This window comes from Yersinia vastinensis, assembly GCF_902726565.1.
In the GTDB taxonomy this organism is placed as follows: domain Bacteria; phylum Pseudomonadota; class Gammaproteobacteria; order Enterobacterales; family Enterobacteriaceae; genus Yersinia; species Yersinia vastinensis.
On record NZ_CACVAF010000006.1, the window covers coordinates 57,672 to 115,342 of the forward strand.

Consider the following 57,671-nt stretch of genomic DNA (forward strand, 5'->3'; position numbering starts at 1 on the left):
ATACACTTTATGCTGACTGGCTGGGGCCACACAAACCGGCGCGCTGCGTCGTACCCGTGCCTGCTTTGCATTATGGATTAGCTTTAGAGATTGAAGCTATAGCGCAACTGCCCTTCGAGTCTTTTAACGTGTCGAAAAAGGATGAACAGATCCTAGGATAATCTTGAATACTCCCACATTGGCTGTATACTTATACAGTGGTTGATTGGGGGAGTAAATATGCGAAAAATTATTCATATTGATATGGATTGCTTCTTCGCGGCAGTCGAAATGCGCGACGATCCTAGCTTGCGTGATATCCCCATTGCCATTGGTGGTAGCCGGGATCGACGTGGTGTCATCAGCACGGCTAATTACCCGGCACGTCGTTTTGGTGTGCGCAGTGCGATGCCAACCGCCATGGCACTTAAATTGTGTCCACAACTTAGAGTGATCCCTGGCCGAATGGCCGCCTATAAAGAAGCTTCGCTGCATATTCGCGAAATATTTGCTCGCTATACTCCGTTGATTGAACCGCTGTCCTTAGATGAGGCTTATCTTGATGTGTCTGATTGCTCGGCGTGCAGTGGTTCAGCCACCTTAATTGCACAGGAAATTCGCCAATCTATTGCGGATGAGCTTAATCTGACGGCTTCTGCTGGCGTTGCCCCCATTAAGTTTTTAGCCAAGATAGCCTCTGATTTAAATAAACCTAATGGTCAGTATGTGATAACCCCGGAAAAGGTTTCGTCCTTTTTACATAACTTACCGCTGAGTAAAATTCCGGGAGTGGGTAAAGTGACGGCTGGCAAGTTACAAGAGCTGGGTTTGATAACGTGCAGTGATGTACAAAACTATCCACAAGCCGAATTGTTAAAGCGTTTTGGTAAGTTTGGCCATGTATTGTGGGAACGCAGCCACGGCATTGATGAGCGCCAAGTTTCTCCAGACCGTTTGCGAAAATCTGTCGGCGTAGAGCGAACTCTGGCCGAGGATATTCATGATTGGCAAAGCTGTGAGTCATTAATTGATCAGCTATATATGGAGCTGGAAACTCGCTTACGTAAGGTGCGGCCAGATCTGCATATTGCCCGGCAGGGGGTAAAATTGAAGTTTCATGATTTTCAGCAAACGACACAAGAACATGTTTGGCCGAAACTGAATAAAGAAGATTTACTGCATGTTGCACGAGCAGCATGGAATGAACGGCGAGCTGGGCGAGGTGTGCGTCTGGTCGGGTTACATGTCACGTTACTTGACCCTCAACTTGAGCGGCAATTGCTGCTGAGTTGGGAATAGCCCGTAAATGACATAAAAAATGGCAGGTCAGTTAGACCCACCATCATCATTTTAACTATCACTCTACAGTAAATAATTCGAGCGGTAGGAGTGCGAACCCCTAGGCGCTGACTGCTGGTAGTCAACGCCCCTGCGGCTCGAAATATGACCCGTATTATGCGCGCTCAGGTATCGCTTTCAACAGCGCAGTCAACAACTGCCAATATTGACCCACACTCTCGATATGAACTTGTTCATCTGGTGAATGTGGCCCAGTCATGGTTGGCCCAATGGAGACCATGTCCATATCTGGATACGGTTTTTTGAATAAACCGCATTCCAGACCCGCATGGATGACCATAATATTTGGCGTTTTGTTAAACAGTTTTTCGTAGGTTTCCCGCACCAATGCCATCACAGGTGAGCTAGGATCTGGCTGCCAGCCTGGATAGCCGCCTTTTGGCGAGGTTTTCGCGCCAGCCAACTGACCAATTGCTGTCAGCATGCTCACTACGTAATCTTTGCCGCTGTCGATCAGAGAACGAATCAGGCAAATAATTTCTGCTTCGTTTTCATTCATGGTCACCACACCCACGTTCAGTGAGGTTTCAACCACGCCTTTCACCGCATCACTCATGCGGATCACACCGTTTGGTGTTGCATTCAATAATGCCACCAAGCGTTGTTGAGTCTCTTTTGTCAGCGCCTTCGCATCAGTAGATACTGGCTCAAGCAAGACAGTCAGATTTTTTTCAACTGCCGCTAATTCGTTTTTCAGTATTGCCAGATACTCCTGGCTCCGCGCTTTCAACTGATCGACTTTATCTGTGGCAATTGCCAGAGTGACAGAACCTTCGCGTGGGATAGCATTACGTAATGTGCCGCCATTCAGATCCAACACTCGCAGGTCTAAATCATTGGCCTGTTCAAACAGGAAACGAGCGAGAAGTTTATTGGCATTGCCTAATCCCAGATGGATATCAGCGCCAGAGTGACCGCCTTTCAGGCCCTTAATGGTCAGCTTTAACGTCTGATAACCGGTAGGAATCGCTTCCCGTTTCAGCGCCAGAGTGGTGATAAAATCAATGCCACCGGCACAACCCATATAGATTTCACCTTCTTGCTCGGAGTCGGTGTTGATCAAAATATCGGCTTTTAACCAGTTCGGTTGCAGACCGAATGCACCGTCCATACCGGCTTCTTCGGTCATCGTCAGCAGCACTTCCAGCGGGCCGTGTTCGACGCTATCGTCAGACAACACAGCCAGTGCAGAGGCCATACCAATGCCGTTATCGGCACCTAATGTTGTGCCACGCGCTTTAACCCATTCACCGTCGATATAAGGTTGAATTGGATCTTTGGTAAAGTCATGTACCGTATCATTATTCTTCTGCGGGACCATATCCAGATGGGCTTGCAGTGCCACGGGCTTACGATTCTCCATCCCTTTGGTAGCAGGTTTACGCAGCAGGATATTACCGACCTGATCACGCTCGGCGTGCAGACCTTTTTCCTTGGCCCACGTCATAATATGTTGTGCTAGCGCTTCTTCATGATAAGACGGATGCGGGATAGAGCAGATTTTTGCGAAAATATCCCACAACGGCTGAGGCGAAAGTTGAGACAGTTCAGACACTGTAAGTCTCCTGTAATAGCACTCTTATATCGACAACCCGCAACGGGGATGTCAAAGAGGCTATTGGGTTGATGACTAAAGATTTTAGGGGTAATGACAAACCGCCATCAAGATGGCGAGATAGTTTGAGAATATCACTTTCATTAGCATTACGCGCGTATCGCAGCACATTTACTGCGTCTAACCTGATTAATTAGCCAGATAATTGCTGGTTTTTATCCGGCTGGCTCTCTATAATCTCGCGCAACCTTTTTTCCCCTTCTGATTCATGGCAAGCCACTCCTATACTGGCTGGGATTACACTTTATGAGCGAAAAATACGTCGTTACCTGGGATATGTTGCAAATTCACGCCCGCAAACTGGCACAGCGTTTACTGCCAGCCGAGCAATGGAAAGGTATCATCGCGGTGAGCCGTGGTGGGTTAGTACCGGCTGGTATTCTGGCGCGTGAGCTGGGTATTCGTTATGTAGACACCGTTTGCATCTCTAGCTATGACCATGATAACCAACGTGATCTCAAAGTCTTAAAACGCGCAGAAGGCGACGGTGAAGGCTTTATCGTGATTGATGATTTGGTTGATACTGGTGGCACCGCGAAAGCGATTCGCGATATGTATCCGAAAGCACATTTTGTGACTATCTTTGCCAAACCGGCTGGCCGCCCATTAGTTGATGACTATGTGGTTGACATCCCTCAGAACACATGGATTGAACAGCCGTGGGATATGGCTGTAACCTTCGTTGCTCCTCTGAGCAGCAAGTAATCTAGCCATCTTTAAAGCGCCCGATGTACCTCAATGACACCGGGCGTTTCATTTTCCTCGCAGTATGAGTACACTTGTCCCCATCTGACCAGCCCTCAACGGGCTTGAATCACGGCTTATGGAGGCTATTGTTATCATGGCACAAGCCAACCTTTCTGAAACTCTGTTTAAACCAAAATTCAAACATCCTGAAACCTCGACTTTAGTGCGGCATGCACATTGTAACCACCCTATGAGTGTTCACTCAGCACTTGATGGCGACACCGCCAGCCATTGGTATCGGATGATAAACCGCCTAATTTGGACTTGGCGTGGTGTCGATCCGCTGGAAATTGAAGAAGTGTTGTCGCGCATCGCATGTTCCAAAGCCGAACATAGTGACAACGAATTGCTCGATACCGTTGTGGGTTATCGTAATGGCAACTGGATTTATGAATGGGCCCAGCAGGGGATGGCATGGCAACAAAAAGCCATGGACGAGCCAGACCCGATGAATGCTGGCCAGTATTGGTTGAATGCGGCTAATTTATACAGCATCGCGGGTTACCCACATCTGAAAGGTGATGAGTTGGCCGAGCAAGTCGAAGTGCTGTCTAATCGGGCTTATGAAGAAGCTGCTCAACATTTGCCTTACACACTAAAAGAACTTAGTTTTGCCATTTCAGATGGCGGTACTTTGACGGGGTTCCTGCATATGCCCACCGTGGGCAGTGCGCCTTTCCCAACAGTATTGATATGTGGTGGGCTGGATACGTTACAAAGTGATTATCACCGCCTGTTCCGTGACTATCTGGCACCGAAAGGGATTGCGATGTTGACCATCGACATGCCTTCTGTTGGGGCTTCCTCTCGCTGGAAACTCACTCAGGACACCAGCTTCTTACATCAACAAGTATTGCATGCTTTGCCCAATATACCTTGGGTTGATCATCAGCGTGTCAGTGCTTTTGGCTTCCGTTTTGGTGCTAATGTCGCGGTTCGTTTAGGGTATCTGGAACCGCAACGTGTGCGCGCCGTGGCTTGTCTCGGGCCGATTGTGCACCATCTGTTATGCAATGCCGATTGCCAGCGCAAAGTACCCGACATGTATATGGATGTGATGGCTAGCCGCTTGGGTATGGCTGATGCTTCGGATGAAATCCTCAAAACAGAAATGAGCCGTTACTCGCTGAAAACTCAGGGGTTACTGGGGCGGCGTTGCCAAACCCCGATGCTGGCCGGTTTTTGGGAGAATGATCCTTTCAGCCCGAAAGAAGAATCTAAGCTGATTTCTTCTTCTTCCGCAGACGGTAAGTTATTGCCCATATCATCAACTCCGTTGTATGACAATTTCCATCGCGCATTATTGCAAACCAGTCAGTGGTTAGAAGATAAAATGCGTTAATGAGTTGCTAATTTTTAACAGTTTGCTAAAAAGGTGAGTCTACATAAGGAGATTTAAGAATGACGTCAACCAGTGCTCATCCTAAAAGCAAGCTTATGAAACGTTTTGCAGCTTTAGGACCCTATCTGCGTGAAGGGCAGTGCCAGAACGACCGGTTCTTTTTTGATTGTTTAGCTGTGTGCGTCAATGTGAAGCTAGCACCAGAGAAGCGTGAGTTCTGGGGATGGTGGATTGTACTGGAACCTGCGGCGGACCATTTTACCTACGTTTACCAGCTTGGTCTGTTTAATAAAGATGGCAACTGGAAAGTTGAAAAGATTAAAGATCCTGAAGTACAAGAGAAGCTGGAGACCACGTTACGTGGTTTCCACAAACGCCTCACTGAAATGCTGACGTCAATTGAAATGAGACTGGAGCCAGCACAAGACTTTAGCGATCAACCCGTTAAGCTGTCTGCCTAGAAATAAATCCCCCTTTTAGCGCAATAAAAAGGGGGATTTCTCATTATGCCTGTTGGCATAATGCCTCGCGCCTGCTACAAAGACCCCTATATCATTTCTTTTATTCATCCCAACGGCAGAAAAATTATGAGTGGCAGCCAGACATTGGTTGTGAAATTGGGGACAAGTGTTCTGACTGGCGGTTCCCGTCGTCTTAACCGTGCCCATATTGTTGAATTGGTGCGCCAATGCGCCCAGCAACACGCAAAAGGTCATCGTATTGTTATTGTCACCTCCGGGGCGATTGCCGCCGGGCGTGAGCACTTGGGGTATCCGGAATTACCGGCCACCATTGCCTCGAAGCAATTGTTAGCCGCAGTCGGGCAAAGCCGGCTTATTCAGCTCTGGGAACAACTGTTTTCCATTTATGGCATCCATGTGGGCCAGATGCTACTGACCCGTGCTGATTTAGAAGATCGTGAGCGTTTCTTAAATGCCCGCGATACCATGAATGCTTTGCTGGATAACCGTATTGTTCCTGTTATCAATGAGAATGATGCAGTGGCGACTGCCGAAATAAAAGTCGGCGATAACGATAATCTCTCGGCATTGGCCGCTATCCTTGCGGGTGCCGATAAACTGTTATTGCTGACAGATCAGGCAGGTTTATACACCGCCGATCCGCGCAATAATCCAGAAGCAGAATTGATTCGCGAAGTGCATGGTATTGATGATGCCTTACGTGAGATTGCCGGTGACAGTGTCTCTGGCCTTGGCACTGGTGGCATGGCGACAAAGTTGCAGGCTGCGGATGTTGCGTGCCGTGCAGGTATTGATGTGGTGATTGCTGCGGGTAGCCAAGTGGGTGTCATTGCTGATGTGATTGAGGGAACGCCGGTAGGTACTCGCTTTCATGCGCTGGAAACACCATTGGAAAACCGTAAGCGCTGGATTTTTGGTGCTCCTCCTGCGGGTGAAATTACTGTTGATGATGGTGCGGTTGCCGCCATCATGGAGCGGGGTAGCTCGCTGCTGCCGAAAGGCATCCGTGATGTTAAAGGGAATTTCTCACGCGGCGAAGTGATCCGTATTCGTAACCTCAGTGGGCGCGACCTAGCTCACGGTGTGTCACGTTATAATAGCGATGCTCTGCGCCTGTTGGCGGGGCACCATTCGCAACAAATCAGTGAAATCCTCGGATATGAATATGGCCCTGTGGCAGTCCACCGTGACGATATGATTGTCAGCTAAGGAGCAAGCATGAACATGCTGGAACAGATGGGGAAAGCCGCGAAACAGGCTTCCTGGCAATTGGCGATGTTGAGTACAGCAAAGAAAAATCAGGCATTGGCCGTGATTGCTAACCTGCTAGAGTCTGAAAGTCAGACTATTTTGCAAGCGAACGAACAAGATATGAGCGCTGCACGCGACAGCGGCATGAGTGAAGCGTTACTGGATAGGCTATTGCTGACCCCGACACGTTTAACCGCGATTGCTAATGATGTGCGCCAGGTATGCCGTCTGAATGACCCGGTAGGTCGAGTGATTGATGGGAGCCTGCTCGACAGCGGCTTAAAATTAGAACGCCGCCGTGTCCCCTTGGGGGTGATTGGCGTGATTTACGAAGCTCGCCCTAATGTGACGATTGATGTAGCCAGCTTATGTCTGAAAACCGGTAATGCGGTAATTTTGCGTGGTGGTAAAGAGACTCATCACACTAATCAGGCTACGGTGAAAGTGATCCAGCAGGCACTAGAGCAGTGCGGTTTACCGGCAGCAGCGGTGCAGGCGATTGAAAGCCCTGACCGTGAGCTAGTTAATCAATTACTGCGGATGGATCGCTATGTTGATATGTTGATTCCACGAGGGGGAGCAGGTTTACATAAACTGTGCCGCGAGCAATCAACGATTCCAGTCATTACTGGTGGTATTGGTGTTTGCCACACCTTTGTTGACGAAAGTGCTGATTTTGAGAAAGCATTACTGGTTATTGAAAATGCTAAAATTCAGCGGCCAAGTGCATGTAACTCATTGGAAACATTACTGGTTCATCAGGCAATCGCCGAGCGTTTCTTGCCAGTGCTGAGTGACAGAATGCATGCTTTTGGTGTGACACTTCATGCTAGCCCGAAAGCTATGCCGTATCTGACAGAAGGTAAAGCTAAGGTTGTGGCAGTGGAAGCTGTTGATTACGATGATGAATGGTTATCACTGGATCTTAATGTCGATATTGTTGCCAATATTGATGTCGCGATTGATCATATCCGCGAACATGGCACCAGCCATTCAGATGCTATCCTGACTCGCTCACTCAGTAGCGCTGAACATTTTGTCCGCGCAGTTGATTCATCAGCAGTTTATGTCAATGCCAGCACCCGTTTTACCGATGGTGGTCAGTTCGGTTTAGGTGCGGAAGTGGCTGTCAGTACACAAAAACTCCATGCCCGTGGCCCAATGGGATTGGATGCACTGACAACCTATAAGTGGATTGGTTATGGTGATGATTTAGTCCGCAGCTAAATTCCCGTTATATTGGAATTTATTGGGTACAGAAATAGATATTGTAAAGCGACATTTGGCATTGCCAATGTCGCTTTCTTTTTTGCTCGGCCATTTCTGTTTGAGAGAATGTAATGAAATAGATACTGTTTAAGTGTGGCGGTAATTTACGTGCTAATAATTTAATCGAGGGGATGGCGCTTAAGATAGTAACTAATTTTATAATCGACCGGATTAAAGGTAATCACTGAAAAATCCACAATCACACCATCCGTTGTATTCGACACTGCCAATAATTGCAGTAATAGCGTGCGTGGATCGCAATGAAGTTGTAGGGCAAATTCCTGACTGGCTACAATGGGCAAAAATGTTTGTCGGCATCCTTCAATCTGGTAATGAGCATGTTTCTCGATAAAATCATATTTTGATGACTCAAGATGGTGATAAGTTAAATCCGGCATTAGGGCGACGGGTAAATAACTCTCTTCTATTTGAATAATCTGTTTATCGGCATAACGCAGTCTCTTGATGTAATATGTTTTATCATCTTGTTGAACATTCAACTGGCTAGCTATGGCTTGTGGTGCTCTGATGATTTTGAATTCAGACACTTCAGTATGGGGCGTTTTTCCTAGCATTTTCATATGCTCGGTAAAACTGTTCAGATGATTATTGTCGTGTTTTAGGTCTTTCCCAATAATAAACGTTCCCCGACCTTGCTGGCGTTCCAGTAAACCATCCTGAATTAAGACATCCAGTGCTTTTCTGACCGTCATTCGTGATGCACCGAAACGCTCCGCTAACTGAATCTCAGACGGTAAACAGTCACCGACAGAAATATCCTGATGGTTTATTAATTTTCGGATATTAGTGACCAGGTTTTTGTATACCATCTTTATACCTATTTTAAGGGTGATGTTTATCACGAGACGTTTTTTAATTCATTGATAATAATATATTAAAATATATAGAGTATAAAAATTGGCTTAAACGTCTAATTTTTATCTTAATAATATACAAATCTGTTTGGAGATTTAATGCAGTTCTGATCACAAATTTTTATTAATCGCCAAGTCATCGCCTGACGATTCCATAGAGTGATGATGGTTTACACTCACACGGGAAGCGATCATGTTAAGTTCGTTTAATCGGTTTGGCGGGGCAATGCTCGGCGCGGTGCTACTCTTCCCTTTTGCAGGGATGGTCGTTGGCATATCTTTGGTACTGCAAAGTCCTACCTTTGCTAGCCCAGACAGTTTATTTTTCCAATTAATGAAAATCATTGAGTCCGGTGGCTGGACTGTATTTAACAATATGGGATTATTATTTGCCGTTGGTTTGCCCATAAAGTTAGCGAATAAAGCTCCAGCTTCTGCCTGCTTGGTCTCTTTAATTACCTACCTGACATTCAACGCTTTTCTCGGCGCAATGTGTGAAGTCTGGGGCGCACATTGGGGCGTTAATTTCGCACAAGAAACGGGTGGTACGAGTGGTTTGGCAACCATTGGTGGTATTAAGACATTAGATACCAGTGTCATTGGTGCAATATTATGTGGCAGCTTGGTTACATGGATACATAATCGTTATTACTCAACAAAGTTACCTGATTACATCAGTATTTTTCAGGGAGCAGCCTTTGTTAATATCCTCGGTTTTATTGTGATGTTACCGCTGGCCTTTTTAACATTGATGCTGTGGCCAAAAGTGCAATTGGGCATGATTTCATTGCAAGGTTTTATCCTACATGCCGGCAACTTTGGTATCTGGTGTTATATCTTTTTAGAAAAGATTTTATTACCAACGGGCTTACACCATTTTGTTTATAGCCCTTTTCAATATACCGATGTCGCTGTACCTGGCGGCACCACTCTGTATTGGTTGACCCATTTACAAGAGTTCAGTCAATCCACCGAGCCTTTAAGGCAACTTTTCCCTGCGGGGGGATTTGCTATGCAGGGAAACGGTGCGGTATTTGGTGGTTTAGGTATGGCGTTAGCAATATACAGCACGGCAAAACCAGAAAATAAAGCTAAAGTTGCAGGGTTACTGATCCCAGCCACCATTACAAGCATGTTTATCGGTATTACCGAACCATTGGATTTTACCTTCCTCTTTATTGCTCCTGCACTGTTTGTTGTCCATGCCATGCTCTCTGCCACCATGACAGTTGTAATGTATAGCTTGGGTGTGGTGGGGAACTTTGGTTCAGGGATCCTTGAGTGGGCAACACAAAACTGGATACCGATGTTTAGTCATCATGCCAATGTCATGGTGACCCAAATTATTGTCGGGCTGATATTCAGTGGTATTTACTTCCTGATATTCCGTATTTTGATTCTCAAATTTAATTTTAAAACTTTGGGTCGTGAAGATAGTGATATCAAACTTTATTCAAAACAAGATTACAAACAAAAAGGCGAAGACCAAGGGAATGAATTCCAACAGAGAGCCAGTGCATATTTAGAGGCCGCAGGTGGAAAAGATAATATTGCTAGTTATACCCACTGTTTTACCCGCTTGAGATTAGTGGTGAAAGATATTAGTCGAGTTCAACCTAGTACAGCATTTAAAGCCTATTCCGCCATTGAAGTTTATAAAAATGGCAATGATGTACAGGTGATTGTTGGTAACAATGTGACGCATATTTATGAACAATTTGCAGAGTTGATGAATTAAGGAGTTTTTTAGATGAAAAAATCATCCATTTTGATTGCTGGTGGTGGTTCAACTTATACACACGGCATTATTCTTATGTTGTTGGATAATTTACACCGGTTCCCTATTGCAGAAATAAAGTTATATGACAATGATGGCCCACGTCAGGAAGTTGTGGCAAAAGCCTGCGAAATCATTTTGCGTGAACAATCCAGTGGAATAACATTTTCTTATACTACAGATCCTAAAACAGCTTTTAGCGGTGTTGACTTCGTGATGGCACATATTCGGCAGGGCAAACTTCCGATGCGCGAAAAAGATGAAAAAATCCCAATGAAGTATGGCTGTGTTGGGCAGGAGACATGCGGGGCAGGGGGGATTGCTTATGGAATGCGTTCCATTGGCGGTGTGTTAGAAATTCTCGACTATATGACGGAATATTCCCCGAATGCTTGGATGTTAAATTACTCTAATCCAGCGGCTATCGTTGCTGAGGCTACTCGCCGACTGCGGCCCGCGGCACGTATTTACCATATTTGTGATATGCCCATCAGTATTGAAGAGGCAATGGCAAAAATACTGCACTATCCTTCAGCAGCAGATTTAGAAACCCGTTATTACGGCCTCAACCATTTTGGATGGTGGAGTTCTGTGCGAGATAGAGTGACAGGCGAAGATTTAATGCCGAGGTTGGCGGAACATGTTCACCAATATGGCTATGCTGATGAACAAGGTGAAGGTAAAGAAGAAATAAGTTGGAATGAAACTTTCGCGAAAGCCCGTGATAGTTTTGCATTAGATCCTAGTAGTTTCCCTAATACCTATTTGCAATATTATCTGTATGGCGATGATATGGTGGCACACTCCTCACCAGAGCACACTCGAGCGAATGAAGTCATGGAAGGGCGAGAAGCATTTGTGTTTGATGAGTGCCGGAAAATTATTGCAGAGGACAGTGCGGTAAATACTCAACTTAAAATTGATGAACATGCCTCTTATATTGTTGATTTAGCACAGGCCATTACATTCAATACCAAACGCCGCATGTTGCTGATTGTGCCGAATAAAGGTGCTATCAGTAACTTTGATGACGATGCCATGGTTGAAGTCCCATGTCTGGTTGGAACTGAAGGTGTTGAACCTTTAGCGATTGGTGATATTCCTACCTTCCAGCGTGGCTTATTGTATCAGCAGCATGCAGTAGAAAAGTTAGTTGTTGATGCTTGGGTTGAAAAGTCCTATCAAAAACTCTGGCAAGCGCTGACATTATCTAAAACCATTCCCAGCGCAAAGATCGCAAAGTTGATTCTAGATGACTTGATTGAAGCGAATAAAGCCTACTGGACGTTAAACTAGCACTGGCTAAATCCTATATAGCCCGTTTGAGTTTGTTATAGCTGCACATCTTGACAGTGAGTGCCCAACACCAGGGGAACGGCTATCTTCAAGTTATAGATGTGTTAGCTATAGATTTTATTTTTTGTTTTTATAGAAGAATCAGTAAAGTATCTCCGCCATCTGCCGATAACAATTTTTGATATTTATATGCTATTTGATACTAATCTGGGCGACCAGAGCAATAAATTAAAGATGGGGAATGGCAGGTGAGCGAAGCGTCTAAAGAGAATTTTGTAAAAACGAATAAATTAGCGATCTGTGCAATTCTTCGTGATTTAAAGAAGAACGATACCGCAGTGATGGTGATTCATGCTCGAGGGCAATTCATTAGCCGCATTTTGGATGTGGTTCCTGAAACTAATCAATTTATTTTTGATTTTGGTAGCGTAGCCCATGAGAATATTGCGGCTCTTGCCGCTAATCAACTGACAATCATTGCTGAACCGACGGGCGCAAAAATTGAATTCATTTGTAATCCTCTGAAAGAGATAAAGTATTTATCATTACCCGCTTTTAGCACTGTGATACCAGAGAGCCTTTACTTCATTCAACGTCGGGAGTATTTCCGGGTCAATATCCCTCAATGGCCTGCCTATTATTGCTCTGGTAAGTTCGCTGATGGCAGTAAATTCTCCTATACCCTAGCCGATGTTTCTTTGGGCGGCATGGGGCTATATGCGGTGAAAGGTAGCGAATTTCCTGTTCAGGACTGTGGCATCCTGCGTGATGTCTCAGTCGATTTATGTGGCTTTGGTATTTTTAAACTGGATTTACAATTTATCCGAGCCATCGATAAACAAGTAGTGAATAACAAAGGCGAAACGCTCACAGTGCAGCGCTTGAGCTTTAAATTCCCTCGGTTAAGTCCAATCCAAGAGAAAGGGTTGCAGCGTGCCATTTTTGAACTGGAAAAACAGCAAACGGCCAAGGCAAGAAAATTTCAGGACGGTCTCTAGTTTTTGAACAGATATTCCTAAGGTTATGGCGTTGCTGCACAATAATTGCTGTGGCGTCATATAAAAAGGAATAGTCAATCAGCGCAATCTCGACTAAATAAAATAAAAGCTAAAAAATGTATTGAATTATCATGCGACTGGCCCAATATTATAAGCTTGTCACTAAGGAGGACTAAGCATGGGGATCAGCGAGGAAGAGAGTATCCGCCGTTTGACTGATGAGAAAAGCTCTATTGGTCATTCGGCTAAATGGGTAGCGATTATTTCTGCAGTCTATTTTGTTATTATGCTGTTTTATCAGCATGAATTGGGCGTACTAACATTAGCCGGTGGGATTTTTGTAGTGTCATTCTCAATCTGGATGAAGAAACGCCAGAAAGTGAAATCCTACAAAAATCAGTTGCAACAGATGGGCGATGATAAAATGGTTTAATCCGAAACTCATACGCCGATGAGACTGATATATTTAGAAGAACAGTACGTAAAGCACTTGGTGAACTGTTCGTCCAATTTCCAGTCCATTCTCTATTTCCGTTTGCTGTCTGCAAGCGCGTAGTTGATATTGCCCTCATCTCTATTATGTGTTGTTCGTTGATTTAAGTGATTTAGACATATTAAATCCAGTTACCACAAATGCCATTTGCTCATACAATCTTTTGGCTCGTGGATTATCGGCCGCAACCCTTAGCTTTATCTCGAATATCCCCTGTGCAACTAACAGCTTTTCCAATTCTAGCAATGATGATGAGCCATAACCTTTTCGTTGATACTCCGGTAGTACATAGAAATCCTTAATAAAGGCTGCACTATCATTTTTACCCAAGCCAAACCATAAATAGCCTACAAGCTGTTCTTCATGGCCGGTATTTTCTGTGTTTTCGATACAATAGAGATGGTCATGAGGACTATTAACCCCCTCTGGTAGATAGTTATCAAAGCTGTTTGCCGCATGGCTTAGGGCCTGCTCTGCGCTATAGCCATTATTTGATGATAAATCTTGTGCATATTCAGTGATAAATAAATTCCGATAACCGTTAAGCTCCTCAGTCCGCATTGTTCGGAGTGTTACCATGATGTTTTCCTTAATGAAATTACGCTATTGTGATAATACAGTCTATCCATAGCGTTAATTGCTATAGAGTGAATTGAGTCTGAGGTAAACATAGTAACGCTTTGTAGGAAATAAGAATATAAAGTCAATCAGAAGGTTAACGATAAACGGGGACGTAATGACAATACAAAATAGCCATCAAGATGCAGTTGAAAGGCAGTTTGGTGATCAAGCCAATGCTTATTTGACTAGTGCGGTTCATGCCCAAGGTAAAGATTTACAGCGCCTGACGACACTACTGCAACCTCATGGAGATGCCCGTTTACTTGATCTTGGATGTGGTGCTGGACATGCCAGTTTTACAGCGGCGACGGTAGTCAAGTCAGTGGTTTCCTATGATCTTTCAGCACAAATGTTGAATGTGGTGAGTCAGGCTGCATCGGATAAAGGGCTGACTAATATAGAGGTAAAACAAGGGCTGGCAGAATCATTGCCCTTTGATGACCAGAGTTTTGATATTGTTATTAGCCGATATTCAGCCCATCACTGGCATGATGTTGGACAAGCTTTGCGTGAGGTTAAGCGGGTATTGCGCCCTGGTGGCAAAGTTATTTTTATGGATGTTATTTCTCCCGGCCATCCGGTGTTAGATATTTATTTACAGACGGTGGAGGTTTTACGTGATACCTCACATGTTCGTAACTACTCTCCTGGCGAATGGTTAGCGCTGTTTACCGAAGCTGGATTGATCATTAATGAAGTGACCTCCGATAAATTATATTTGGAGTTCAGTAGCTGGATTGCCAGAATGCGCACACCAACCTATTTCGCGACGGCTATTCGGGAACTACAAAAATGCGCATCTGACAGTGTGATTAATCATTTTGCGATTCAAGCTGATGGTTCATTTACCAGCGATATTATGATGATTGTTGCAAAGCGTAACTGAGTATTTGTTTATGTGGGCGACGGTGTTAATATATCGCCGTCCTTCATTTGGTATTTTCTATGCGTTTTTTCTTGTGACATATATTAATTTATTTCCTCCTTATTATCGTCACAATGATTGATTTTCTTTACATAGCATTACGTCCCCTTGCACTGCCCCGCTCATAATTAACTTCACAAAGACATTATCTATAACCTGTCAGTTGGAGCATATTATGAAACTATTACCTGTCATCGCTGCTGCACTTATTGCTGCCGCTTCGTTTGCCACAATGGCAGCACAAGAAGTTAGTCCGGAACAAGCGACTAAGTTACAAAGTATGGGGGTGATTACTCTTTCCAATGTGAGTGGTTCTCCAATGGATGTCGAATCAGCGCTAAGTGCTAAAGCTGCAGCTGATGGCGCGAATCATTACCGAGTCATTGGTATAAGTAACCCTGGCGATTCGAGTAATTACAGTGCTAGTGCAGAGATCTATCATTAATTCGTCACAATAAATGACAATGAATGAAATAGTTAGATACAGTATGGGGCTTGATTACAAACGCAATATGACAATAGTAGGTGATTGTTATATTGCGTTTTATTATTTTAATATTGCGGGTATTCATATGGTTGTTTTTTTCAATTTTGCTACCGAAAATAATTAACTCTTAGAGCAATCTTAATGATAACTTCAGGAATATAAGGTGTTATTGTAGTCCATCCGGGTTTTCGAGGAGCGGCTATGTTAAACACTGTTAGGCGTAATTTTAAAAGTCAGTTTTCTTATTTACAGCGTTTTATTGCCTCACCCCGTACTGTTGGTACATTAGCTCCTTCGTCGCCTTGGTTGTGTCAGGCGATGTTGAATCAGGTGGATTGGAAACAAGATCTTAATATAGCTGAATTAGGCGCGGCTGACGGTGTGCTGACAAAGCGTATTTTGTCGCACATGTCAGTAAATTCCCGCTTGCAAGCTTATGAGATTCAGCCACATTTTGTGCATGCATTGCACCAGCTTGAGGATTCACGTTTGCAGGTGGTTTTTCGATCAGCTGAACAGTTGGATGAAAATTACGATGTCGTTTTTTGTTGTCTGCCACTGTTATCCATCCCGACCAAGATAAGTATTAAGATATTGCAACAGGCCCAGCAGCGCTTACGTGTAAATAATGGTGTTTTGGTTTTATTTCAATACAGTCATCTTTCTGAACCTTTATTATCTCGCTACTTTACGTGGAAAAAAATCCGTGTCGTACGTAATTTTCCCCCCGCGTTAGTCTATATTTGCCAGCCTCGTTAGAGGCTCATATTCTCAGTTAACCGCATCTTAATCCTCTGGCTTGTCAGAGGATTATCAGGCGAAAAGCGCAATTTGATACCGCCAAAGAAGGCTTATACATTCCTGCCTGAAACCTCTCGCTCTTTTTCAAATGCCTAGCCAATTTTATTGAAAACCTCAATGATAATGATTATCATGCGCGACTATTTTTTTCTGATTATGTGAAGTACATGCGCTATTTTCAAGCTCTCTTGGCTTTTTGTCTGTTAGCTGTTTCTTTAAACGGGTTAGCTAAGAATGTCACAGATATTTTAGGGCGTCAGGTGGCGGTGCCAGATAATCCGCAACGTATCATTCTGGGGGAAAGCCGGATGTTATATACGTTGGCATTACTAGAACCAGGAAACCCAGCACAGCGTGTGATTGGTTGGCCCGCTGACCTTGAACGTTTTGATGCGCAAAGTTGGCAACTTTATACACAAAAATTCCCTGCAATCGCTCAGATTCCAATCATTGGTAGTGGGAATATTCGGCAGATAAACGTCGAGCGGCTCATCCAATTACAACCTGATCTCATTATTTTGCCACGGTTTGCTCGTGCAGAAGATGATGATGGAACACTGGCAGATTTAACAAAAGCCGGTATTCCGGTTATTTATGTCGATTTGCGGGTTGATCTGCTCAGCCACACAGTACCCAGTATCAAATTGCTAGGCGAAGTGCTTAATCGTCAGGTTCGTGCTGAGAAATTTATCAATTTTTACCAGCAACATATGCAGCTGATCCAACAACGTTTGGCAAAATATCAGGGGCGAAAACCGACCGTTATGTTGCATTTGCACCTTGGGCGGCGGGAGAGCTGCTGCACCACGGCCTCGAAAGGTAATCTCGGCGATCTTATTGCGTTTGCTGGGGGAGACAATATTGCTGCTTCGCGCATTAATACCGTTTACGGTGAGCTAAATCCAGAGAATGTGCTGCAAGCGAATCCAGATATTTATATCGCTACTGGCATGGCTGGGCCGGTAGGCAAGCGCTTCTCCAGTTTGCAACTGGGCCCGCAAGTTAATATGGAACAAGCGCAACATAGCTTCCAGCAAGTGTTATCCGGACAACCCATTCTTGTTCATCTTGATGCCGTGACCCACGGACGAGCCTACAGTATTTGGCACAATTTTTATCTTAGTCCTTATCACGTCGTAGCCGTAGAAATGTTCGCTAAGGCGTTTTATCCAGACCTCTTCGCCGATATTAATCCGCAGCACACTTTCCAACAATTATATCAACAATTTTTGCCGTTACCTTTTTCAGGGATTTATTGGAGTCAGTTTAAAAATGAAAATAATTAAGCACCAGCATGTTTACTGGTGCAGCCTTCCTATGCTTGCAATAGGGGCGGTAGCCCATGCTGCAGAAAATCTTACGGCAGATGAGAATAATGAAGAAAGAACCAAAATCGTTGTCATTGGCCAGCAGCGCGAAGCTGACACACAAAGCTACCAACCGACAACTTCGGTAACAGGAACTCGTACTAATACCAATCTGTTGAATGTGCCACAGGCAGTGAATGTGGTACCACGGCAAGTATTACGCGATCAGGCGGTAAGAAATATTGATGAAGCTTTATATAATGTCAGTGGGATTACGCAATCGAATACATTGGGTGGCACTCAAGATGCTGTGATGAAACGTGGGTTTGGTGATAATCGTGATGGCTCAATTTTGCGTGACGGTGTCCGCTCGGTACAGGCTCGTAATTTTACCCCGACCACTGAAAGGGTTGAGGTTTTTAAAGGCCCGGCATCAATGCTATATGGCATGGGAGAGCCTGGTGGGGTAATCAATATCATTACCAAGAAACCACAACTCGTGCAGCAAACTCATATTGAAGGTTGGGGCAGCAGCTTCAAAGGGGGCGGTGGCCAGTTGGACGTCACAGGCCCATTAGGCCAATCGGGTTTCGCTTATCGAATGATTGTTGATCACGATGAAACGGACTACTGGCGCAATTTTGGTCGTAATCGTCAAACTGTAGTGGCACCCTCAATCATGTGGTTTGGTGAAACAACCACAGTACGCGTTGCTTATGAGCATATGGATTATCTCACTCCTTTTGATCGCGGCACCATTATTGATAGTCGTACGGGCAAGCCGGTTGATACCCCGAGAGTTCGCCGCTTTGATGAGGCCTACAATGCCACTCGGGGTGATCAGGATAATATCACTCTGCAAATTGATCAGGTGCTCAATGATAGTTGGAAAAGCTCACTGACATACGCTTATAACCGTAATCGGTATAGCGATAATCAGGCTCGAGCATTGCTACTTGATCCGGTGACCGGTGTATTGAGTCGGCAGGCTGATTCCACCGCCAGTGCAGTGAGTCGTGCCCAAGCGGTACAGATGACGCTGAATGGTGATCTTGATCTGGGTGGAATGGGTCATCAGATGTTATTTGGTTTTGATTATGAGGATAACCGTACATATCGTGGTGATATGATTCGTGGTAAAAAGAACTCGAATTTCAATATCTACCATCCAATATATGGTTTGATGCCAATCTCAACGGCTGTCAGCGCGAAGGACAGTGACCAGCGTGAGAATCTGAAAAGTTACGGCTGGTTTATGCAGGACTCAATTGAACTGACGGATAAATGGTTGATACTGGCAGGTTTACGTTACGATCATTTTGATGTTTTTGCGGGTAAAGGCCGGCCTTTTATCACCAATACCGACACTTCAGACAGTAAATTGATACCACGTACTGGGGTGGTCTATAAATTAACACCCGAGCTTTCTTTTTACGGCAGCTACAGTGAGTCTTTTAAACCCAATTCCTCTATTGCGACACAGATAGATTCTTTGCCACCGGAGCAGGGACAATCTTGGGAAATAGGTAGCAAAGTCGAATTAGTTAATGGCGTTACTGGTACATTGGCGCTGTTTGATATTGCAAAGCGTAATGTCATGGTTAATGAATTGGTCAATGGTGAAACCATCACCCGTACTGCGGGTCGTGTGCGCTCTCAGGGTGTTGAGTTAGATGTGGCAGGGCAGTTAACCGATAACCTAAGTGCGATAGCCAGCTATGCTTATACAGATGCTAGAGTAACGGAAGATCCTGATAATAAAGGTAATCAGATGGCTAACGTCGCTCGTAATAGCGCCTCTTTATTCCTAACACAAGCACTGGGTTCTACTGGTTGGCAAGGTGGTGACTATCTGCGAATAGGGGCGGGTGTGCGTTATGTTGGTCGTCGTGCCGGTGATGCGGCAAACAGTTTTACTTTAGATGATTACACAGTAGCTGATGCATTTATTTCATATTCGCTACCCATTAATAATTATCAGGTGAAATGGCAGCTTAATGTGAAAAACTTCTTTGATAAAACATATTATCCTTCTAGTGGGGGAAATTTGCGGGTTGCTGTGGGAGAACCCTGACAGTTTGTTCTGCGTGCCAGTGTTGATTTCTAATTAGGGTTATCACCCGATGTGAATTAATGCTGCATGTCGGGTGGTTGTGTAATATTATTCATTCTTGGTGTATCGTTAATTTTACGGTGCTGTAAAGTTTGCACTACTCTCAATTATAGGTATGATTTGCATCTACAGCGTAGAGCTGAGTGTGAATCCTGTTTAACCGGTTAACACGAGTTACTGGTTTTTTGATGCCGAGAATTTATCCTAAGAAGTTGATACTAAAGGACTTTCAAGTAATGACACAGGCTATCTTCATGGTAGGTGCGCGTGGTGCGGGTAAAACAACAATAGGGAAAGCGTTGGCACTGGCGTTGAAATATCGGTTTATTGATACAGACTTGTTTATGCAGCAAACATTGCAGTCGAGTGTTGCCGAGATTGTCGCACGCGAAGGATGGGATGGTTTTCGTCTGCGAGAAAGTATTGCCCTACAAACCGTAACCGCAGCTAAAACGGTAGTGGCGACGGGAGGGGGGGCGGTGTTGTCTCATGAAAATCGTGCATTTATGCGTAATCATGGAATAGTCATTTATTTGCGAGCCTCTGCTGATGTGCTGGCTGAACGGTTAACCGAAGATCCAGAAGATGCCCAACGCCCAAGTCTGACAGGTAAACCGATCGTTGAGGAAATGTTGGATGTGCTGGCCAGTCGGGAAGCGTTATACCAAGACGTTGCTCACCATGTGCTGGATGCCACTCAGCCACCCGAAGACGTTGTTGAACAAATTTTACAGATTTTAGCCGATGAAAAAGTGAAGTAGTCATAGCTGCTATTTGTAGGATGAATATTTAGCCCATCTGATTGCCTGATAATTGTACGAAGCGTATAATTATCACCTACGGAATCATTTTGACGTAAATCATTTACGTTAGTTAATGCCACTCAAGGCAAGGCCATTCAAGGCGGGCCGATGAAAATCTTCAAATCTTTTATCCAACAACACACTAATTTTATGCCAGCTTTCTGGTCAATATTGATTGTCGTTTTTGAAACTTCGCTCGCATTGTATATTTTACGTAATCTCTAATATTCCTCTCATTTCCCGCCAGTGGACCTTCACCTTTGCTGTGAAGGTGGTTCGTTTTATTCAAATCATCCCTTTTCAGGTATAGAAAAAAGTGCCTTTTGGTCGCAAAGTGTACGCTTTCTTCGTAACTTTGTTAGATGATCCCATTTCACCATAATAATCAGTGACAGAGCGTTTACAGAGACTCTAATATGAAAGCTCAATTTTGATTAAGACGCGGGTGCAAAACTATGCTGAAATTTAATGAGTATTTTACCGGGAAAGTGAAATCTATTGGTTTTGACAGTGACAGCATTGGGCAAGCTAGCGTTGGGGTGATGGAGAAAGGCGAGTACACGTTCAGTACCGCTAAAGCGGAAGAAATGACCGTCATCACCGGTAGCTTAAAAGTACTGATTCCTGGTTCTGCGGGTTGGGAGGTCTTCAAGCCGGGTGAAACTTTCTATATCCCGGGGGAAAGTGAATTTAATCTGCAGGTTGCTGAAGCATCTTCTTATTTATGTAAATATTTAAGCTAATTTCTTCTTTGAATTCCGCCCTCTCCATGCCAGAGAGGGCGATACGTTTTTTTGATGTGATGCGTATTAGTGCTGTGCTTCGCCACCTAAAGCTTCAATCAGGTTTTTTATCAGAGCCGCTAATTCACTCGTCATCAGAATAAAATCCGCATCAAAACGCTGTGCAAAGTCTTCCCTATCAATATCTTCGTTCTGCTCGCGCAGAGTGTCAGAGAATTTTAGGCGTTTTAGCGAGCCATCATCGGACAGTACCAACTGAATGCGCTCTTGCCAATCGAGTGCTAATTTGGTGACCAGCTTGCCAGCTTCTATATGTACTGCAATTTCATCACTGAACAGATCCTGCTTCTTACAGCGGATCACGCCACCTTCTTCCAAAATAGCTTTTAATTCAGCTTCATCCATTAACGCAAAACCGGCTGGTAATTCTTTACTGCGTACCCATTCAGTTAGCGTTAGTTCAATTGGATTTTCTAATGTCAGCGGCACGACAGGCAAAGAACCCAAACTTTTACGCAGTAGCGCTAAGGTGTCTTCGGCTCGTTTGGCGCTGGCGGCATCCACCATAATCAGGCCATTGACGGTATCAATCCACAAAAACGTTTGGTTAAAACGACTGAATGCCCGTGGCAATAAACTATGCAAAACTTCATCTTTTAATGAGTCTTTCTCAGTTTTTTTTAGTTTGCGGTGTTGTTCACCTTCCAACCGCTCAATTTTGGCCTGCAACTCTTGCTTAATCACGGGGGATGGCAAGATTTTCTCTTCTTTACGCGCACAAATGACAATTTGACCATTAACTGTATGGGTTAATGCATCACTGTGTGAACCCATTGGTGAGACCCAACCGGTTTTGGCCATATCTTGGCTGCCACATGGCGTGAAACTGAGGGCGCTTAACTGTTTCTCCATTTCATCCGCAGACAGTGAAACTTCCCGGCTCAAACGGTAAACCATTAAATTCTTAAACCACAGCATAGTGTTATCCCTGGCTCGGGCGCGCTTGGAGCGCGCGAGTTAATCAAACGCAGGGCGGCATGATAACGAATTGAGGCGTCGGCCCCTAGTAAAAAGAATAAGAAAAAACAGAGTCAGTCGGTAATTCGTTGAACATTATTTCTGTCTGAAGAGATTCACATCGCACAAAGTACAAAATTGCCGGTGACAAAGATTGTGCCACGGCGCGGTATTGTCCAAACTGAATGATAGGATTCTTATTATTGTTAGAGCCTTTGATTGGTAGCGTTTTCAGCCAGAAACGGATTTATTGCTAATACTGAGGTATTAATAACAATTTTTATTAATAAAATAGAGAACAACCCTGTCAATGAGGTGAAGCACCATGCGCATTGGTATAGATTTAGGTGGCACCAAAATAGAGGTTATTGCTTTAGCCAATGATGGACAGGAACTTTTCCGTAAACGGGTCGATACTCCCCGTCATAATTACCAAGAAACATTGCAGGCGATTGCCGCTTTAGTTGCCGATGCTGAACACGCTACTGGAGAGCAGGGTAGCGTGGGGGTGGGAATTCCTGGCACACTCTCCCCATTTACCGGGAAGGTAAAAAATGCCAATTCTGTCTGGCTAAATGGTCAGGTTGTCGATAAAGATCTGTCAGGGCTGCTCACACGCCCGGTGCGTTTGGCTAATGATGCTAACTGCCTTGCCGTTTCTGAGGCGACTGATGGTGCCGGTGCTGGAAAGCATCTGGTGTTTGCAGCCATTATCGGTACAGGCTGTGGCTCTGGGATTGCAATTAATGGGCGAGTGCACGCCGGAGGTAATGGTATTGCCGGTGAATGGGGGCATAACCCGTTACCGTGGCAGAATGACGAGGAGCGGCAATATCAACAGGAAGTGGCTTGCTATTGTGGCAAAAAAGGCTGCATTGAAACCTTTGTCTCTGGTACTGGCTTTGCCACTGATTACTTTCGTCTGAGTGGTAACCCCCTTAAAGGACACGAGATTATCACCTTGGTAGAGCAAGGGGATGCTATAGCTGAACAAGCCATGGGTCATTATGAACAGCGTTTGGCTAAGTCGCTGGCCCATGTTATCAATCTGTTTGATCCCGATGTGGTGGTGTTAGGCGGAGGAATGAGCAATGTCGACCGCCTGTATAAAACATTGCCCGCTTTAATCAGCCCTTGGGTATTTGGCGGCGAGTGCCAGACGCCTATCCGTAAAGCATTGCATGGGGATTCGAGTGGGGTGCGTGGTGCGGCTTGGTTGTGGCCTACTATTCCCCTTCGTCCTTGACGCTACAGCGTTGTTAGCTGCACTCACTTACCCGAATCACTTACTGATGTAAGCTCATCGGGATGCATTCGTTTGCTGCCTAGCTGTAACGCTAATGACATTGGGGAATAGCGTTGCCCTTGACGGGGGCAGCGTTGTTAGCTGCACTCACTTACCCGAATCACTTACTGATGTAAGCTCATCGGGATGCATTCGTTTGCTGCCTAGCTGTAACGCCAATGACATTGGGGAATAGCGTTGCCCTTGACGGGGGCAGCGTTGTTAGCTGCACTCACTTACCCGAATCACTTACTGATGTAAGCTCATCGGGATGCATTCGTTTGCTGCCTAGCTGTAACGCCAATGACATTGGGGAATAGCGTTGCCCTTGACGGGGGCAGCGTTGTTAGCTGCACTCACTTACCCGAATCACTTACTGATGTAAGCTCATCGGGATGCGTTTGTTTGCTGCCTAGCTGTAACGCCAATGGCATTGGGGAATAGCGTTGCTATTGAGGCGCGCGGGGTGTTTAGTCACTGATCTTAAAAAGATTATCCAGACGACTGACACCCAGTCCATTGACTTTTTTGACTTTAATCTGCACCGGAATTCGGTCTTTCATGGCTTCGACATGGCTGATAACTCCAATGGTTTTACCGGACGCATTCAGGCTATCCAGTGCATCCAGTGCCGTATCCAGTGTTTCTGCATCCAATGTACCGAAGCCTTCGTCGAGGAACAGTGAGTCAATACTGGTTTTATGGCTGACCAAATCGGATAGTGCCAAAGCCAGAGCCAAGCTGACCAAAAAGCTTTCTCCTCCTGACAGAGTGCGGGTATCGCGGATTGCATCTGCTTGCCAAGTATCGACTACTTGTAGCTCCAGAGCATCACTGGTTTTGCGTTGCAATTGATAGCGGCCATGCAAGCGACTAAGTTGGTTATTGGCCAGATAAACCAGATGGTCAAGTGTTAAGCCCTGAGCGAATTTACGGAATTTATCACCCTCTTTGGAGCCAATTAAGTGATTGAGATAACTCCAATCATCATATTGCTGCTGGCTACGTTCAATTTGTTCAAATAGAGCATGTTGGTTGCTACGACGAGTGGCGTCTGTTTCTAGCTGATTACGTAATTCACCTTGTCGCAATGTAGTGGCTTTTAATTGTGCCAGTAACTGTTCTGATTGCTGCTGCAATATGGCCAATTCAGAGGTCTGCGAGACGCCCTCTGGGCAAGATTGTCTATATTGCTCCAAGGCTTCATTGGCTTGTTGCTGGCGGATATTGGCTTGTTGTTGACGTTCATTCAGCAGCTGTTTCAACTGCTGCAAACGCTGTCTTTCTTCTTCACTCAATAATGCTGCGGCTAATGCTTCTTTATCAGCAAATTCACTGCTGACTAGCGCCTGTTGCAGTTCAGTTTGGGCAGTTGTTGCGCGCTGCTGATTTTGTTGATGTTGTTGTTCTAATCCCGCCAGTTCACCCGAGAGTAAGTTAAGCTGAGATTGTGCTTGTTGCAGAGCCTGTGCGGCATTCTGCTGCGCCAATTCAGCTTGTTGCTGTTGCTGACGTAATAACTGGCGTACCTCGGTAACGCTGTTGTTACCAAACAGGGCTTGGCGTTGCTGACTTTGTTGTTGTAGTAGGGTTTCAGCTTGTTGCTGTTGTTGATTAATGGCAGCTAACTGATCGACATATTCTTGTAAATAGCGGCGCTCATTTTCAATCTGTGTTTCCAGTGCTTTTTGCCCAATTTCCAGCTGTTGTTGTTCTTGCTGGTGCTGGTGCCAGCGTTGATTTTCTTCTTCTCTTTGAGCTAACCAACTTTGTTGCTGGTCGGCTTCTGGTATCGACAGCGAAAATGCAGCTAAAGCAGTATCGAAATCTTGGCGCATTCTCGCCAGGTCGTTTTGTTGACGCTGATGTTGTACCAACAATTGTTGGTGAGATTGCTGGGTATCTTGTTGACGTTGAGTGACGAGTGCCAGCTGTTGTTGATGTTTTTGTTGCTGCTGTTCTACGTGAGCAAGTATATCTTTAGCTTGTTGATATGCTTGATTCAGTTTTTCATATTCGGCAAGTTTTTGCTGGCAGGTTTGTTCTGATTGTTCTTGTTGCTCCAGCCAAGCTGATAAGGCTGCCGTGTCATTTAATGCCAATGTCAGTGCCAGTGGTTTTATCCACATTTGCCAGCGCTGTTGATAATCGGCCAGCTGTTGCTTGCTGTGCTGTAACTCTTGCTCTAGGTGTTGAAGTTGCTGAAGCAGGCTTTGAGTCTGAGCACTGAGTTCGGAACCTTCCGTCGATAATTTCTCAACGTATTGACGCTGTTTATCAACACGTTGGGCAGTTTCAGAGGGTTTTACCGTCTGATATTTAGTCACTGCTGGGTGATCCAATGCGCCACACAATGGGCATGCTTCTCCCGGTTGCAGTTTGGCTCTTTCTGCCTCGAGTCGAACTATCTGATTTTCGCGATCCAGTAGGGATTCCAAATCCGTCAGATGTTGTTTTTGTTGTTTGTATAACTGACGTTTTTCCGCTAACTGTTTTTCCAGTATTGCTAGCTGTTGCTGTTGGTGAGCAAATTGCTGCTGCTGCTTATCGTGTTGCGCCTGAACTTGCTGCGCCAAGGGTGATAACGCGGCTAATTGTTGTCTCACTGATCGTTGTTGCTGAAGTTCATTCAACTGTTGGCGTAATTGTGTAGAAGGTTGGGATTGTTCAAGTGCCGAGAGTTGTTGCTGGATGCTACCTGCCTGCAAATTAGCTTGTACTAATGCCGTTTGTTGCTGCTTATCTTGTTCATTCAGTGTGGCAATTTGCTGCTGTAATGCGTTGAGCAATGTGACCTGTTGTTGTAATTGTTGCTCGCTTTCAACTGATAGTCGTTGTTGCGTTTGCAATTGGCGAAACTGTTCACGCCACAAAGGAAGGCTTTTTTCCCAGTGCTGATGATGTGCATGTTGGTGCGAATATTCGGAAAGTTGTTGCAGGCGCTGATGAGTTTGCCGCAACTGCTGTTCATTAAGTTCGAGTTGTTGTCTGCTTTGTTTTTCTTTACCACGCAATTGCTGCAACTGTGTGGCAAATTGCGCTAATAAATGCTGTTGCTGAACAACAAGGTTATCCAGTGGAACCACTTTTTGTTCGATCAGCGTTTCTTGTTCATATTGCCTGGTGGTTTGTTGTTGGCGAGCAAGGTTGGCTTTTTCCAGAGCCAGAGCTAACGGAGTCAGTTGCGTTTGAAGTTGATGCTGCTGTTGGGTCAGCGTAGCCATGCGTTGTTGTAATTGTTGTAAATCTTGCAAGCTACGTGAGCATTCGTGTAGTAAAGGGCGCAATTTCTCCGCGGGCTCACTACGAGCGAGCCGCTGTAATTCAGGTTGAGCTTGTTGGTATTCTTGCTCAATGAGCTTTTGTTGCTGTTGATATTCGAGCAAGTTTTTTTGCTGCTGTTGCCAACCTGTTAGCCAGTTTATGTGGTTCTGATTTACCCGTTGATCTAAAGTGAGTTGCTTTTCTTGTTCACTCAGAGCGTCTAATTGTTGGGTCAGTTCTAAGCGCTGTTCTTCATTGAGTAGTTCAATGCCACTGGCGCGCTGGTGTAAGGCATCTAACGAAATTTTGGCTTGCTTATGTTGTTCAAATACATACTCAGATAAGCGCCCATAGATATCAGTACCGGTTAATTCTTCTAATAATTCAGCGCGGTCATTGGCGTCGGCATTGAGAAAAGCGGCAAATTGCCCTTGTGATAGCATCATGGATTTGGTAAACCGGCCAAAATCCAGCCCAGTGATTGCTGCAATCATATCCAGTTTATCACGCACTTTATCAGCCAGAATTTTGCCGTCTTCGCAAAGTGCCAGCTCAACTTTGGGGGCTTGTAGATTTCCTTCCGGGCTATTTTTAGCGCGGCGCTGGCTCCAGAATGCGCGATAACGGATATTTTGTACTTCAAACTCAACTTCAGCCAGTGACTCTGCAGTGTGGCGTGTCATCAACTCATTATGACTTGGCGTGACCGTCAGGCGCGGAGTCTGGTGGTATAGCGCAAGGCAAATTGCATCCAGCAGAGTGGTTTTACCTGCTCCGGTGGGGCCAGTGATGGCGAATAACCCGTTGCTGGCGAAAGGCTCTGCAGTGAAATCTATTTTCCACTCTCCTTGCAGAGAATTAATGTTTTTCAGGCGCAGGCTTAAAATCCTCATGCGGATTGCTCCTCTGCTGCATCTTTATCTTGTGTAATGTCTTCAACAACCTGATTGAACATCTGGCGCATACGCTGTTGGCGAGGTTCGGCGAGGTCTATCTCCAACGCGAGTCTACGTTCAAATACATCGGAAACACTTAGTTCATTGAGGGTCTCTTTTTCCTGTCGCTCAATACTGCTATTTCGTTGTTCCTTACTGCGGCGCAATAGCACCACTTCAACAGGGAGGTCTGCGGCAAGAGCCTGAATTCGTCTTTGAATATCAGTGAGGTAGTCTTGAGTGGCAACTTCGATATCTAGCCATACCGGCAACCCCTGATGGTCAGTAAATTTAGCCAGTTGATGCTCTATTTGTTGTAAATCGCCTTTAATTAGCTGCATTGGTTGAAATTGTGGAATAAACAGCGGGGTTACTGATGACAGGACCTGCTGCTTAAACTCCACCAGATAGACACTTTTTTCTTTGCTTAACTCGTCAAAGCTCAAGGCTATTGGCGAGCCGCTGTAACGAATATGCTCGGTTTTTGCGACCTGTTGGGCGCGATGAATATGGCCCAAAGCAATGTAATCGGCTGGTGGGAAAGCGTGTGCAGGGAAGGCATCCAATGTCCCGATGTAAATATCACGAACTGAATCACTTGTGGTCACGCCTACCGTGGTTAAGTGGCCAGTAGCAATAATAGGTAAAGATAGGCTGAGCTTCGTTCGCAGTTCAACTGCTTGCTGATAGAGCGCGTGATAATGATTAGCAATGGCTTCTTGCAACGCTAACTGTTTTTGTCCGCCAGATTCACCAGCTTGGCTGGTTACTAAATCTCGAGGACGCAAGAAAGGAATAGCGCATAGCAACGCGGCAGGCTGATGTTGGCGATCTTTCAAGATAATGATTTGTTGCTCCAGTTGGTTGCTGGCGCAGGATATTACCGTGGTATTTAAATAGGAAAGCAAACCCCGAGATTCATTGAGTGTTGATACTGAATCGTGATTCCCCCCCAGCACGACTAATTGGCACCCTGTGGGTTGGAGTTCGACTACAAAACGGTTATATAGCTCACGGGCATAGCTGGGAGGAGAACCTGTATCAAATATATCACCGGCAACAATCAGCGCATCCACCTGATTTTCTTCGATCTGCTCAATAAGCCAATGCAGAAATGCCTGGTGTTCGGCTGCACGGCTTTTGGTGAAGAAATGCTGGCCCAAATGCCAGTCAGAGGTATGAATAATGCGCATAAATCTCCCGCTATGGCAGGTTATCTCTCATCGAATGGCGCTGATTATAAACGCTGTTCGCCGGATGTCTCGGCTAAAAAAAGGTGATGGCGAAAATCTCCGAGGCGCTTCGCAAACTTGAGTGCTGTATTTTGCAATTAACATGAAATTAATCACTATGCTTATTGCTCACGAGAGCGTGATGTTTTTCATAAAAATGTCACAAAACTGACGCATAATGGCTCGCGGCATAACATAGTGACCACTAACTTACTGGCAGGATTGATGATGGCAAGACGCATACTTGTGGTGGAAGATGAAGCACCAATCCGTGAGATGGTGTGCTTTGTGTTGGAACAGAATGGCTACCAACCGTTAGAAGCCGAAGATTATGACAGCGCAGTGGCGGGTTTGTCGGAACCTTTCCCTGATTTGGTGTTGCTAGACTGGATGTTGCCTGGTGGTTCGGGCATCCAGTTTATCAAGCATATGAAACGTGAAGCACTGACACGTGATATTCCTGTGATGATGCTGACCGCTCGTGGCGAAGAAGAAGACCGTGTTCGTGGTTTGGAAGTAGGGGCGGATGATTATATTACCAAGCCTTTTTCGCCAAAAGAGCTGGTGGCACGAATTAAAGCAGTCATGCGCCGGATATCGCCAATGGCAGTAGAAGAAGTTATTGAAATGCAAGGATTGAGTCTTGACCCCTCCTCACATCGGGTTATGGCTAACGAGCAAGCGCTAGATATGGGGCCTACAGAGTTTAAATTGCTGCACTTTTTTATGACCCATCCAGAGCGTGTGTACAGCCGTGAGCAGTTGCTTAATTATGTCTGGGGCACTAACGTTTATGTAGAAGATCGCACTGTTGATGTGCATATTCGTCGGTTACGTAAGGCGCTTGAAATTGATGGTCATGACAAAATGGTACAAACCGTCCGGGGAACTGGATATCGTTTCTCAACGCGCTACTGAGTTTTCAGTGCCGGAGAATTCGTTGTGTTAGAACGTTTATCGTGGAAAACGCTGGCTTTAGAGCTGGCTATTTTTTGTTTACCTGCATTATTGTTAGGTGCCTTTATTGGGTATCTCCCTTGGCTATTACTGCTTTCAGTGCTCGCCGCTTTAATCTGGAATTTCTATAACCAACTCAAATTATCTCACTGGCTGTGGTTAGACCGCAGCATGACGCCACCCGCCGGGCGTTGGAGTTGGGAACCTTTATTTTATGGCTTGTACCAGATGCAACTGCGTAATCGCCGGAGGCGTCGCGAATTAGCATTGCTTATCAAGCGCTTTCGCAGTGGTGCTGAATCATTACCTGATGCTGTGGTGATGACTACGATCGACGGTAATATTTTTTGGTGTAATGGTCTGGCCCAGAAATTATTGTGTTTTCGTTGGCCGGAAGATAACGGTCAACATATTCTCAACTTATTACGTTATCCAGAATTCAGTCAGTATCTACAGCAACAAGAGTTTTCTCGCCCACTAACCCTGCAATTGAATAATGGTCATTACGTGGAGTTCCGTGTGATGCCCTACTCTGAAGGGCAATTACTTATGGTGGCGCGAGATGTCACGCAAATGCGTCAATTGGAAGGGGCGCGGCGTAATTTCTTCGCCAATGTCAGTCATGAGCTGCGTACACCACTGACGGTGTTACAAGGGTATCTGGAAATGATGCATGACCAGGAATTGTCTGGCCCATTACGCGAAAAAGCGCTAGGAACCATGCAAGAGCAGACCAAGCGAATGGATGGGTTGGTAAAGCAACTGTTGACGCTATCACGCATTGAGGCCGCACCTAACGTGGATATGAATGAGCAGGTCGATATTCCGCGTATGTTGAAAGTGTTGCAGCACGAGGTTCAGGCACTGAGTAATGGGCGTCATGAGATTACTTTCCGTATCAATGAGCAACTGAAGGTTTTTGGTAACGAAGATCAATTGCGCAGTGCGGTCTCTAATCTGGTTTATAACGCGGTTAATCATACCCCTGAAGGCACAAAAATTGAGGTGTGCTGGCAGCAAACACCACAAGGAGCGCAATTTCAGGTCAGCGACAATGGGCCAGGGATTGCTCCTGAGCATGTTCCGCGCCTGACTGAGCGCTTTTATCGGGTGGACAAAGCTCGCTCAAGACAAACTGGCGGGAGTGGGTTGGGGTTGGCTATTGTGAAACACGCACTGAGCCACCATGACGCGCGTTTGGATGTTATCAGTGAAATTGGTTTGGGTACGCGATTTATTTTTACCTTACCGAACCGGTTGATTGTTCCGACGGTTTTAACCGAGAATGCAGTCAAATCCTAAGACTGCATGGGCACCAAGTTGATGAGATGGGGAAAATGGGCGCTGTTGAATGCCATGCTCTGCCTGAGTTATGGCGCATTGGCGCAACCGGTGGTATCGCCTACGGTGGCGGAGCAGCCATCATCGGTAGCGGCAAGCCACACCTTGTCTGGCAATCTTTCCAGTGTCGGATCGGACACTTTGGCTAATTTGATGTCGCTGTGGGCGGAAGATTTTAATCATCACTACCCCGGTGTTAATCTGCAAATACAAGCGGCGGGATCCTCTACAGCCCCTGCGGCATTGGCTGCCGGGGCTGCTCAACTTGGTCCGATGAGCCGGCCAATGAAGGCTGCTGAAATCGCTGCATTTACTCAACGATACGGTTATCCCCCTCTTGCGGTTCCTGTTGCTGTTGATGCACTCGTGGTTTTTGTTCATCAAGATAACCCATTGAATAAAATTACTTTATCTCAGCTTGATGCTATTTTTTCGCAGAACCGCCGCTGTGGAGAGCCTCGTCGAATTGTGCGTTTTGGCGAATTGGGGTTAGGAGAGGGCTGGGCCGCTCGTTCCTTACAACTTTATAGCCGAAATTCAGCCTCTGGAACCTACGGTTTTTTCAAACATCGCGTACTGTGCGATGGCGATTTTATGGATAATGTCAATGAGTTACCCGGTTCGGCATCCGTGGTGCAAGCCATCGCTGGTTCATTAAATAGTATGGGTTATGCCAGTATTGGTTTTCGTAATAGCGGGGTTAAACCATTATCACTGTCTGCTAACGGTCAGGATTTTGTGATGCCGACGGCCGAAAATGTTAAAGATGGCCGCTATCCTTTGTCGCGCTATCTGTATATCTACATCAATAAAGCACCTGGTCAGCCGTTAGAACCTTTGACTGCGGCATTTTTGGCACGGGTTTTATCACCTGAAGGGCAAAAAAGAGTGACACACGATGGTTACCTGCCGCTGCCCCCCGATATGCTGGCTCATACCCGAGAAGCGTTGGGTTTTGCTCATTAAATTGTTAACGGTTGGCTATAAATGATACAAATCATATGGCGTGTATTTCTCTAAAGCTGGCACGATTAACTGGTTTAGAGGGATTGTCTGGATGAAGACTCTGCTTTTGTGATCCTGACTTGCCTTTCTCCGCTATAAACGGTCTACTTACCGCCGTTGTTGGCCTATTCCACCTGCAAATAACTTCAAAAACACTGCATACTGACGAAATAGATTGCTTATTAACCGCTGGAGTTTGCGTTTATCAGAGCTTTGTATCGTTTCGATCACGTCGGAAAGACCACAACTGAGAACTTTTTCTTTTGGTCATTTAACTAGGCAACGCACACCACTATGAGTCATCGTTTATCATCTAAAGATATTATGGCATTAGGTTTTATGACCTTTGCCTTATTCGTTGGCGCGGGCAACATCATCTTCCCACCGATGGTTGGTTTACAATCCGGTGAACATGTTTGGTGGGCCGCACTGGGCTTTCTGATTACTGCGGTTGGATTACCGGTTATTACGGTGATTGCTCTTGCCCGTGTGGGCGGCGGTATTGATGCTTTGAGCACGCCAATTGGCCGTGGCGCGGGCTTGGTTCTGGCGACCGTCTGTTATCTGGCGGTGGGCCCACTGTTTGCGACTCCACGAACTGCCACTGTGTCCTTTGAAGTCGGCATTGCCCCACTGACGGGGGATGGCCCACTGCCGCTGTTTATCTATAGTGTGGTCTATTTCGCATTGGTTATCGGGATTTCGCTGTATCCGGGGCGTTTGTTGGATACGGTTGGGCATATTCTGGCACCACTGAAAATTTTGGCATTGGCTATCTTGGGTATCGCTGCGTTGATTTGGCCCGCTGGGCCATTGATTCCGGCAACGGACGCTTACCAACAAGTGCCATTCTCCTCTGGTTTCGTTAATGGTTATCTGACCATGGACACTTTAGGCGCATTGGTCTTTGGTATTGTTATTGTCAACGCTGCTCGTTCGCGTGGTGTGGTTTCTTCCGGCTTACTAACACGTTACACCATTTGGGCCGGGTTGATTGCCGGTGTCGGTTTGACGCTGGTTTACCTGAGTCTGTTTAAGTTGGGTTCCAGTAGTGGCAGCCTGACACCGGATGCACAAAATGGTGCCGTGGTGCTGCATGCTTATGTTCAGCATACTTTTGGTGGGTTGGGGAGTGTGTTCCTAGCGGCTTTGATTTTCATCGCTTGTATGGTGACGGCTGTGGGTCTGACCTGCGCCTGTGCTGAGTTCTTTGCTCAGTACCTTCCTTTGTCATATCGAGCACTGGTCTTTATTCTTGGTATCTTCTCAATGATGGTATCGAATCTGGGGCTGAGCCATCTGATTCAGGTCTCTATCCCCGTGCTGACAGCAATTTATCCTCCATGCATCGTGCTGGTGTTGATGAGTTTCACCTTGCGCTGGTGGCATCATGCTTCGCGTATTGTGGCCCCTGTGATGTTGGTCAGCTTGCTGTTTGGGATTCTCGATGCGGTAAAAGCCTCGACATTTGCGCATTTCTTGCCGGAATGGACCCAGCACCTACCGCTGTCTGAACAAGGTCTGGCATGGTTATCGCCTTCTCTGCTGGTATTCGTCGTCGTAGGGTTGTACGATCGCCTCTGCTGTCGTCAGGAAGTTGCTGCCAAGCAATAACTGCACAGTTATAAGATATTTTTAGCCACGGCTCATCCCCGTGGCTTTTTGCTGAAAAAAGACGGGAAAATGTTGATGGAATTACCAGTCAAAAATAAGCTGAAACGCGGCCTGACGACACGCCATATCCGCTTTATGGCATTGGGATCAGCAATAGGTACGGGCTTATTCTATGGTTCGGCTGATGCAATAAGAATGGCAGGGCCAAGTGTATTATTGGCATACCTGATTGGTGGTGTGGTGGCATTTATCATCATGCGTGCCTTGGGCGAAATGTCAGTCAATAACCCGCAGGCCAGTTCTTTCTCTCGTTATGCCCAAGATTACCTCGGGCCGATGGCGGGTTACATCACTGGCTGGACATATTGCTTTGAAATTCTGATTGTTGCGATCGCGGATGTGACCGCTTTCGGTATCTATATGGGCGTCTGGTTCCCCGATGTGCCTCACTGGGTATGGGTGCTGAGTGTTGTCCTTATTATTGGCGCTATCAATATGATGAGTGTCAAAGTATTCGGCGAGTTGGAATTTTGGTTCTCATTCTTTAAAGTTGCCACCATCATCATCATGATTCTGGCCGGTATTGGTATCATTATTTGGGGTATTGGTAACGGTGGGCAACCGACTGGCATTCATAATTTATGGACTAACGGCGGCTTCTTCAGTAATGGTTTTGTCGGCATGATTTTGTCATTGCAACTGGTAATGTTTGCTTATGGCGGTATTGAAATTATCGGTATTACTGCTGGTGAAGCCGAGAATCCAAAAAAATCCATTCCAAAAGCAATCAACTCAGTACCATGGCGTATTTTGGTGTTCTACGTCGGTACTTTGTTTGTCATCATGTCTATTTACCCATGGAATCAGGTGGGTACCAATGGTAGTCCATTTGTTCTGACCTTCCAGCATATGGGGATTACAGTGGCGGCCGGCATACTGAACTTCGTGGTTATCACCGCATCATTATCCGCTATCAACAGTGATGTGTTTGGGGTCGGGCGTATGCTCAATGGGATGGCTGAACAAGGCCATGCACCCAAAGCCTTTGCCGCTATTTCCAAACGCGGAGTGCCGTGGGTTACAGTATTGGTGATGATGTTCGCTATGCTGATTGCAGTGTATTTGAACTATATCATGCCTGAAAATGTCTTTCTGGTGATCGCGTCGCTGGCGACTTTCGCTACTGTCTGGGTGTGGATTATGATCCTGTTTTCCCAGATTGGTTTCCGCCGCTCCTTGAGTAAAGATCAGATTAAAGCGCTGGATTTCCCGCTGCGTGGCGGTACTTTTACCTCGGTACTGGCGATCATTTTCTTAGTCTTTATCATCGGCCTGATTGGTTGGTTCCCAACCACTCGCATCTCTTTGTATGTGGGGCTGGTGTGGATTGCACTGCTGTTGGTGGGATACTATTTCAAAGTCAGTCATCAGAAGAAACAAGCAATACCGGTGAAAGAGGCCGAGTAATACTTAGCTGAACGCCATCTGAAGCCGGGAAATTTCCCGGCTTTTTTTATTAGACTCGGTATGTTGCCATTTAATTAACTTTTCTCCGCCCCCAGCCTCATCCCCGATATTTATGCTGGCAGATGAGGGGCAAGCTCCTACTGCATGTCATTATTTATGTCGGCGAACTGTTTATATAGCAGGGCTGTTTATTCAGCTCAATCGCCTATCATCGGGTGAATGTGTCGCGGCGTTAATGTCTGCACCAGATAGCCTTAACAGGAATGGTTTTGGTTAAAGCAGGAGAGTTTTATGCTGAGTGGTTGGCATCTACCGGTCACGCCTTTTGTTCGTCAGCAAGGCGATGCATTACATATGACGTTATGGTTGCAGGGGAATAATTTACCCGAGCAGGTTTTCTTGCGCTGTGAACCCGATAATGAAGAATGGCTGCTCAGTATGAAGGGGCAGCAACGAGATGGTTTTTGGTCTTATAGTGCGAAACTCCCTTTGCATGAAGGTCAGCCGACACGGCGTTATTGTTTCAAACTGCTGTGGAATGATGATCAACAGTGGTTTGGTCCATTGGGATTTTCAAAAATTCCCCCAGCACAGTTGGCACAGTTTGCTATTGATACACCTGATAGTGGCCCTGATTGGGTAGCTGACCAAATTTTTTATCAGATTTTCCCCGATCGTTTTGCCAGCAGTCAGGGGGAATATAGGGTGCAGGAAGGCAGTTATCCTCATCATGCTGCGGGTGTGGCGGTGTCGCGCCGAGAATGGCAGCACCCATTGGAAGATATAAATGCCTCCTCGACATTCTACGGCGGTGATTTGGCTGGTATCTGTCAAAAAATCCCCTATTTACAACAGCTCGGTGTTACCGCACTGTATTTAAACCCTATTTTTACCGCTCCCAGTGTCCATAAATACGATACGCAAGATTATTATCAGATTGATCCCTACCTCGGTGGTGAGAGTGCTTTTTTGCAATTGCGCCATGCAACGTATGATGCCGGTATCAAATTGGTGCTTGATGGTGTGTTTAACCATACCGGGGATTCTCACCATTGGTTTGACCGCCATCAGCAAGGAGAGGATGGCGCTTGCCACCATCAAGATTCACCTTACCGTGGTTGGTTTAATTTCTTCCCCGATGGGCGGGCGCTGGATTGGAAAGGCAATGCCAGCCTGCCAAAACTCAACTTTGCGAATGATGGCGTGGTGAATCAAATTTATCGTGGCGAAAATAGTGTTGTTCGTCATTGGTTAAAACCGCCTTACAGTATTGATGGCTGGCGGTTGGATGTAGTGCATATGCTCGGGGAAGAGGGCGGAGCAAAAGGAAATTTACACCATCTGGCGGGTATCTATCAGGCAGCGAAAGAAGAGAATCCTCAGGCTTATATACTGGGGGAGCACTTTGGTGATGCACGAAATTGGTTACATGCCGGAGTAGAGGATGCGGCAATGAACTACATGGGATTTGCTTTGCCGGTGCGCAGTTTTTTGGCCGGTCAGGATGTTGCCTATCATCCCATAAAACTTCAGGCCGAAGAGTGTGCTTATTGGATGGATGAATACCGTGCTGGGTTACCTCATGGTCACCAACTTCGTCTATTTAATCAGTTGGACAGCCATGATACTGCCCGTTTTATCACGCTGCTCTATGGTGATAAAGCACGTATGCAAATGGCGCTGGTGTGGTTGTTTAGTTGGATTGGCGTGCCTTGCTTATTTTACGGCGATGAAATTGGGCTGGATGGGGGTAATGATCCGTTCTGCCGTAAACCATTCCCATGGGATGAGTCTCAATGGCAGAGCGATTTGCTGAAGTTGTGTCAACGAATGGCCGCTCTGCGGCACAAAAGTATGGCTCTGCGACGCGGTGGATGTCAGGTTATTCATGCCGATGGTGATTCTCTGATATTTATTCGTTGCTATCAGCGTGAGCGAGTGATGGTGGCAATCCAGCGCAACCACAATACTGATATTTCCTTAGTGGCATCTCCTTTACTCAATGTGGCTAAATGGCAGCGCCTGGAAGGTTCATCCGAGTTGAGTGTCACAGGTGAGGGGGTCAATCTGCAGTTGTCTGGTGAGAGTGTCACCCTATGGTGTGGAGTTGGTGAGCGCTAACTCAAGGGCGGTTACACTCTGTAAGATAGAAAAAGCGGCTAAACGCCGCTTTTTCTTTAGCTGAGATAGTATATATAAGGCAGCTATAGATAGTGACTGAGTCACTTCATCGAAGGGAGAGTAATATGAGCACAGCGAAAAGACAGGCATTGATTATCGGCGCTTCTCGAGGCTTAGGGTTGGGGCTGGTTGACGAGCTTAATCGCCGTGGCTGGTCAGTGACTGCGACAACACGTGGCACTGCGCAAGATACCAGCGCACACAAAGCCCACTGGCTGACATTGGATATTAATCAACCTGAAAGTATTACTGCGTTTTTGCCTCAGGTGCAGGGGCAGACGTTTGATTTGATATTTGTTAATGCGGGCATCTCAGGGCCAGAACATCAGTCAGCGATTGAGGCTAAACCTGAAGAGATTCTCGAATTGTTCCAAACTAATGCAATTTCTCCAATTCGTATTGCCCAGCGCCTGCTGGCACAACGTCATCCCGCCCACAGTGTATTGGCCTTTATGTCTTCTCAACTGGGTAGTCTGGGTCATAATGCATCTGGCCATAAGCCTTTATATTCAGCCAGTAAGGCGGCACTGAATATGATGACGCGCAATCTGGTGGCTGAGGTCGCAGATCCGTCACTGACTGTATTATCCATTCATCCGGGTTGGGTGAAAACCGATATGGGGGGGGATGCCGCGCCATTGACGATTGCGACTAGCGTGAAAGGCGTTGTTGACCAGATTGAGCATGCATCAGGCAAAGGTGGTCATGGTTTTATTGATTATCAAGGACATATATTACCTTGGTAATGACTTTAAACTGATAAATCTCCCCCATCGATACCTTGATGGGGGGACGAGTGAACCCAATTAGTAACCGATAGCGGCTCCGGCAGGGCGGCGGACATCATTAGCCCCGTACAAGTAACCTTCACGCACTTTGCCTGATACCGCAGAGTCATTCCCGGAGTTTGCAGGGCTAACGCCTTCAACACCGGCTAAGCCGACTAAAATGAGCTCCGCAGCGCCCCATGGATTCTGCTCAACCATGTTATAGCCCATTGTTTTCAGTAGACTAAGACTGTCAGCAGAAACTCCACGTTGTTCGTAGTAAACTTCATCAGGTAACCACTGATGATGGATGCGTGGCGCATCTACCGCCTCTTGCGGTGCCATACCATGGTCAATCACATTCAGTGCTGTTTGCAGGGTAATGGTAATAATTCGCGAACCACCAGGTGACCCCAACACCATGAATGTCTTACCGTCTTTGGTCACTAATGTTGGGCTCATAGATGATAGTGGGCGCTTACCGGGGGCGATAGAATTCGTCGCTCCCTGAACTAAACCATACAGATTTTGCTCACCTACTTTGACGGTAAAATCGTCCATTTCATCATTAAGGAAAAAACCGGTACCAGGCGCTATCACTACAGCACCAAAGCGGCCATTAACTGTGTAGGTAGTAGAGACCGCATTCCCCTCATGATCGACGATAGAATAGTGGGTTGTTTCTGGTTTTTCATGCGGTTGCATACCCGGCTGCACTTCTACTGACGGCGTTGCTTTATTGGCAATGATTTGCTTGCGAATATCTGCGGCATAACTTTTGCTCAACAGACGATCAATGGGGTTCTTAACAAATTCTGGGTCACCGAGGAAAGTATTGCGATCCATATAAGCATGGCGCATAGCCTCAGTCAGCGTATGAATGTAAGCGGCAGAGTTGAAGCCCATGCTTTTTAGGTCATATCCCTCAAGAACATTTAATGTTTCACAGAGTGTGACGCCACCAGAGCTAGGGGGTGGGGAAGAGACAAATTTATAACCGCGATAACTACAGGTAATAGGCGCTGTTTCAGTGATTTTATAGTTAGCAAAGTCGGCAGCGGTCAGAATTCCCCCGTTATTTTTTGCCGCAGCCTCAACCGCTTGAGGGATTTTCCCCTGATAGAACGCATCTGGTCCGTTCTCGGATATCGCGGCTAGAGTATCAGCCAGATCAGTCTGGACAAGACGATCACCCGGCTGCAGTGCTTCCCCATTTGGACGCAGGAAAATACGTGCAGATTCAGGGTCTTGCCGGAAGCGTTTGACAGTTGTATCCAGAATGTCTGTGTCAGCGCGGGTCAATGTAAAGCCCTCGCGGGCTAGCTTGATTGCTGGCGCCATCACTTGCTGGCGTGTCAATTTGCCGTATTTCTTCTGGGCACTGTCCATACCCAATACGGTGCCCGGCACGCCTGCGGCCAAATAGCCATATAAACTGGCATCTTTGGTGACGTTGCCCTCTTTATCCAGATACATATCAGCACTGGCTGCGGCAGGGGCGGTCTCACGGAAATTTATAAATGTATCGGTTCCATCAGCAAGATGAATGGTCATAAAACCACCCCCGCCAATATTGCCGCAGCAGGGATTGACTACTGCTTGTGCGTAACCCACAGCCACCGCGGCATCTACCGCGTTTCCACCCATTTTTAAAATATCCGTCCCAACCTGTGAAGCCAGATACTGGGAGGTGACCACCATGCCATTTTTTGCCTCTACCGCCGGTGTTGAGGCCGCATGTAGCGTACCACTGACCAACAAAGCCAATATAGCCAAGGGTTTGTTCCATTTTTTTAAATGCATTCTGACTCCTGTTATTTCCTGTCCGCCAGGGATTACCCGGTCATTTTTGTCTGGCAGCCTAAAAGATCTGCTTATGGAATGTGCAAAACACATACCAGTAATAATTAATAGCAGAATAAATGTTTGTGGCAGCTAATTAATTGGCGGCGGAAGGTGGTTGAGCCAGTTATGCGCGGGCTAATAGGTTGGTTTTGGCTCAGTGAGAATTAAATTAAATGAAAACAACTGATTGAAAATAAAGCGATCTGCTTAAGGAAGATAAGGTGGGATTAGAAATAATAATTATATAGACTTCGTGGCGGGTGCTTGAAGCTGTCTGCTTTAGGTGCTTATTTCGGGTTGAGAGTAGACAGAGAAAAGCCCCGTATCAATGTTAATTAATACGAGGCTCTCTGTAATACCGGACAGTATTACGGTAGCCTTTTCCCCGCCGAAAGGCAAGGCAAGGAGGCTTGATATGTTGCCACAAAATACACTTGTTTGGTGCCTATTGATTGTTTGCATAACAGTTCTGGCATTTACATTAATTACGCATAAATCACTGTGTGAATTACGCCTAAAAGATGGAAACAAGGAAGTTGCGGCCATTTTAGCTTACGAATCTGAAAGGTAAGGCAACTGGGCGGGGAGTCATTCTCGCCCTTCGTTGTCCGGGTAGCCATTTTATTGTTGGTTGCAGCTTTCAAGCACCCATTTTTAAGTTATATCAAAATAAAAAAGCCAGTCAGCGTGAACTGACTGGCTTAATATCCCCTGAGTGAATCAGGAGAGGCATAAACTGTTATTACAGTTTAGAAGCGTTCTCAGACAGGTATTTAGCTACGCCATCTGGAGATGCGCCCATACCTGCTTTGCCTTTTTCCCACTGAGCAGGGCAAACATCGCCGTGTTCTTCATGGAATTGCAGTGCGTCAACCATACGCAGCATTTCGTCAATGTTACGGCCCAGTGGCAGGTCGTTAACTACTTGGTGACGAACTACGCCGTTTTTGTCGATCAGGAAAGAACCACGCAGTGCAACACCAGCATCTGGGTGCTCAATGCCGTAGGCTTTCTGAATTTCACGTTTGATATCAGCAACCATTGGATATTTAACTTCACCAATACCGCCGTTATCAACAGGGGTTTTACGCCATGCGTTGTGTACAAATTCAGAGTCGAAAGAAACGCCTACAACTTCAACGCCACGTTTCTGGAATTCTTCGTAACGGTGGTCGAAAGCGATCAACTCTGAAGGGCAAACAAAAGTGAAGTCCATTGGCCAGAAGAACAGGACAGCAGGGCGGCCGTTCAGGTGTTTTTTCAGGTTGAAGTTTTCAACGATTTCGCCGCTACCAAGAACAGCAGCTGCTGTAAAATCAGGGGCTTGACGAGTTACCAGAACCATAAATTACTCCTGTTAATGAAAGATGGATTAACCAGTTGTCTTAAAAGTATCGGCACAGCATAGGTATTTAAACTCAATGAATAAAGGGATAAATACCAATCGCTGTGATAGCTTTCACCTATTGTTACAACGATTTTAGTTTCGTAGTCTTGCTAAGATACCCATTCTTACAGAAAGAGCAAGTGACTTAAGGCCAATAACCACACAAACTAAAATGTTTAATCTATATCTGCTTATGTTTCGCCTGCGACATCATCGTAGGATAAAACGCCCAAAACAGTTGTTCTAGTGGCTGATAGTGCTGTTCTATATCCTGAAAAGATCCCGCAAGCGCAGCCAGTTTGGGACGTCGGTTTGCCATACCTTGTAACACATCAGCTATAAAGGGTAGTTCAGCGTAGCGTTCCAGCCAACGTTCAGGCCACAGATAGGCATTCAGGTTTTGGAAACGAGCAGGTGTCTGCGGTAAATGCGGTAAAATCTGGCGTTGCGCATGGTCAATAAAATCGGGCAGAGGGCAGTCGGGCATCAATTTATCCCAGTCACGCGCGAGGAAATGGTCCCACAGCACATCCAGCGTAATAGGAGCCACTCGGCGATAATCGGCACTAAAATAGGTTCGAGCTTCTTTAACTAACGGCAAAGTATCTGTCATTACGTCAACACGACGATGCATCATGATGCCAGAGACTATCTCAGGGGAATACTCACCCTGCGGATTACCCCGAATAAAGTCAGCCAATAAATTGCCCAATAAAGAGCTATCAGCCAATGTGGCGAGATGGAGGTGAGCGAGAAAATTCATGAACTGAGTATATACCTTTATTACTTTAAGTTGCAGCCTGCCCTTGGTGGCTCTAGACTAGCGGCCTATTTTTTGTAAACCAGTCCATCATTCCTGTTGGTCGGGTCTGCCCTGATATAAAGTGGAAAGCCATGCGTGTTGCCGATTTTTCTTTTGAGCTCCCGGAATCTCTGATTGCCCATTACCCTCAGCCCCAGCGGAGCGGTTGCCGCTTATTGTCTCTGGATGGCCCTACGGGAACGTTAACGCACGGCATTTTTACTGATTTACTGGATAAGTTGGAGCCAGGTGATCTACTGGTGTTCAATAACACTCGGGTGATTCCAGCGCGTTTGTTTGGCCGTAAAGCCAGCGGTGGCAAACTTGAAGTGTTGGTAGAGCGCGTTCTGGATGACCATCGCGTTCTAGCCCATGTCAAAGCCTCAAAAGCACCCAAACCGGGCACTGAGCTACTGTTGGGGGATGACGAAAGCATTCGCGCCACGATGCTGGCACGTCATGACACCTTGTTTGAGCTGCGCTTTGATGATGAGCGGGATGTTTTTACTATCCTGAATCTGGTCGGCCACATGCCTTTGCCTCCTTATATTGATCGCCCTGATGAAGATGCTGATCGTGAGCTATATCAAACGGTATACAGTGAACGTCCTGGGGCAGTAGCTGCGCCAACTGCTGGGCTGCATTTTGACGAGCCGCTCTTGGCTGCGTTACGTGAGAAAGGCATTGAGATGGCTTTTGTCACCTTGCATGTGGGGGCTGGGACATTCCAGCCAGTGCGAGTCGATACCATTGAAGAGCATATTATGCATTCCGAATATGCAGAGGTGCCCCAAGAGGTCGTAGATGCGGTTTTGGCCTGTAAAGCCCGCGGCAATCGTGTCGTCGCGGTAGGTACCACGTCAGTACGCTCACTGGAAAGTGCCGCTAAGGCCACCGAGAACGGCTTGATTGCTCCTTTCTTTGGTGATACTCGCATCTTTATTTACCCGGGATATCATTATCAGGTCGTGGATGCCTTGGTCACCAACTTCCATTTACCTGAATCAACATTGATAATGTTGGTTTCTGCTTTTGCTGGCTATAAAAATACCATGAATGCATATCAGCAAGCGGTTGCCGAGCAATATCGCTTTTTCAGTTACGGTGATGCTATGTTCATCAGCCGTAATCCACGGGCGCCGCAAGAGACGGTCAACCCGTAAATTTTCGGTCACACTTGCCGTGTGATCAGGCAAAACAACATTGGACTGTTTTTCCGATGCTGGAGGTTATGTGAAGTACGAATTACAAAAAACTGATGGCCGCGCCCGTCGTGGTCGTCTGGTGTTTGAACGCGGTGTGGTAGAGACTCCGGCATTTATGCCAGTCGGAACCTATGGCACAGTCAAAGGGATGACACCGGAAGAAGTTAAAGAAACGGGTGCTCAAATCTTATTGGGTAACACTTTCCATCTTTGGCTACGCCCAGGTCAGGAAATTATGAAACTGCACGGTGACTTGCATGACTTTATGCAATGGCCCGGCCCAATTCTGACCGACTCAGGCGGCTTTCAAGTGTTCAGCCTCGGGGCGATGCGCAAAATCAAAGAAGAGGGGGTGACGTTCCAGAACCCAATCAACGGCGATAAAGTGTTCCTTAGCCCAGAAAAATCGATGGAAATTCAGTACGATCTCGGTTCTGATATCGTGATGATTTTCGACGAATGTACCCCATACCCTGCGGATTGGGATTATGCCAAACGCTCGATGGAAATGTCGTTGCGCTGGGCAGCCCGTAGTCGCGAACGTTTTGATGAGTTGAACAATAAAAATGCATTGTTCGGTATCATTCAAGGCGGTGTTTACGAAGATTTACGTGATGTGTCCGTAAAAGGGCTGGTAGAGATTGGTTTTGATGGTTACGCTGTGGGCGGCTTGGCGGTAGGTGAGCCAAAAGAGGATATGCACCGCATTTTGGAGCATGTTTGCCCACAGATTCCGGCGGATAAACCTCGTTACTTGATGGGCGTGGGGAAACCCGAGGATTTGGTTGAAGGTGTACGTCGCGGCATCGACATGTTTGACTGTGTTATGCCGACACGCAATGCCCGCAATGGTCATTTGTTTGTCACTGACGGTGTCGTAAAAATCCGTAATGCCAAGCATAAGAGTGATACTGCAACGTTGGATGAGCACTGTGATTGCTACACTTGTCGCAATTATAGCCGTGCCTACTTGCATCATCTTGACCGTTGCAACGAAATACTGGGTGCACGGCTAAATACCATTCATAACCTGCGTTACTACCAACGCTTAATGGCGGGTTTACGTCAGGCTATTGAAGAGGGTAAATTAGAGAGCTTCGTTGAAGATTTCTATGGCCGGATAGGGAAACCTGTTCCACCATTAAATGTTTGATTTTAAAATTATTACCTTTGTATTTAAAGATTAAGCAGTTACGATTTACCGTTTTTGGTTCTATCGCACTGATTTCACACTACTGATATTGATAACAATGAGGGAATTTTAATGAGTCTTTTCATTTCTGATGCTGTCGCATCCGCTGGGGCTCCAGCTCAGAGCAGCCCGTACTCCCTGGTGATTATGCTGGTGGTATTTGGTCTGATTTTCTACTTCATGATCCTGCGTCCACAGCAAAAACGTGCCAAAGAACACAAAAAACTGATGGATTCTATTGGTAAAGGTGATGAAGTGTTGACCACTGGTGGTTTGCTTGGTCGTGTAACTAAAGTAGCGGAAACAGGTTATATCGTAATCGCACTGAACGACACCACTGAAGTGATGATCAAACGTGACTTCGTTGCTGCCGTTTTACCGAAAGGTACAATGAAAGCTCTGTAATTTTCGATTTTCCCGAAGGGAATTGCCGTGTTAAACCGTTATCCTTTGTGGAAGTACCTGATGCTGATCGTTGTGATCTTCGTCGGTCTGCTATATGCACTTCCCAACCTTTATGGTGAGGATCCGGCTGTTCAAATCACTGGTGCGCGAGGAATCGCCGCCAGTGAAACAACGCTGGTCCAAGTCCGTGACGTTTTAGAAAAAGACAACATAGCGAGCAAGTCCATTGCGCTGGAAAACGGTGCAATCCTGGCTCGCTTTAAAGATCCCGACGTCCAGCTGCGCGCCCGTGAGGCACTGATGGCTGCGATGGGGGACCAATACGTAATCGCCCTGAACCTGGCTCCAGCAACGCCTTCTTGGCTTGCTAAATTAGGTGCAGAGCCGATGAAGCTTGGCCTTGACCTGCGCGGTGGTGTGCACTTCTTGATGGAAGTGGATATGGATACCGCACTTGGCAAGCTGCAAGAGCAAACGATGGATACTCTGCGCACCGATTTGCGTGAGAAAAATATCCCGTATGCGACTGTGCGCAAACTCGACAATTATGGTGTTGAAGTACGTTTCCGCGATGATAAAACACGCGATGACGCTATCAGCTACCTCTCTTCTCGCCACCGTGATCTGGTGATTAGCTCCAATGGCAGCAATACCTTAAAAGCTGTGATGAGCGATGACCGTCTGCGTGAAGCGCGTGAATATGCTGTTCAGCAAAACATTACTATTCTGCGTAACCGGGTTAACCAATTAGGTGTAGCCGAACCGTTGGTTCAGCGCCAGGGTTCAGATCGTATTGTGGTTGAATTACCGGGTATTCAGGATACCGCTCGTGCTAAAGAGATTCTTGGTGCAACGGCGACTCTGGAATTCCGCTTAGTCAATAGCAATGTTGACGCCTCTGTTGCCGCTTCCGGTCGTGTACCGGGTGACTCAGAAGTTAAAAATACCCGCGAAGGTCGCCCGGTTGTCTTGTACAAACGCGTTATCCTAACCGGTGATCATATTACCGACTCAACTTCCAGCACTGATGAATATAACCAAGCTCAGGTTAATATTTCGCTCGATAGCGCTGGTGGTTCATTGATGTCTAATTTTACCAAAGACAATATCGGCAAGCCGATGGCGACTTTGTTCGTAGAATATAAAGACAGCGGTAAAAAAGATGCTAATGGCCGGGCAATTCTGGTTAAGCAGGAAGAGGTTATCAACGTCGCGACGATTCAGTCTCGCTTGGGTAACAGTTTCCGTATTACCGGCATTGATAACCCAGCTGAAGCTCGTCAGCTTTCCCTGTTACTGCGTGCGGGTGCATTGATTGCACCAATCCAGATTGTGGAAGAGCGTACTATCGGGCCAACTTTGGGTTCACAGAACATTACTCAAGGTTTGGAAGCCTGCTTGTGGGGCTTGGCGGTCTCTATCCTGTTTATGGTGATTTACTACCGTAAGTTTGGTGTGATTGCCAGTACAGCACTGTTGGCTAACCTCGTGTTGATCGTGGGCGTTATGTCTCTATTACCGGGGGCGACATTAACTATGCCGGGTATTGCCGGGATCGTATTGACGCTGGCGGTAGCAGTTGATGCTAACGTACTGATTAACGAGCGAATAAAAGAAGAGTACAGAAACGGGCGGACGATACAGCAAGCGATTCATGAAGGGTACAAAGGTGCCTTCTCTAGTATCGTTGATGCAAACGTAACGACACTCATCACAGCCATTATTCTTTACGCTGTGGGGACCGGTTCGATTAAAGGCTTTGCTATTACAACAGCTATTGGTGTTGCGACATCAATGTTCACCGCAATAGTCGGTACTCGTGCCATCGTCAACCTGCTTTACGGCGGCAAGCGCATTAACAAGCTGTCTATTTGAGGAGTACGTTGTGGCACAGGATTATACTGTTGAACAACTGAACTATGGCCGTAAAGTCTATGACTTTATGCGCTGGGATTACGTTGCTTTCGGTGTCTCATTGCTATTGTTAGTGGCATCCGTAGTGGTGATGTCCACGAAGGGGTTTAACTGGGGTCTCGATTTCACCGGTGGTACGGTGATTGAAATTAGCCTGGAAAACCCTGCCAATATGGACCAACTGCGTGACACTTTGGAAGCGGCGGGCTTTGAATCGCCAATCCTGCAAAACTTTGGTAGTACCCGTGATGTGATGGTTCGTATGCCACCCGCCACTGGCACTGCAGGACAGGAGTTGGGTAACAAAGTCATTTCCGTTATCAATGAATCAGTTGATAAGAATGCATCAGTAAAACGTATCGAATTCGTCGGACCTAGTGTGGGCAGTGATTTAGCTCAAGCGGGTGGTATGGCGTTGTTGGTCGCGTTGCTCTGTATTCTGGTTTATGTTGGTTTCCGTTTTGAATGGCGTCTGGCGTTGGGGGCGGTTATCGCTCTGGCGCATGACGTGGTCATTACTATGGGGATCTTGTCGTTATTCCATATTGAGATTGACCTAACCATCATCGCTTCATTGATGTCGGTTATTGGTTACTCACTTAACGACAGTATCGTGGTATCGGACCGTATTCGTGAGAACTTCCGCAAGATTCGCCGCGGTACTCCTTATGAAATCATGAACGTGTCTCTAACCCAGACGCTAAGCCGTACTATCATGACATCTGCAACCACGCTGATGGTGGTATTGATGCTGTTTATCTTCGGTGGTGCGATGCTACAAGGCTTCTCACTGACGATGCTGATCGGTGTTTCCATCGGTACTGTTTCATCTATCTATGTTGCGTCCGCGTTGGCGTTGAAACTGGGTATGAAACGTGAACATATGTTGCAGCAGAAAGTTGAGAAAGAAGGTGCAGATCAACCTTCGATCCTGCCGTGATAGTGTAGAGCCGTAATACGCATGAAGCCCTGATACCGTTAAAGCGGTATCAGGGCTTTTTTATTGCTGATTGGTTGCGTTAGATTCCCTATGAAATCGCATTGTTACGTTGTTCTTTGCTATTATCTCAATTAATATAGTTATTATTGATGTGACTGTTATTTTATTTAAACTTACAAGTTCTAATTAATAAGAATAAAAGATCATTAAGCAGATGTATTCTGGAAGTTATGGCATTGATTTGATAGTTAATCCCTCAATTATTTAATAATGTTTATAATAGATGTTCTATATCATGTATGAATATTCCATTAAAAAAGAAGGGGTTGTTAATGTGCTTGCTTGCCAAAAGTGTTATTACGAATATTAATTCGCCACTCCATTTACCTCAATTAATTGATAACGAAAAAAACAGTGATTTATTGAATGACATTAAAGTGGAAATAATACGGGAATTTAGTCAAATAAATTTTGATAAAAAATCAAAGATAAGTAAATGTATAGAAGAAATAACAAAAAGCCCTAATGTTAATGATGTTATCGATAATGTTAATGCCTACCTTGATAAAAGTAAGGGGACAGACAGAAATAAAGAATTTATTGATGATTTAAGTGCATTGATTAGAGACGAAAATTCAGTGATTGGTAAAGAGTATCATTTAATTACTCAATCAAAAAAATGTTATAAGTTGGTCCATAAACATTTTTCTGACTCAGAAGCTGCATTGACGCCATCCGCGGTTGAACAGGGGGTTAGACAACACGAAACTAAAATCAAAGCCCAAATTTTGGAGGGGTTGGGAACTGAAAAAGAGAAAGAAACTATTATTAATAAAACAATGGAAACGATAAAAAATGCAGATGAAGAACTTATCGCACTGAAAGATCTTCATAGGATAACTTATCGTCTGGTAGCAATGTTTAACCAAGTTTTCTCCAGAGATAACAAGGTAGTTGATGACAAAAAGTGTGAAAATATTGAGCCTCAGACTGACATGTCGAGTTATGACTTAAAATCATTAGAAGACCATGCCAATAAACAAAAAAACAATATTGAAATTTATTATCATGCAATAGAAGTAAATTTGAATTCATTACCGACTTCGATTGATGAATTAAAACATCTGACTAATAAAAACATTCCTGATGTACTAAAGATGATAATTACGGCAAGATCTGAGTTGTTGTGTCCGCTAGAAAATATTTGGACGCGGCTAGCAAATGCTATCTCCGCTTTTCTATTCCCGGCAATCTCTAAAGAGAAGCAGGATAAAAAAATGCAGCTTGAAAATAACCTGTCAGAATTGGATCAATTAATAACTGAATTAAGTAAAAAACCAAACTACGATAATGTGATGAAATCCCCATGGCTTTATGAATTGGTTTCTCATTTGTTAGTTCAGGGTACGCCGGTTCAATACCCTTTTGATCCTTTCAATGTGTTGTCCCCGGATCGTAAAGTTTGGTTAGAATTGCAAAAAGAATGGTTAACACTTTTGCAGGATAAATCCGTTGAACCAGAGCTTTCGCAATAATTGATCAAGATAAACTGCCGTTTCCGGCCTTTGTTGTCGCAGCAGTTCGCGGTAAACTATAAGCAAGTTTAAGTTCACCAATCAGGAAGCGCTATGCATTGCCCGTTTTGTGCCGCCGTGGATACCAAAGTCATTGATTCCCGTCTGGTGAGCGATGGTTCGCAAGTGCGCCGTCGCCGCCAGTGTTTAGATTGTAATGAACGCTTTACCACTTTCGAAGTGGCTGAATTGGTACTTCCGCGCGTTATTAAAAGTGATGATGTGCGCGAACCCTTCAATGAAGAAAAATTACGGCGGGGCATGCTTAAAGCATTAGAAAAACGACCTGTCAGTTCTGATGATGTCGAAACCGCCATAAGTCATATTAAATCTCAGCTACGTGCCACTGGCGAACGTGAAGTTCCCACCAAGATGGTCGGCAACTTAGTGATGGAAGCACTGAAACGTCTGGATAAAGTGGCGTATATCCGTTTTGCCTCTGTATATCGCAGTTTTGAAGATATTCGCGAATTTGGCGAAGAGATTGCCCGTTTGCAGGATTAACTCGCATTTTATACTGTACGACATAGTTCAGTATCAGAATTGCAGCATAAACAGTAAGGAAAGTCATGCAGCCCGATGAGTTCTATATGGCCCGTGCCTTTGAGTTGGCACGGTTGGGGCGTTTTACGACGTCACCTAACCCTAATGTCGGGTGTGTTTTGGTGCGTGACGGTCAGATCGTGGGTGAAGGTTATCACTTACGAGCCGGAGAACCTCACGCTGAAGTGCATGCGCTGCGCATGGCAGGAGAAAAGGCGCGCGGCGCGACTGCCTATGTCACTCTTGAGCCATGCAGTCACCACGGACGCACACCACCGTGTGCTGATGCGCTGGTTGCCGCAGGGGTTGTGCGGGTTGTCGCGGCTATGCAAGACCCTAATCCACAGGTTGCCGGGCGCGGGTTATATCGCCTGAAACAGGCGGGTGTCGACGTTCATCATGGCCTCATGCTGGCGGAGGCTGAAGCGGTCAACCTCGGTTTTTTAAAACGGATGCGTACCGGCTTCCCTTATCTGCAACTGAAAATGGCGGCATCGTTGGATGGCCGAACGGCAATGGCCTCAGGCGAGAGTCAATGGATTACCTCACCACAAGCACGCCAAGATGTGCAGCGTTTTCGTGCTGAAAGTTCGGCGATCCTTAGTACCAGCGCTACCGTCTTGGCTGATGATCCTTCATTGACGGTTCGCTGGCAGGAGTTAGATGCTGAAACCCAAGCATTGTATCCTCAAGACAACCTACGTCAGCCAACACGCATTATACTCGATAGTCAAAATCGCGTGACGCCAGAGCACAAAGTCACACAGCAAGATGGTTCCTGCTGGTTAGCTCGAGTCGAGGCAGATAAACAGCCGTGGCCTGCCAATGTTGAGCAATTATTGTTACCCCGCCATGGCAGTGGTGTGGACTTGGTTTTATTGATGATGCAATTGGGCAAGCGGCAGATTAACTCAGTGTGGGTTGAAGCCGGGCCACAATTGGCCGGAGCCTTGTTGCAGGCCGGTGTGGTTGATGAGCTAATTCTTTATATCGCTCCCAAACTACTAGGTAGCGATGCGCGTGGTTTATGCCAGTTAGCAGGTTTAACACATTTATCGCAAGCTCCAGAGTTTGAATTTAGTGATGTGCGTCAGGTGGGGCCGGATCTCCGCTTGCGCTTGAAACCGAAGTATTAATGACATTATCTGGCTGAGATTCTCTCTGCCATTCATTGTCTTGCCCGCGTTTTACAAATGCGCAGGGGCGGGGCGCGAAAGAATATGATAGAATCCGCCCCCCTGCGGGGTATGAACCCATATTGAGGAAAGCTATGAACGTTATCGAAGGTGTTGTTGCTACTCCTAATGCCCGCGTGGCGATTGCAATTGCGCGTTTTAACAACTTTATCAACGACAGCCTGCTGGAAGGTGCAATTGATGCCCTCAAACGCATTGGTCAAGTCGCAGATGACAACATCACTGTTGTTTGGGTACCGGGTGCCTACGAGTTACCGCTGGTTGCCAATGTGTTAGCAAAAACAAATCGTTACGATGCGGTAATTGCGCTGGGTACAGTTATCCGTGGGGGTACTGCACATTTTGAGTATGTTGCTGGTGAAGCAAGTTCTGGTCTATCGAGTGTCGCCATGAACAGTGATATCCCAGTCGCTTTCGGTGTGCTAACCACAGAAAGTATTGAGCAAGCCATTGAGCGTGCGGGTACTAAAGCGGGTAATAAAGGTGCAGAAGCTGCCCTGACCGCGCTTGAAATGATTAATGTAATCAAGGCTATTAAAGGCTGAATTTAGTTAAGTTAAGGGGAATTCCGTGAAACCTGCTGCTCGTCGCCGCGCTCGTGAGTGCGCTGTTCAAGCGCTTTACTCTTGGCAGTTGTCTAAAAACGACATCGCTGATGTTGAATTACAGTTCCTGTCGGAGCAGGATGTCAAAGACGTCGACATCGCCTATTTTCGCGAATTGCTGTCTGGGGTTGCCGTGAATGCCGCATCTCTGGATGCGTTGATGGCACCAGTTCTTTCCCGCCAGCTCGAAGAATTAGGCCAGGTTGAAAGGGCGGTTCTGCGTATTGCGCTGTTTGAACTGAGCAAACGTGATGATGTCCCTTATAAAGTGGCAATCAATGAAGCAATCGAACTGGCCAAAACATTTGGTGCAGAAGATAGCCATAAGTTTGTCAACGGAGTGCTGGATAAGGTAGCTCCGATGGTTCGTAAGAAAAAATAATCTCGTTATATCCTTTGCTCTTGAAGCTACAGGGTGGCTAGTGACCTGCAACTTGAAGTTCTTTAGGCTATACCTGAAGTAGTTTGAATTAAGGCCGGTTTCCGGCCTTAATCATGTATCGGCAAACATTTCTGGAATTGTATTATGGCATGTGGCGAATTTGACCTCATTGCCCGCTACTTTGACCGGTTCAGAAGTAATCGCCGGGATGTAGAGTTGGGTATTGGAGACGACTGCGCACTTCTTACAGTGGCAGATAAACAGCTGTTGGCCATCAGTACAGATACACTGGTGTCCGGTATTCATTTCCTTCCGGATATCGATCCGGCTGATCTTGGTTACAAATCTTTAGCGGTGAACCTTAGCGATTTAGCTGCGATGGGTGCTGATCCTGCCTGGTTATCTCTTGCTCTTACTCTCCCAAATGTTAATGAAGACTGGTTACAAGCATTCAGCGACAGTCTGTTTGATCAATTGAATTATTACGGCATGCAATTGATTGGTGGTGATACCACTCGTGGGCCACTGAGCCTGACATTAACTATTCAGGGCTTAGTACCAGAAGGGCGGGCCTTGACCCGTGCAGGGGCGCGGATTGGTGATTGGATTTACGTCACGGGTACTTTGGGTGACAGCGCAGCGGGTCTGGCTATTTTGCAAGATGAGCTACGTGTTGATAACGAATCAGATCGTGCGGCTTTAATTCACCGCCATTTGCGACCACAACCTCGTATATTGCAGGGGCAGGCGCTGCGAGACCTTGCAAGTTCTGCGATTGATATCTCGGATGGGTTGATTTCTGATCTGCACCATATTCTGAAAGCGAGTCATTGTGGCGCACGTATTGATCTGGATGATTTACCCTATTCTGATGCTTTAACACGTCAGGTGGATGCGGAACAAGCATTACGCTGGGCATTAAGCGGTGGTGAAGACTACGAACTGTGCTTTACCGTACCGGAGATAAACCGCGGTGCACTGGAGGTCGCTCTGAGCAATACTGGTGCAGCCTATACCTGCATTGGCCAGATTGGCCCACAGTCGGAAGGTGTGAAGTTCTTCCGTGATGGTAAAACCATTGAACTGGACTTTCATGGGTTTGACCATTTCTTAGTAGGTAAATCCCATGGATGAAGCCAAACGTCGCCTGCGACTATCTAATCCGTGGCATTTGTTGGCAACCGGGTTCGGCAGTGGCTTATCGCCGTGGGCGCCGGGCACGATGGGGTCGATTGCGGCTATTCCATTCTGGCTATTATTAATTCAGTTACCTTGGCAGGTATATTCTCTGGCGGTGATGTTCAGCATCTGTATCGGCGTCTATATCTGCCATCGCACAGCCAAAGATATGCAGGTTCATGACCACGGCAGTATCGTGTGGGATGAATTTGTCGGAATGTGGATTACTTTGATGGCCTTGCCAGTGAATGATTGGCAATGGGTTGCTGCTGGTTTTGTGGCATTCCGTATTTTTGATATCTGGAAACCTTGGCCGATTCGCTGGTTTGATCGCAACGTCCATGGCGGCATGGGAATAATGGTCGATGATATTATTGCTGGTGTGATTGCCGCCGCGATTATTTTTGTTATTGGGTATTACTGGCCAATAGATTTATTTTACTGATACCCGTCATCTTTCAAGTTACAGGTGTGTTGGCTGCACTCAATAACCCGAATCACTGACTTATGTCAGCTCATCGGGACTATCTCGTTTACCGCCTTCCAAGATGCAGGGGGAGTTGGCGGTGCTGAATAGAATAAAGGCATAACCTCGTGGTTATGCCTTAAATTGAGTTATCACGCCAGCCACGCGTCAATTTGGCGTTGTATGCCCGCGGCATCCAAACCAAATTCAGCGCGCATTTCATCTTGCTCACCCTGTGGTACAAAGTGGTCTGGTAATCCAAGGTTGAGCACCGGAACTAACTGCCGCTTCGCCATCAATAACTCATTCACGCCGCTACCCGCACCACCCATAATGGCATTTTCTTCCACCGTGACGAAGACTTCGTGATTGGCAGCTAAGTTCAATATGAGTTCTTCATCCAGTGGTTTGACGAATCGCATATCCACCAGAGTGGCATTAAGGTTGTCGGCGACAATTTGTGCTTGAGCCAGCAACGTACCAAAGCACAGAATGGCAACTTTTTCACCTTCGCGGCGCACAATCCCTTTACCGATAGGTAAGATCTCTAATGGTTCCAGTACTGCACCGGTGCCATTGCCTCGAGGGTAACGCACTGCCGCGGGACCATTGTGATGATAGCCGGTGTGTAACATCTGGCGGCACTCATTTTCATCACTTGGTGCCATGATGACCATATTAGGAATGCAACGCATGAATGAAAGATCAAAAGCACCCTGATGGGTTTGACCATCAGCACCAACTAAACCACCACGGTCAATGGCAAACAAGACTGGTAGGTTCTGGATGGCAACATCGTGGATCAACTGATCATAAGCGCGTTGCAGGAACGTGGAGTAAATGGCAACTACCGGTTTGTAGCCACCAATGGCCAAGCCAGCCGCGAAAGTCACTGCGTGTTGTTCCGCGATCGCCACATCAAAATACTGTTGTGGGTATTCGCGCGAAAAGCGAACCATCCCCGAACCTTCCCGCATTGCGGGTGTGACGGCCATTAACCGGCTGTCTTTCGCGGCTGTTTCGCATAACCACTCACCAAAAATCTTGGAGTAAGTCGGTAAACCTCCTTGGCTTTTCGGTAGTGTGCCTGAGGCCGGATCAAATTTAGGCACGGCATGCCAGCCGATGGGGTCTTTCTCCGCAGGAGCGTAACCTTTGCCCTTTTTGGTCATGATGTGTAGAAGTTGTGGGCCTTTCAAGCTGCGCATATTTTTTAATGTTTGCGTCAATGCCTGTACATCGTGACCATCGACCGGGCCGATATAGTTGAAACCTAGCTCTTCAAACAGGGTGCTTGGCACCACCATGCCTTTAAGATGTTCTTCCGTGCGTTTCAGAAGATCTTTGATCGGAGGTAAACCGGATAACGCTTTTTTACCGCCCTCACGTAGACTGGCATAGAGCTTGCCAGATAATAACTGGGCCAAATGGTTATTCAGGCCGCCTACGTTTTCTGAGATGGACATTTCGTTATCGTTAAGGATAACCAGCATGTCTGAATGAATATCACCGGCATGATTCATGGCTTCAAAAGCCATTCCCGCAGTAATCGCGCCATCACCAATAACACAGACGGTACGCCGGCCTTTACCTTCACGTTCAGCGGCAACTGCCATCCCCAAGCCGGCACTGATTGAGGTGGAGGAGTGGCCAACAGAAAGTACGTCATATTCACTTTCACCGCGCCAGGGGAAAGGATGCAAACCATCTTTCTGGCGAATAGTACCTATTTGTTCACGGCGACCCGTCAATATCTTGTGTGGATAAGCCTGATGGCCCACGTCCCACACCAAGTGATCAAATGGGGTGTTGTAGACGTAATGCAACGCGACAGTGAGCTCGACTACACCCAGCCCAGAAGCAAAATGCCCACTGGATCGGCTGACCGAGGCAAGCAAATACTGCCGTAGTTCATCACACAACTTCGGCAGACTTTTTTCCGGCAACATGCGGAGTTCTTCAGGATTCTCCGCAAGTGCCAATGTCGGGTATTTGGCTATATCAAGACTCATTCGATGCTCATATCAAAATTGTAAGTAGGCATTCACGCACTGCCAGTATATTTCTAATTATCACGCTCAATAACAAAGCAGGCTAATGCTTGTAATGGCGCTATGTTATAGGATTGCTCCGCCAGCGCATTCAGGGCGCTAATAGCTTCCTGATAAAGATCCATGGCTTTAGCCTTGGCACACTCTAATCCCAGAAGCGCCGGATAGGTACTTTTTCCGAGTTGCTGGTCTGAACCTTGACGTTTACCAATGGTTGCGGTGTCGCCAATCACATCTAAAATATCGTCCTGTACCTGAAAAGCCAGACCGATTGCATCGGCATAACGATCAAGCAGTGGCAGTGCCTCACGCCCAGGAGCACCTGCCGCCAAAGCGCCGAGACGCACGGCAGCGCGGATCAATGCGCCGGTTTTATGACGATGGATTTGTTCAAGGTCAGCCAGTGAAATCTGACGCGCTTCTGCTTCCAGATCCAATGCCTGACCGCCACACATTCCTGCGACACCACTGGCGTAAGCTAATTCTGCAATCATTGACAGGCGATCTTTATCTGCCACGTCGGGCATTGTCGCTTCTGACAGTATAGAGAAAGCTAAGGTTTGTAGCGCATCACCCGCCAAAATGGCATTGGCCTCGCCAAATTTAACATGGCACGTTGGTTGTCCACGGCGTAAATCATCGTCATCCATTGCCGGTAAATCATCATGCATTAATGAATACGCATGGATACATTCAATTGCCGCGGCTGGCGCATCTAAATTAGCCAGTGACAAGCCAAACATTTGGCCGGTGGCATAAACCAGATAAGGGCGTAACCGTTTACCGCCAAGCACAGTGCCATAACGCATAGCGTTGACTAAATCACTGTTACCAAAAGGAAGTGGCGTGATGAAGTCCAGTATGGCCTGATTAACCCGCTGCTGGTGAGCGGCAAGCTGCTGGCTAAAATCAACAGTTGAGTGGGCGTTGGACATAAGGCTACTCAGCATCCGGGGCAAAAGGGGTTAATGGTGCATCGACACTGTCGCTCAGAAGGACCTGAACACGTTGCTCGGCTTGCAGCAAGGTCTGCTGACCAACACGAGCCAACTGTACGCCACGCTCAAACTCATTCAAGGCTTCTTCCAGCGGAAGTTCACCTGACTCCAGACGAGTGACAATTTGTTCCAGTTCGCTGAGCGATGTCTCAAAACTGGTTGCTTTGGTTTCGGGTGCTGCGGCTTTTTTCGGCATAGTTTTTATTCGACTCGATATCTTTGATGAAACGTAACCTTGATGGCGCGTAACGTCTTACTGCTTGCTGAAAGCAACTTTTCAGGCCTTAAACTTATTACCGGCTATTCTAGCGGATAATGAAGGGGAAATCGTGACGTTTAAGTCTGGTTTTTAGTACGCAGCGTAGCCCTATATAGTGATATACTCCACGGCTTGCATGTTTTCGCTAACGCCTTTGACTGTTGCTAATCGATAGCGACGCCATCACTCCATAACCTGACAACTAAAGACCGCCATGAAGTTTATCATTAAATTGTTCCCAGAAATCACCATCAAGAGTCAATCTGTGCGATTGCGCTTCATTAAGATCCTCACAACCAATATTCGCAACGTATTGAAAAACCTTGAGGATGATACCCTCGCCGTTGTCCGTCATTGGGATCATATTGAAATCCGCACTA

General features: G+C 46.2%; 52 protein-coding genes (2 of these 52 cut by a window edge). 40 read left to right on the forward strand and 12 right to left on the reverse strand.

Annotated elements, in window-relative coordinates:
* Both HUZ92_RS10465 and dinB read left to right on the forward strand, forming a co-directional pair.
* On the forward strand, positions 1 to 161 hold the 3' end of the coding sequence (locus HUZ92_RS10465) for a RidA family protein (protein WP_074006909.1). The gene continues 274 nt to the left of window position 1, outside the view; 161 of the gene's 435 nt are visible here — the last part of the coding sequence; the start codon falls outside the window, past its left edge; its stop codon occupies positions 159 to 161.
* 58 nt (positions 162 to 219) lie between these two features.
* Positions 220 to 1,278 (forward strand): DNA polymerase IV, encoded by a 1,059-nt coding sequence (gene dinB / locus HUZ92_RS10470; protein ID WP_050101613.1) that lies wholly within the window; start codon positions 220 to 222, stop codon positions 1,276 to 1,278.
* A 154-nt stretch (positions 1,279 to 1,432) separates the two neighbouring features.
* On the opposite strand, the gene pepD is transcribed toward dinB, so the two are convergent.
* On the reverse strand, positions 1,433 to 2,893 hold the full coding sequence (pepD, locus tag HUZ92_RS10475) for a beta-Ala-His dipeptidase (RefSeq protein ID WP_145579577.1): 1,461 nt from the start codon (positions 2,891 to 2,893) through the stop codon (positions 1,433 to 1,435).
* 306 nt (positions 2,894 to 3,199) lie between these two features.
* Between pepD and gpt the strand changes: the two genes are divergently transcribed.
* The 5 genes from gpt (at position 3,200) to proA (ending at position 8,002) form a co-directional block, all read left to right on the forward strand.
* Complete coding sequence (gene gpt, locus HUZ92_RS10480; protein ID WP_004707460.1) at positions 3,200 to 3,658, forward strand: xanthine phosphoribosyltransferase; 459 nt, start codon at positions 3,200 to 3,202, stop codon at positions 3,656 to 3,658.
* A gap of 136 nt (positions 3,659 to 3,794) precedes the next feature.
* Positions 3,795 to 5,042 (forward strand): esterase FrsA, encoded by a 1,248-nt coding sequence (gene frsA, locus HUZ92_RS10485; protein WP_050101677.1) that lies wholly within the window; start codon positions 3,795 to 3,797, stop codon positions 5,040 to 5,042.
* A 59-nt stretch (positions 5,043 to 5,101) separates the two neighbouring features.
* A complete protein-coding gene (gene crl / locus HUZ92_RS10490) occupies positions 5,102 to 5,503 on the forward strand; it encodes a sigma factor-binding protein Crl (RefSeq protein WP_050101608.1) in 402 nt (133 codons plus the stop codon).
* 126 nt (positions 5,504 to 5,629) lie between these two features.
* Positions 5,630 to 6,733, forward strand: coding sequence for a glutamate 5-kinase (gene proB, locus HUZ92_RS10495; RefSeq protein WP_050101676.1), 1,104 nt, complete (start codon positions 5,630 to 5,632; stop codon positions 6,731 to 6,733).
* Between the two features lie 15 nt (positions 6,734 to 6,748).
* Positions 6,749 to 8,002 (forward strand): glutamate-5-semialdehyde dehydrogenase, encoded by a 1,254-nt coding sequence (proA, locus tag HUZ92_RS10500; RefSeq protein ID WP_050101675.1) that lies wholly within the window; start codon positions 6,749 to 6,751, stop codon positions 8,000 to 8,002.
* Positions 8,003 to 8,163: 161 nt separating this feature from the next.
* On the opposite strand, the gene HUZ92_RS10505 is transcribed toward proA, so the two are convergent.
* Positions 8,164 to 8,874, reverse strand: a complete 711-nt coding sequence (locus HUZ92_RS10505) for a GntR family transcriptional regulator (RefSeq protein ID WP_050101605.1) — start codon at positions 8,872 to 8,874, stop codon at positions 8,164 to 8,166.
* 238 nt (positions 8,875 to 9,112) lie between these two features.
* Between HUZ92_RS10505 and HUZ92_RS10510 the strand changes: the two genes are divergently transcribed.
* From HUZ92_RS10510 to HUZ92_RS10525, 4 genes are all read left to right on the forward strand, one after another.
* Complete coding sequence (locus tag HUZ92_RS10510; RefSeq protein ID WP_050139938.1) at positions 9,113 to 10,657, forward strand: alpha-glucoside-specific PTS transporter subunit IIBC; 1,545 nt, start codon at positions 9,113 to 9,115, stop codon at positions 10,655 to 10,657.
* A 12-nt stretch (positions 10,658 to 10,669) separates the two neighbouring features.
* Positions 10,670 to 11,992 carry a 6-phospho-alpha-glucosidase gene (locus HUZ92_RS10515; protein ID WP_050101600.1) on the forward strand — a complete coding sequence of 441 codons (1,323 nt, stop codon included), beginning with the start codon at positions 10,670 to 10,672 and terminating at the stop codon, positions 11,990 to 11,992.
* Positions 11,993 to 12,240: 248 nt separating this feature from the next.
* Positions 12,241 to 12,990 carry a flagellar brake protein gene (locus HUZ92_RS10520; protein WP_050101598.1) on the forward strand — a complete coding sequence of 250 codons (750 nt, stop codon included), beginning with the start codon at positions 12,241 to 12,243 and terminating at the stop codon, positions 12,988 to 12,990.
* A 178-nt stretch (positions 12,991 to 13,168) separates the two neighbouring features.
* Entirely contained in the window at positions 13,169 to 13,423 is a 255-nt protein-coding gene (locus HUZ92_RS10525) for a hypothetical protein (RefSeq protein ID WP_050139937.1), read from the forward strand.
* A gap of 144 nt (positions 13,424 to 13,567) precedes the next feature.
* Here HUZ92_RS10525 and HUZ92_RS10530 read toward each other — a convergent pair whose 3' ends face one another.
* On the reverse strand, positions 13,568 to 14,062 hold the full coding sequence (locus tag HUZ92_RS10530) for a GNAT family N-acetyltransferase (RefSeq protein ID WP_145579578.1): 495 nt from the start codon (positions 14,060 to 14,062) through the stop codon (positions 13,568 to 13,570).
* Positions 14,063 to 14,219: 157 nt separating this feature from the next.
* On the opposite strand from HUZ92_RS10530, the gene HUZ92_RS10535 reads away from it, so the two are divergent.
* From HUZ92_RS10535 to ppnP, 7 genes are all read left to right on the forward strand, one after another.
* The gene (locus HUZ92_RS10535; RefSeq protein WP_050296044.1) at positions 14,220 to 14,990 is read left to right on the forward strand and encodes a class I SAM-dependent methyltransferase; all 771 of its coding nucleotides are present in this window, start codon (positions 14,220 to 14,222) and stop codon (positions 14,988 to 14,990) included.
* Between the two features lie 214 nt (positions 14,991 to 15,204).
* Positions 15,205 to 15,474: a YdgH/BhsA/McbA-like domain containing protein gene (locus HUZ92_RS10540; RefSeq protein ID WP_145579579.1), complete on the forward strand. Its 270-nt coding sequence runs from the start codon at positions 15,205 to 15,207 to the stop codon at positions 15,472 to 15,474.
* Between the two features lie 243 nt (positions 15,475 to 15,717).
* Positions 15,718 to 16,275 (forward strand): class I SAM-dependent methyltransferase, encoded by a 558-nt coding sequence (locus HUZ92_RS10545; RefSeq protein ID WP_050101588.1) that lies wholly within the window; start codon positions 15,718 to 15,720, stop codon positions 16,273 to 16,275.
* Positions 16,276 to 16,484: 209 nt separating this feature from the next.
* Positions 16,485 to 17,603 carry an ABC transporter substrate-binding protein gene (locus HUZ92_RS10550; RefSeq protein ID WP_145579580.1) on the forward strand — a complete coding sequence of 373 codons (1,119 nt, stop codon included), beginning with the start codon at positions 16,485 to 16,487 and terminating at the stop codon, positions 17,601 to 17,603.
* Positions 17,590 to 19,698 carry a TonB-dependent siderophore receptor gene (locus HUZ92_RS10555; protein ID WP_145579581.1) on the forward strand — a complete coding sequence of 703 codons (2,109 nt, stop codon included), beginning with the start codon at positions 17,590 to 17,592 and terminating at the stop codon, positions 19,696 to 19,698. The genes HUZ92_RS10550 and HUZ92_RS10555 overlap by 14 nt, the downstream gene beginning before the upstream one ends.
* A 275-nt stretch (positions 19,699 to 19,973) precedes the next feature.
* Positions 19,974 to 20,498 carry a shikimate kinase AroL gene (gene aroL / locus HUZ92_RS10560; RefSeq protein WP_050101583.1) on the forward strand — a complete coding sequence of 175 codons (525 nt, stop codon included), beginning with the start codon at positions 19,974 to 19,976 and terminating at the stop codon, positions 20,496 to 20,498.
* Positions 20,499 to 20,995: 497 nt separating this feature from the next.
* Positions 20,996 to 21,283 (forward strand): pyrimidine/purine nucleoside phosphorylase, encoded by a 288-nt coding sequence (gene ppnP / locus HUZ92_RS10565; RefSeq protein ID WP_050101581.1) that lies wholly within the window; start codon positions 20,996 to 20,998, stop codon positions 21,281 to 21,283.
* Positions 21,284 to 21,349: 66 nt separating this feature from the next.
* Here the strand turns inward: ppnP and rdgC are convergent, their stop codons facing one another.
* Positions 21,350 to 22,261: a recombination-associated protein RdgC gene (rdgC, locus tag HUZ92_RS10570; RefSeq protein WP_050101579.1), complete on the reverse strand. Its 912-nt coding sequence runs from the start codon at positions 22,259 to 22,261 to the stop codon at positions 21,350 to 21,352.
* A 364-nt stretch (positions 22,262 to 22,625) separates the two neighbouring features.
* Between rdgC and mak the strand changes: the two genes are divergently transcribed.
* Positions 22,626 to 23,546, forward strand: coding sequence for a fructokinase (gene mak, locus HUZ92_RS10575; protein WP_050101578.1), 921 nt, complete (start codon positions 22,626 to 22,628; stop codon positions 23,544 to 23,546).
* Positions 23,547 to 24,055: 509 nt separating this feature from the next.
* Here mak and HUZ92_RS10580 read toward each other — a convergent pair.
* Positions 24,056 to 27,742, reverse strand: a complete 3,687-nt coding sequence (locus HUZ92_RS10580; RefSeq protein ID WP_145579582.1) for an AAA family ATPase — start codon at positions 27,740 to 27,742, stop codon at positions 24,056 to 24,058.
* Positions 27,739 to 28,977: an exonuclease subunit SbcD gene (gene sbcD, locus HUZ92_RS10585; protein WP_050099213.1), complete on the reverse strand. Its 1,239-nt coding sequence runs from the start codon at positions 28,975 to 28,977 to the stop codon at positions 27,739 to 27,741. The genes HUZ92_RS10580 and sbcD overlap by 4 nt, the downstream gene beginning before the upstream one ends.
* A 267-nt stretch (positions 28,978 to 29,244) precedes the next feature.
* On the opposite strand from sbcD, the gene phoB reads away from it, so the two are divergent.
* The 7 genes from phoB (at position 29,245) to HUZ92_RS10620 (ending at position 38,327) form a co-directional block, all read left to right on the forward strand.
* Positions 29,245 to 29,934, forward strand: coding sequence for a phosphate response regulator transcription factor PhoB (phoB, locus tag HUZ92_RS10590; protein ID WP_050099212.1), 690 nt, complete (start codon positions 29,245 to 29,247; stop codon positions 29,932 to 29,934).
* Positions 29,935 to 29,958: 24 nt separating this feature from the next.
* The gene (phoR, locus tag HUZ92_RS10595; RefSeq protein ID WP_050099210.1) at positions 29,959 to 31,275 is read left to right on the forward strand and encodes a phosphate regulon sensor histidine kinase PhoR; all 1,317 of its coding nucleotides are present in this window, start codon (positions 29,959 to 29,961) and stop codon (positions 31,273 to 31,275) included.
* 21 nt (positions 31,276 to 31,296) lie between these two features.
* Positions 31,297 to 32,280 carry a PstS family phosphate ABC transporter substrate-binding protein gene (locus tag HUZ92_RS10600; RefSeq protein ID WP_050099258.1) on the forward strand — a complete coding sequence of 328 codons (984 nt, stop codon included), beginning with the start codon at positions 31,297 to 31,299 and terminating at the stop codon, positions 32,278 to 32,280.
* A gap of 333 nt (positions 32,281 to 32,613) precedes the next feature.
* Positions 32,614 to 33,933: a branched-chain amino acid transport system II carrier protein gene (gene brnQ / locus HUZ92_RS10605; RefSeq protein ID WP_050099209.1), complete on the forward strand. Its 1,320-nt coding sequence runs from the start codon at positions 32,614 to 32,616 to the stop codon at positions 33,931 to 33,933.
* 75 nt (positions 33,934 to 34,008) lie between these two features.
* Positions 34,009 to 35,400, forward strand: a complete 1,392-nt coding sequence (gene proY / locus HUZ92_RS10610; protein ID WP_050099256.1) for a proline-specific permease ProY — start codon at positions 34,009 to 34,011, stop codon at positions 35,398 to 35,400.
* A gap of 291 nt (positions 35,401 to 35,691) precedes the next feature.
* The gene (gene malZ, locus HUZ92_RS10615) at positions 35,692 to 37,521 is read left to right on the forward strand and encodes a maltodextrin glucosidase (RefSeq protein ID WP_145579583.1); all 1,830 of its coding nucleotides are present in this window, start codon (positions 35,692 to 35,694) and stop codon (positions 37,519 to 37,521) included.
* A gap of 125 nt (positions 37,522 to 37,646) precedes the next feature.
* A complete protein-coding gene (locus tag HUZ92_RS10620; RefSeq protein ID WP_050296036.1) occupies positions 37,647 to 38,327 on the forward strand; it encodes an SDR family oxidoreductase in 681 nt (226 codons plus the stop codon).
* Between the two features lie 60 nt (positions 38,328 to 38,387).
* Here HUZ92_RS10620 and ggt read toward each other — a convergent pair whose 3' ends face one another.
* Positions 38,388 to 40,151 carry a gamma-glutamyltransferase gene (ggt, locus tag HUZ92_RS10625; RefSeq protein ID WP_050139930.1) on the reverse strand — a complete coding sequence of 588 codons (1,764 nt, stop codon included), beginning with the start codon at positions 40,149 to 40,151 and terminating at the stop codon, positions 38,388 to 38,390.
* A 457-nt stretch (positions 40,152 to 40,608) separates the two neighbouring features.
* Between ggt and HUZ92_RS10630 the strand changes: the two genes are divergently transcribed.
* The gene (locus tag HUZ92_RS10630; protein ID WP_050099201.1) at positions 40,609 to 40,764 is read left to right on the forward strand and encodes a type I toxin-antitoxin system Hok family toxin; all 156 of its coding nucleotides are present in this window, start codon (positions 40,609 to 40,611) and stop codon (positions 40,762 to 40,764) included.
* Between the two features lie 171 nt (positions 40,765 to 40,935).
* Here HUZ92_RS10630 and HUZ92_RS10635 read toward each other — a convergent pair whose 3' ends face one another.
* Positions 40,936 to 41,538: a peroxiredoxin C gene (locus HUZ92_RS10635; RefSeq protein WP_004873480.1), complete on the reverse strand. Its 603-nt coding sequence runs from the start codon at positions 41,536 to 41,538 to the stop codon at positions 40,936 to 40,938.
* A gap of 223 nt (positions 41,539 to 41,761) precedes the next feature.
* Positions 41,762 to 42,343: an acyl carrier protein phosphodiesterase gene (locus tag HUZ92_RS10640; protein ID WP_050099200.1), complete on the reverse strand. Its 582-nt coding sequence runs from the start codon at positions 42,341 to 42,343 to the stop codon at positions 41,762 to 41,764.
* Positions 42,344 to 42,474: 131 nt separating this feature from the next.
* Between HUZ92_RS10640 and queA the strand changes: the two genes are divergently transcribed.
* The 12 genes from queA to pgpA all read left to right on the forward strand — a co-directional run bounded on the left by queA (position 42,475) and on the right by pgpA (position 53,962).
* Positions 42,475 to 43,545 (forward strand): tRNA preQ1(34) S-adenosylmethionine ribosyltransferase-isomerase QueA, encoded by a 1,071-nt coding sequence (queA, locus tag HUZ92_RS10645; protein WP_050099199.1) that lies wholly within the window; start codon positions 42,475 to 42,477, stop codon positions 43,543 to 43,545.
* Between the two features lie 70 nt (positions 43,546 to 43,615).
* Positions 43,616 to 44,740: a tRNA guanosine(34) transglycosylase Tgt gene (gene tgt / locus HUZ92_RS10650; RefSeq protein WP_050099197.1), complete on the forward strand. Its 1,125-nt coding sequence runs from the start codon at positions 43,616 to 43,618 to the stop codon at positions 44,738 to 44,740.
* A gap of 111 nt (positions 44,741 to 44,851) precedes the next feature.
* Positions 44,852 to 45,184: a preprotein translocase subunit YajC gene (gene yajC / locus HUZ92_RS10655; RefSeq protein WP_005166605.1), complete on the forward strand. Its 333-nt coding sequence runs from the start codon at positions 44,852 to 44,854 to the stop codon at positions 45,182 to 45,184.
* A 27-nt stretch (positions 45,185 to 45,211) separates the two neighbouring features.
* Positions 45,212 to 47,059, forward strand: a complete 1,848-nt coding sequence (gene secD, locus HUZ92_RS10660; protein ID WP_072086595.1) for a protein translocase subunit SecD — start codon at positions 45,212 to 45,214, stop codon at positions 47,057 to 47,059.
* 10 nt (positions 47,060 to 47,069) lie between these two features.
* Positions 47,070 to 48,038, forward strand: a complete 969-nt coding sequence (gene secF / locus HUZ92_RS10665; RefSeq protein WP_050099192.1) for a protein translocase subunit SecF — start codon at positions 47,070 to 47,072, stop codon at positions 48,036 to 48,038.
* Positions 48,039 to 48,337: 299 nt separating this feature from the next.
* Positions 48,338 to 49,573, forward strand: a complete 1,236-nt coding sequence (locus HUZ92_RS10670) for a hypothetical protein (protein WP_144416956.1) — start codon at positions 48,338 to 48,340, stop codon at positions 49,571 to 49,573.
* A gap of 93 nt (positions 49,574 to 49,666) precedes the next feature.
* On the forward strand, positions 49,667 to 50,116 hold the full coding sequence (gene nrdR, locus HUZ92_RS10675; RefSeq protein WP_004716459.1) for a transcriptional regulator NrdR: 450 nt from the start codon (positions 49,667 to 49,669) through the stop codon (positions 50,114 to 50,116).
* Positions 50,117 to 50,181: 65 nt separating this feature from the next.
* Positions 50,182 to 51,291, forward strand: coding sequence for a bifunctional diaminohydroxyphosphoribosylaminopyrimidine deaminase/5-amino-6-(5-phosphoribosylamino)uracil reductase RibD (gene ribD / locus HUZ92_RS10680; RefSeq protein ID WP_050099186.1), 1,110 nt, complete (start codon positions 50,182 to 50,184; stop codon positions 51,289 to 51,291).
* Positions 51,292 to 51,425: 134 nt separating this feature from the next.
* Positions 51,426 to 51,896 carry a 6,7-dimethyl-8-ribityllumazine synthase gene (ribH, locus tag HUZ92_RS10685; protein WP_025377400.1) on the forward strand — a complete coding sequence of 157 codons (471 nt, stop codon included), beginning with the start codon at positions 51,426 to 51,428 and terminating at the stop codon, positions 51,894 to 51,896.
* Positions 51,897 to 51,921: 25 nt separating this feature from the next.
* Positions 51,922 to 52,338, forward strand: a complete 417-nt coding sequence (nusB, locus tag HUZ92_RS10690) for a transcription antitermination factor NusB (protein WP_050099184.1) — start codon at positions 51,922 to 51,924, stop codon at positions 52,336 to 52,338.
* A gap of 144 nt (positions 52,339 to 52,482) precedes the next feature.
* On the forward strand, positions 52,483 to 53,472 hold the full coding sequence (gene thiL / locus HUZ92_RS10695) for a thiamine-phosphate kinase (RefSeq protein WP_050099181.1): 990 nt from the start codon (positions 52,483 to 52,485) through the stop codon (positions 53,470 to 53,472).
* Positions 53,465 to 53,962 (forward strand): phosphatidylglycerophosphatase A, encoded by a 498-nt coding sequence (gene pgpA, locus HUZ92_RS10700; RefSeq protein ID WP_050099179.1) that lies wholly within the window; start codon positions 53,465 to 53,467, stop codon positions 53,960 to 53,962. The genes thiL and pgpA overlap by 8 nt, the downstream gene beginning before the upstream one ends.
* 173 nt (positions 53,963 to 54,135) lie before the next feature.
* On the opposite strand, the gene dxs is transcribed toward pgpA, so the two are convergent.
* From dxs to xseB, 3 genes are read right to left on the reverse strand one after another with little or no spacing between them, the layout of a single operon-like run.
* Entirely contained in the window at positions 54,136 to 55,995 is a 1,860-nt protein-coding gene (gene dxs / locus HUZ92_RS10705; protein WP_145525702.1) for a 1-deoxy-D-xylulose-5-phosphate synthase, read from the reverse strand.
* 53 nt (positions 55,996 to 56,048) lie between these two features.
* A complete protein-coding gene (gene ispA, locus HUZ92_RS10710) occupies positions 56,049 to 56,969 on the reverse strand; it encodes a (2E,6E)-farnesyl diphosphate synthase (protein ID WP_050099176.1) in 921 nt (306 codons plus the stop codon).
* A gap of 4 nt (positions 56,970 to 56,973) precedes the next feature.
* Positions 56,974 to 57,228 (reverse strand): exodeoxyribonuclease VII small subunit, encoded by a 255-nt coding sequence (gene xseB, locus HUZ92_RS10715; RefSeq protein WP_050099174.1) that lies wholly within the window; start codon positions 57,226 to 57,228, stop codon positions 56,974 to 56,976.
* 277 nt (positions 57,229 to 57,505) lie between these two features.
* Here xseB and thiI point away from each other — a divergent pair, with 277 nt between their 5' ends.
* On the forward strand, positions 57,506 to 57,671 hold the beginning of the coding sequence (thiI, locus tag HUZ92_RS10720) for a tRNA uracil 4-sulfurtransferase ThiI (protein WP_050099173.1). 1,286 nt of this gene lie beyond the right edge of the window; 166 of the gene's 1,452 nt are visible here — the first part of the coding sequence; its start codon is at positions 57,506 to 57,508; its stop codon lies off the right edge, out of view.

Excerpts from the sequence above, each read along its gene's own strand:
- ggt (WP_050139930.1), bottom strand. The coding sequence starts at position 40,151 with ATGCATTTAAAAAAATGGAACAAACCCTTGGCTATATTGGCTTTGTTG.
- phoB (WP_050099212.1), top strand. The coding sequence starts at position 29,245 with ATGGCAAGACGCATACTTGTGGTGGAAGATGAAGCACCAATCCGTGAG.
- crl (WP_050101608.1), top strand. The coding sequence starts at position 5,102 with ATGACGTCAACCAGTGCTCATCCTAAAAGCAAGCTTATGAAACGTTTT.
- proA (WP_050101675.1), top strand. The coding sequence starts at position 6,749 with ATGCTGGAACAGATGGGGAAAGCCGCGAAACAGGCTTCCTGGCAATTG.
- frsA (WP_050101677.1), top strand. The coding sequence starts at position 3,795 with ATGGCACAAGCCAACCTTTCTGAAACTCTGTTTAAACCAAAATTCAAA.
- HUZ92_RS10535 (WP_050296044.1), top strand. The coding sequence starts at position 14,220 with ATGACAATACAAAATAGCCATCAAGATGCAGTTGAAAGGCAGTTTGGT.
- ppnP (WP_050101581.1), top strand. The coding sequence starts at position 20,996 with ATGCTGAAATTTAATGAGTATTTTACCGGGAAAGTGAAATCTATTGGT.
- proB (WP_050101676.1), top strand. The coding sequence starts at position 5,630 with ATGAGTGGCAGCCAGACATTGGTTGTGAAATTGGGGACAAGTGTTCTG.
- sbcD (WP_050099213.1), bottom strand. The coding sequence starts at position 28,977 with ATGCGCATTATTCATACCTCTGACTGGCATTTGGGCCAGCATTTCTTC.
- proY (WP_050099256.1), top strand. The coding sequence starts at position 34,009 with ATGGAATTACCAGTCAAAAATAAGCTGAAACGCGGCCTGACGACACGC.
- HUZ92_RS10545 (WP_050101588.1), top strand. The coding sequence starts at position 15,718 with ATGTTAAACACTGTTAGGCGTAATTTTAAAAGTCAGTTTTCTTATTTA.
- dxs (WP_145525702.1), bottom strand. The coding sequence starts at position 55,995 with ATGAGTCTTGATATAGCCAAATACCCGACATTGGCACTTGCGGAGAAT.
- HUZ92_RS10550 (WP_145579580.1), top strand. The coding sequence starts at position 16,485 with ATGCGCTATTTTCAAGCTCTCTTGGCTTTTTGTCTGTTAGCTGTTTCT.
- HUZ92_RS10635 (WP_004873480.1), bottom strand. The coding sequence starts at position 41,538 with ATGGTTCTGGTAACTCGTCAAGCCCCTGATTTTACAGCAGCTGCTGTT.
- thiL (WP_050099181.1), top strand. The coding sequence starts at position 52,483 with ATGGCATGTGGCGAATTTGACCTCATTGCCCGCTACTTTGACCGGTTC.
- nrdR (WP_004716459.1), top strand. The coding sequence starts at position 49,667 with ATGCATTGCCCGTTTTGTGCCGCCGTGGATACCAAAGTCATTGATTCC.
- queA (WP_050099199.1), top strand. The coding sequence starts at position 42,475 with ATGCGTGTTGCCGATTTTTCTTTTGAGCTCCCGGAATCTCTGATTGCC.
- xseB (WP_050099174.1), bottom strand. The coding sequence starts at position 57,228 with ATGCCGAAAAAAGCCGCAGCACCCGAAACCAAAGCAACCAGTTTTGAG.
- ribD (WP_050099186.1), top strand. The coding sequence starts at position 50,182 with ATGCAGCCCGATGAGTTCTATATGGCCCGTGCCTTTGAGTTGGCACGG.
- aroL (WP_050101583.1), top strand. The coding sequence starts at position 19,974 with ATGACACAGGCTATCTTCATGGTAGGTGCGCGTGGTGCGGGTAAAACA.
- brnQ (WP_050099209.1), top strand. The coding sequence starts at position 32,614 with ATGAGTCATCGTTTATCATCTAAAGATATTATGGCATTAGGTTTTATG.
- dinB (WP_050101613.1), top strand. The coding sequence starts at position 220 with ATGCGAAAAATTATTCATATTGATATGGATTGCTTCTTCGCGGCAGTC.
- gpt (WP_004707460.1), top strand. The coding sequence starts at position 3,200 with ATGAGCGAAAAATACGTCGTTACCTGGGATATGTTGCAAATTCACGCC.
- pgpA (WP_050099179.1), top strand. The coding sequence starts at position 53,465 with ATGGATGAAGCCAAACGTCGCCTGCGACTATCTAATCCGTGGCATTTG.
- HUZ92_RS10630 (WP_050099201.1), top strand. The coding sequence starts at position 40,609 with ATGTTGCCACAAAATACACTTGTTTGGTGCCTATTGATTGTTTGCATA.
- HUZ92_RS10530 (WP_145579578.1), bottom strand. The coding sequence starts at position 14,062 with ATGGTAACACTCCGAACAATGCGGACTGAGGAGCTTAACGGTTATCGG.
- HUZ92_RS10505 (WP_050101605.1), bottom strand. The coding sequence starts at position 8,874 with ATGGTATACAAAAACCTGGTCACTAATATCCGAAAATTAATAAACCAT.
- ispA (WP_050099176.1), bottom strand. The coding sequence starts at position 56,969 with ATGTCCAACGCCCACTCAACTGTTGATTTTAGCCAGCAGCTTGCCGCT.
- malZ (WP_145579583.1), top strand. The coding sequence starts at position 35,692 with ATGCTGAGTGGTTGGCATCTACCGGTCACGCCTTTTGTTCGTCAGCAA.
- HUZ92_RS10670 (WP_144416956.1), top strand. The coding sequence starts at position 48,338 with ATGAATATTCCATTAAAAAAGAAGGGGTTGTTAATGTGCTTGCTTGCC.
- HUZ92_RS10620 (WP_050296036.1), top strand. The coding sequence starts at position 37,647 with ATGAGCACAGCGAAAAGACAGGCATTGATTATCGGCGCTTCTCGAGGC.
- HUZ92_RS10640 (WP_050099200.1), bottom strand. The coding sequence starts at position 42,343 with ATGAATTTTCTCGCTCACCTCCATCTCGCCACATTGGCTGATAGCTCT.
- ribH (WP_025377400.1), top strand. The coding sequence starts at position 51,426 with ATGAACGTTATCGAAGGTGTTGTTGCTACTCCTAATGCCCGCGTGGCG.
- mak (WP_050101578.1), top strand. The coding sequence starts at position 22,626 with ATGCGCATTGGTATAGATTTAGGTGGCACCAAAATAGAGGTTATTGCT.
- HUZ92_RS10525 (WP_050139937.1), top strand. The coding sequence starts at position 13,169 with ATGGGGATCAGCGAGGAAGAGAGTATCCGCCGTTTGACTGATGAGAAA.
- yajC (WP_005166605.1), top strand. The coding sequence starts at position 44,852 with ATGAGTCTTTTCATTTCTGATGCTGTCGCATCCGCTGGGGCTCCAGCT.
- rdgC (WP_050101579.1), bottom strand. The coding sequence starts at position 22,261 with ATGCTGTGGTTTAAGAATTTAATGGTTTACCGTTTGAGCCGGGAAGTT.
- HUZ92_RS10580 (WP_145579582.1), bottom strand. The coding sequence starts at position 27,742 with ATGAGGATTTTAAGCCTGCGCCTGAAAAACATTAATTCTCTGCAAGGA.
- HUZ92_RS10540 (WP_145579579.1), top strand. The coding sequence starts at position 15,205 with ATGAAACTATTACCTGTCATCGCTGCTGCACTTATTGCTGCCGCTTCG.
- HUZ92_RS10600 (WP_050099258.1), top strand. The coding sequence starts at position 31,297 with ATGAGATGGGGAAAATGGGCGCTGTTGAATGCCATGCTCTGCCTGAGT.
- HUZ92_RS10510 (WP_050139938.1), top strand. The coding sequence starts at position 9,113 with ATGTTAAGTTCGTTTAATCGGTTTGGCGGGGCAATGCTCGGCGCGGTG.
- HUZ92_RS10515 (WP_050101600.1), top strand. The coding sequence starts at position 10,670 with ATGAAAAAATCATCCATTTTGATTGCTGGTGGTGGTTCAACTTATACA.
- HUZ92_RS10555 (WP_145579581.1), top strand. The coding sequence starts at position 17,590 with ATGAAAATAATTAAGCACCAGCATGTTTACTGGTGCAGCCTTCCTATG.